At 70.0% G+C, this 57,018-nt stretch carries 49 protein-coding genes, 2 tRNA genes and 3 pseudogenes (1 of these 54 running past the window's edge); 30 read left to right on the forward strand and 24 right to left on the reverse strand.

Annotated features, from left to right (window positions below):
* Positions 1-134: 134 nt before the first annotated feature.
* From cmrA to ACJMNC_RS02600, 3 genes are all read left to right on the forward strand, one after another.
* Positions 135-944 (forward strand): mycolate reductase, encoded by an 810-nt coding sequence (cmrA, locus tag ACJMNC_RS02590; protein WP_408946371.1) that lies wholly within the window; start codon positions 135-137, stop codon positions 942-944.
* Positions 945-980: 36 nt separating this feature from the next.
* Positions 981-1,577 carry an oligoribonuclease gene (gene orn, locus ACJMNC_RS02595; RefSeq protein ID WP_408946372.1) on the forward strand — a complete coding sequence of 199 codons (597 nt, stop codon included), beginning with the start codon at positions 981-983 and terminating at the stop codon, positions 1,575-1,577.
* Between the two features lie 100 nt (positions 1,578-1,677).
* Positions 1,678-1,750 (forward strand) — tRNA-His (locus ACJMNC_RS02600).
* Positions 1,751-1,893: 143 nt separating this feature from the next.
* Here the strand turns inward: ACJMNC_RS02600 and ACJMNC_RS02605 are convergent.
* Entirely contained in the window at positions 1,894-2,199 is a 306-nt protein-coding gene (locus tag ACJMNC_RS02605) for a 4a-hydroxytetrahydrobiopterin dehydratase (protein ID WP_408946373.1), read from the reverse strand.
* A gap of 45 nt (positions 2,200-2,244) precedes the next feature.
* On the opposite strand from ACJMNC_RS02605, the gene ACJMNC_RS02610 reads away from it, so the two are divergent.
* Positions 2,245-2,607: a hypothetical protein gene (locus tag ACJMNC_RS02610; protein ID WP_408946374.1), complete on the forward strand. Its 363-nt coding sequence runs from the start codon at positions 2,245-2,247 to the stop codon at positions 2,605-2,607.
* A 109-nt stretch (positions 2,608-2,716) separates the two neighbouring features.
* On the opposite strand, the pseudogene ACJMNC_RS02615 reads toward ACJMNC_RS02610, so the two are convergent.
* Positions 2,717-3,496 (reverse strand): annotated as a pseudogene (locus ACJMNC_RS02615) (LLM class flavin-dependent oxidoreductase); the annotation flags it as partial.
* A gap of 35 nt (positions 3,497-3,531) precedes the next feature.
* Here ACJMNC_RS02615 and ACJMNC_RS02620 point away from each other — a divergent pair.
* The 11 genes from ACJMNC_RS02620 to ACJMNC_RS02670 all read left to right on the forward strand — a co-directional run bounded on the left by ACJMNC_RS02620 (position 3,532) and on the right by ACJMNC_RS02670 (position 12,958).
* Positions 3,532-4,968 (forward strand): recombinase family protein, encoded by a 1,437-nt coding sequence (locus ACJMNC_RS02620; RefSeq protein ID WP_138572852.1) that lies wholly within the window; start codon positions 3,532-3,534, stop codon positions 4,966-4,968.
* 181 nt (positions 4,969-5,149) lie between these two features.
* A complete protein-coding gene (locus ACJMNC_RS02625; RefSeq protein WP_077350345.1) occupies positions 5,150-5,362 on the forward strand; it encodes a hypothetical protein in 213 nt (70 codons plus the stop codon).
* Complete coding sequence (locus ACJMNC_RS02630) at positions 5,362-5,610, forward strand: hypothetical protein (RefSeq protein WP_077350343.1); 249 nt, start codon at positions 5,362-5,364, stop codon at positions 5,608-5,610. The genes ACJMNC_RS02625 and ACJMNC_RS02630 overlap by 1 nt, the downstream gene beginning before the upstream one ends.
* Positions 5,611-5,937: 327 nt before the next feature.
* Positions 5,938-7,362 (forward strand): Rep family protein, encoded by a 1,425-nt coding sequence (locus ACJMNC_RS02635; RefSeq protein ID WP_077350339.1) that lies wholly within the window; start codon positions 5,938-5,940, stop codon positions 7,360-7,362.
* Positions 7,359-7,949, forward strand: a complete 591-nt coding sequence (locus ACJMNC_RS02640; protein ID WP_408946375.1) for a hypothetical protein — start codon at positions 7,359-7,361, stop codon at positions 7,947-7,949. The genes ACJMNC_RS02635 and ACJMNC_RS02640 overlap by 4 nt, the downstream gene beginning before the upstream one ends.
* Entirely contained in the window at positions 7,946-9,232 is a 1,287-nt protein-coding gene (locus ACJMNC_RS02645) for a relaxase/mobilization nuclease domain-containing protein (protein WP_119030963.1), read from the forward strand. Before ACJMNC_RS02640 ends, ACJMNC_RS02645 begins: the two co-directional genes overlap by 4 nt.
* Positions 9,183-9,722, forward strand: a complete 540-nt coding sequence (locus tag ACJMNC_RS02650) for a hypothetical protein (RefSeq protein ID WP_186349849.1) — start codon at positions 9,183-9,185, stop codon at positions 9,720-9,722. Before ACJMNC_RS02645 ends, ACJMNC_RS02650 begins: the two co-directional genes overlap by 50 nt.
* Before the next feature lie 92 nt (positions 9,723-9,814).
* Positions 9,815-10,174, forward strand: a complete 360-nt coding sequence (locus ACJMNC_RS02655; protein ID WP_077350333.1) for a helix-turn-helix transcriptional regulator — start codon at positions 9,815-9,817, stop codon at positions 10,172-10,174.
* Complete coding sequence (locus ACJMNC_RS02660) at positions 10,171-12,084, forward strand: cation-translocating P-type ATPase (protein ID WP_174718230.1); 1,914 nt, start codon at positions 10,171-10,173, stop codon at positions 12,082-12,084. The genes ACJMNC_RS02655 and ACJMNC_RS02660 overlap by 4 nt, the downstream gene beginning before the upstream one ends.
* A complete protein-coding gene (gene lspA / locus ACJMNC_RS02665) occupies positions 12,081-12,635 on the forward strand; it encodes a signal peptidase II (RefSeq protein ID WP_077350329.1) in 555 nt (184 codons plus the stop codon). Before ACJMNC_RS02660 ends, lspA begins: the two co-directional genes overlap by 4 nt.
* A complete protein-coding gene (locus ACJMNC_RS02670; protein WP_077350327.1) occupies positions 12,632-12,958 on the forward strand; it encodes a hypothetical protein in 327 nt (108 codons plus the stop codon). Before lspA ends, ACJMNC_RS02670 begins: the two co-directional genes overlap by 4 nt.
* A gap of 29 nt (positions 12,959-12,987) precedes the next feature.
* On the opposite strand, the pseudogene ACJMNC_RS02675 reads toward ACJMNC_RS02670, so the two are convergent.
* From ACJMNC_RS02675 to ACJMNC_RS02695, 5 genes and pseudogenes are all read right to left on the reverse strand, one after another.
* Positions 12,988-13,236 (reverse strand): annotated as a pseudogene (locus tag ACJMNC_RS02675) (LLM class flavin-dependent oxidoreductase); the annotation flags it as partial.
* A 229-nt stretch (positions 13,237-13,465) separates the two neighbouring features.
* Positions 13,466-13,999, reverse strand: a complete 534-nt coding sequence (locus tag ACJMNC_RS02680) for a class I SAM-dependent methyltransferase (protein ID WP_408946376.1) — start codon at positions 13,997-13,999, stop codon at positions 13,466-13,468.
* A 128-nt stretch (positions 14,000-14,127) separates the two neighbouring features.
* Positions 14,128-15,753, reverse strand: coding sequence for an ABC transporter permease (locus ACJMNC_RS02685; protein ID WP_408946377.1), 1,626 nt, complete (start codon positions 15,751-15,753; stop codon positions 14,128-14,130).
* Positions 15,750-16,685: an ATP-binding cassette domain-containing protein gene (locus ACJMNC_RS02690; RefSeq protein WP_408946378.1), complete on the reverse strand. Its 936-nt coding sequence runs from the start codon at positions 16,683-16,685 to the stop codon at positions 15,750-15,752. Before ACJMNC_RS02690 ends, ACJMNC_RS02685 begins: the two co-directional genes overlap by 4 nt.
* Positions 16,686-16,786: 101 nt before the next feature.
* The gene (locus tag ACJMNC_RS02695; RefSeq protein WP_408946379.1) at positions 16,787-17,296 is read right to left on the reverse strand and encodes a nuclear transport factor 2 family protein; all 510 of its coding nucleotides are present in this window, start codon (positions 17,294-17,296) and stop codon (positions 16,787-16,789) included.
* A 129-nt stretch (positions 17,297-17,425) separates the two neighbouring features.
* Here ACJMNC_RS02695 and ACJMNC_RS02700 point away from each other — a divergent pair, with 129 nt between their 5' ends.
* Positions 17,426-18,772, forward strand: a complete 1,347-nt coding sequence (locus tag ACJMNC_RS02700; RefSeq protein ID WP_408946380.1) for an MFS transporter — start codon at positions 17,426-17,428, stop codon at positions 18,770-18,772.
* Positions 18,769-20,277 carry a pyridoxal phosphate-dependent decarboxylase family protein gene (locus ACJMNC_RS02705; protein WP_408946381.1) on the forward strand — a complete coding sequence of 503 codons (1,509 nt, stop codon included), beginning with the start codon at positions 18,769-18,771 and terminating at the stop codon, positions 20,275-20,277. Before ACJMNC_RS02700 ends, ACJMNC_RS02705 begins: the two co-directional genes overlap by 4 nt.
* Positions 20,278-20,297: 20 nt before the next feature.
* Here the strand turns inward: ACJMNC_RS02705 and ACJMNC_RS02710 are convergent, their stop codons facing one another.
* The 5 genes and pseudogenes from ACJMNC_RS02710 to ACJMNC_RS02730 all read right to left on the reverse strand — a co-directional run bounded on the left by ACJMNC_RS02710 (position 20,298) and on the right by ACJMNC_RS02730 (position 28,120).
* Positions 20,298-21,737: a wax ester/triacylglycerol synthase domain-containing protein gene (locus ACJMNC_RS02710; protein WP_408946382.1), complete on the reverse strand. Its 1,440-nt coding sequence runs from the start codon at positions 21,735-21,737 to the stop codon at positions 20,298-20,300.
* A pseudogene (locus ACJMNC_RS02715) lies at positions 21,727-23,108 on the reverse strand (HAD-IB family hydrolase). The gene ACJMNC_RS02710 and the pseudogene ACJMNC_RS02715 overlap by 11 nt, the downstream one beginning before the upstream one ends.
* Positions 23,105-25,444 carry a glycerol-3-phosphate 1-O-acyltransferase gene (locus tag ACJMNC_RS02720; protein WP_408946383.1) on the reverse strand — a complete coding sequence of 780 codons (2,340 nt, stop codon included), beginning with the start codon at positions 25,442-25,444 and terminating at the stop codon, positions 23,105-23,107. The pseudogene ACJMNC_RS02715 and the gene ACJMNC_RS02720 overlap by 4 nt, the downstream one beginning before the upstream one ends.
* A gap of 147 nt (positions 25,445-25,591) precedes the next feature.
* Positions 25,592-26,731, reverse strand: a complete 1,140-nt coding sequence (locus tag ACJMNC_RS02725; protein ID WP_408946384.1) for an acyl-CoA dehydrogenase family protein — start codon at positions 26,729-26,731, stop codon at positions 25,592-25,594.
* A gap of 174 nt (positions 26,732-26,905) precedes the next feature.
* Complete coding sequence (locus ACJMNC_RS02730; RefSeq protein ID WP_408946385.1) at positions 26,906-28,120, reverse strand: Ig-like domain-containing protein; 1,215 nt, start codon at positions 28,118-28,120, stop codon at positions 26,906-26,908.
* Between the two features lie 305 nt (positions 28,121-28,425).
* Between ACJMNC_RS02730 and ACJMNC_RS02735 the strand changes: the two genes are divergently transcribed.
* Together ACJMNC_RS02735 and ACJMNC_RS02740 are read left to right on the forward strand one after the other, a co-directional pair.
* On the forward strand, positions 28,426-28,689 hold the full coding sequence (locus ACJMNC_RS02735) for a GlsB/YeaQ/YmgE family stress response membrane protein (protein ID WP_408946386.1): 264 nt from the start codon (positions 28,426-28,428) through the stop codon (positions 28,687-28,689).
* Between the two features lie 86 nt (positions 28,690-28,775).
* Positions 28,776-28,848, forward strand: a tRNA-Lys gene (locus ACJMNC_RS02740).
* Positions 28,849-28,952: 104 nt separating this feature from the next.
* Here the strand turns inward: ACJMNC_RS02740 and ACJMNC_RS02745 are convergent.
* From ACJMNC_RS02745 to ACJMNC_RS02765, 5 genes are all read right to left on the reverse strand, one after another.
* The gene (locus tag ACJMNC_RS02745; protein WP_408946387.1) at positions 28,953-29,690 is read right to left on the reverse strand and encodes an SGNH/GDSL hydrolase family protein; all 738 of its coding nucleotides are present in this window, start codon (positions 29,688-29,690) and stop codon (positions 28,953-28,955) included.
* Between the two features lie 70 nt (positions 29,691-29,760).
* Positions 29,761-31,665, reverse strand: coding sequence for an AMP-dependent synthetase/ligase (locus ACJMNC_RS02750; protein WP_408946388.1), 1,905 nt, complete (start codon positions 31,663-31,665; stop codon positions 29,761-29,763).
* Positions 31,666-31,686: 21 nt separating this feature from the next.
* On the reverse strand, positions 31,687-32,451 hold the full coding sequence (locus tag ACJMNC_RS02755) for an SDR family NAD(P)-dependent oxidoreductase (protein ID WP_408946389.1): 765 nt from the start codon (positions 32,449-32,451) through the stop codon (positions 31,687-31,689).
* Positions 32,441-33,166 carry a hypothetical protein gene (locus tag ACJMNC_RS02760; protein ID WP_408946390.1) on the reverse strand — a complete coding sequence of 242 codons (726 nt, stop codon included), beginning with the start codon at positions 33,164-33,166 and terminating at the stop codon, positions 32,441-32,443. The genes ACJMNC_RS02755 and ACJMNC_RS02760 overlap by 11 nt, the downstream gene beginning before the upstream one ends.
* Positions 33,167-33,172: 6 nt before the next feature.
* Positions 33,173-33,910 carry a hypothetical protein gene (locus tag ACJMNC_RS02765; protein ID WP_408946391.1) on the reverse strand — a complete coding sequence of 246 codons (738 nt, stop codon included), beginning with the start codon at positions 33,908-33,910 and terminating at the stop codon, positions 33,173-33,175.
* Positions 33,911-34,050: 140 nt separating this feature from the next.
* On the opposite strand from ACJMNC_RS02765, the gene ACJMNC_RS02770 reads away from it, so the two are divergent.
* Positions 34,051-34,671 (forward strand): TetR/AcrR family transcriptional regulator, encoded by a 621-nt coding sequence (locus tag ACJMNC_RS02770; RefSeq protein ID WP_408946392.1) that lies wholly within the window; start codon positions 34,051-34,053, stop codon positions 34,669-34,671.
* Between the two features lie 159 nt (positions 34,672-34,830).
* On the opposite strand, the gene ACJMNC_RS02775 is transcribed toward ACJMNC_RS02770, so the two are convergent.
* Complete coding sequence (locus ACJMNC_RS02775) at positions 34,831-35,052, reverse strand: DUF3618 domain-containing protein (RefSeq protein ID WP_408946470.1); 222 nt, start codon at positions 35,050-35,052, stop codon at positions 34,831-34,833.
* A 136-nt stretch (positions 35,053-35,188) separates the two neighbouring features.
* On the opposite strand from ACJMNC_RS02775, the gene bcp reads away from it, so the two are divergent.
* Both bcp and ACJMNC_RS02785 read left to right on the forward strand, forming a co-directional pair.
* Positions 35,189-35,662, forward strand: coding sequence for a thioredoxin-dependent thiol peroxidase (gene bcp / locus ACJMNC_RS02780; protein WP_408946393.1), 474 nt, complete (start codon positions 35,189-35,191; stop codon positions 35,660-35,662).
* A 16-nt stretch (positions 35,663-35,678) separates the two neighbouring features.
* Complete coding sequence (locus ACJMNC_RS02785) at positions 35,679-36,317, forward strand: TetR family transcriptional regulator (protein ID WP_408946394.1); 639 nt, start codon at positions 35,679-35,681, stop codon at positions 36,315-36,317.
* 25 nt (positions 36,318-36,342) lie between these two features.
* Here ACJMNC_RS02785 and ACJMNC_RS02790 read toward each other — a convergent pair whose 3' ends face one another.
* Together ACJMNC_RS02790 and ACJMNC_RS02795 are read right to left on the reverse strand one after the other, a co-directional pair.
* Complete coding sequence (locus tag ACJMNC_RS02790; protein ID WP_408946395.1) at positions 36,343-36,747, reverse strand: holo-ACP synthase; 405 nt, start codon at positions 36,745-36,747, stop codon at positions 36,343-36,345.
* Positions 36,744-45,980 carry a fatty acid synthase subunit beta domain-containing protein gene (locus ACJMNC_RS02795; protein WP_408946396.1) on the reverse strand — a complete coding sequence of 3,079 codons (9,237 nt, stop codon included), beginning with the start codon at positions 45,978-45,980 and terminating at the stop codon, positions 36,744-36,746. The genes ACJMNC_RS02790 and ACJMNC_RS02795 overlap by 4 nt, the downstream gene beginning before the upstream one ends.
* 373 nt (positions 45,981-46,353) lie before the next feature.
* On the opposite strand from ACJMNC_RS02795, the gene ACJMNC_RS02800 reads away from it, so the two are divergent.
* From ACJMNC_RS02800 to ACJMNC_RS02815, 4 genes are all read left to right on the forward strand, one after another.
* The gene (locus tag ACJMNC_RS02800; protein WP_408946397.1) at positions 46,354-47,145 is read left to right on the forward strand and encodes an LppX_LprAFG lipoprotein; all 792 of its coding nucleotides are present in this window, start codon (positions 46,354-46,356) and stop codon (positions 47,143-47,145) included.
* A 38-nt stretch (positions 47,146-47,183) separates the two neighbouring features.
* Positions 47,184-47,573 carry a DUF4189 domain-containing protein gene (locus ACJMNC_RS02805; RefSeq protein WP_408946398.1) on the forward strand — a complete coding sequence of 130 codons (390 nt, stop codon included), beginning with the start codon at positions 47,184-47,186 and terminating at the stop codon, positions 47,571-47,573.
* 104 nt (positions 47,574-47,677) lie between these two features.
* Positions 47,678-48,166, forward strand: a complete 489-nt coding sequence (locus ACJMNC_RS02810) for an HIT family protein (protein ID WP_408946399.1) — start codon at positions 47,678-47,680, stop codon at positions 48,164-48,166.
* Entirely contained in the window at positions 48,159-48,914 is a 756-nt protein-coding gene (locus ACJMNC_RS02815) for an NAD-dependent deacylase (protein ID WP_408946400.1), read from the forward strand. The genes ACJMNC_RS02810 and ACJMNC_RS02815 overlap by 8 nt, the downstream gene beginning before the upstream one ends.
* Positions 48,915-48,929: 15 nt before the next feature.
* Here ACJMNC_RS02815 and ACJMNC_RS02820 read toward each other — a convergent pair whose 3' ends face one another.
* Positions 48,930-49,226: a hypothetical protein gene (locus ACJMNC_RS02820; RefSeq protein ID WP_408946401.1), complete on the reverse strand. Its 297-nt coding sequence runs from the start codon at positions 49,224-49,226 to the stop codon at positions 48,930-48,932.
* The gene (locus ACJMNC_RS02825; protein WP_408946402.1) at positions 49,205-49,885 is read right to left on the reverse strand and encodes a hypothetical protein; all 681 of its coding nucleotides are present in this window, start codon (positions 49,883-49,885) and stop codon (positions 49,205-49,207) included. Before ACJMNC_RS02825 ends, ACJMNC_RS02820 begins: the two co-directional genes overlap by 22 nt.
* A 113-nt stretch (positions 49,886-49,998) precedes the next feature.
* Here ACJMNC_RS02825 and ACJMNC_RS02830 point away from each other — a divergent pair, with 113 nt between their 5' ends.
* Entirely contained in the window at positions 49,999-50,577 is a 579-nt protein-coding gene (locus tag ACJMNC_RS02830) for a TetR family transcriptional regulator (RefSeq protein ID WP_408946403.1), read from the forward strand.
* 36 nt (positions 50,578-50,613) lie between these two features.
* On the opposite strand, the gene ACJMNC_RS02835 is transcribed toward ACJMNC_RS02830, so the two are convergent.
* A complete protein-coding gene (locus ACJMNC_RS02835; protein ID WP_408946404.1) occupies positions 50,614-52,404 on the reverse strand; it encodes a DEAD/DEAH box helicase in 1,791 nt (596 codons plus the stop codon).
* 143 nt (positions 52,405-52,547) lie between these two features.
* Here ACJMNC_RS02835 and ACJMNC_RS02840 point away from each other — a divergent pair, with 143 nt between their 5' ends.
* From ACJMNC_RS02840 to ACJMNC_RS02850, 3 genes are all read left to right on the forward strand, one after another.
* Complete coding sequence (locus ACJMNC_RS02840; protein WP_408946405.1) at positions 52,548-54,335, forward strand: AMP-dependent synthetase/ligase; 1,788 nt, start codon at positions 52,548-52,550, stop codon at positions 54,333-54,335.
* Between the two features lie 146 nt (positions 54,336-54,481).
* Positions 54,482-55,684, forward strand: coding sequence for an OpgC domain-containing protein (gene opgC / locus ACJMNC_RS02845; RefSeq protein ID WP_408946406.1), 1,203 nt, complete (start codon positions 54,482-54,484; stop codon positions 55,682-55,684).
* Positions 55,627-56,835, forward strand: a complete 1,209-nt coding sequence (locus ACJMNC_RS02850) for a trans-sulfuration enzyme family protein (protein WP_408946407.1) — start codon at positions 55,627-55,629, stop codon at positions 56,833-56,835. Before opgC ends, ACJMNC_RS02850 begins: the two co-directional genes overlap by 58 nt.
* 7 nt (positions 56,836-56,842) lie before the next feature.
* Here ACJMNC_RS02850 and ACJMNC_RS02855 read toward each other — a convergent pair whose 3' ends face one another.
* Positions 56,843-57,018, reverse strand: partial view of a methyltransferase gene (locus ACJMNC_RS02855; RefSeq protein WP_408946408.1) — the 3' portion only. The gene runs 1,366 nt beyond the window's last position; only the last 176 of its 1,542 coding nucleotides appear in the window; its start codon lies off the right edge, out of view; it ends in the stop codon at positions 56,843-56,845.

Genomic DNA, 57,018 nt, shown 5'->3' on the forward strand with positions numbered 1-57,018 from the left:
GGCGACGCAGCACCGTCTCGCGCCGCCGCCACACATGCCCGATGGCACACCGCCGCCGCGCTCTGCCACGACGCAGCGGACAGCGCCGCCGACCGTCGAGCTCGCCGGTCTCCGCCGCCGCCTAGGATCGAGCCATGGCACTTCCCACCCCGTCCCCCACCAGCCATGCCGTCGTCACCGGCGCATCGTCGGGCATCGGTATGGCTCTCGCGCGCGTGCTCGCCGGCCGCGGCCACAACCTGATCCTCGTCGCCCGCCGAGCCGAGATCCTCGAAGACCTGGCGGTGGAGCTGCGCACCCGCTGCCGCGTCGAGGTGGATGTGCGCGCCACCGACCTCTCCGATGCGCAGGCCACCGCGGCGCTGGCGGCCGAGCTCGCCGACCGGGAGATCTCGATCCTGTGCAACAACGCGGGAATCGCCACCTTCGGTCCGGTCGCCGAACTCGATCCCGGCTACGAGCGCGCCCAGGTGCTGCTGAACGTGAATGCGGTACACGATCTGACCCTGGCCGTGCTGCCGCAGATGGTCCGGCGCGGCGCGGGCGGCATTCTGATGGTGGGTTCGGCGGCCGGCAACATGCCGATCCCCAACAATGCGACGTATGCGGCCACCAAGGCGTTCGTCAATACGTTCAGTGAGTCGCTGCGCGGCGAACTGTCCGGTTCGGGTGTGCATGTGACGCTGCTCGCGCCGGGACCGGTGCGCACCGCCACGCCGAGCGCCGAGGAGGCCTCCGTCGTGGACAAGGCCGTGCCCGACTTCCTCTGGCATTCTTCGGACCGGGTCGCCACGATGAGTCTGGACGCTCTGGCGCGCAACAAGATGCGTGTGGTCCCGGGGGCGCTGTCCAAGGCGATGTCGGTGGCCGGCGGCTACAGTCCGCGCGGTGTGGTCGCGCCGATCGTCGGACGGTTCTACGCCAAGCTCGGGGACGGCGAGTAGCGGTCCGCGAGCCGGCCGGCGTTAGAGTCGGAAGTCGTGGAAGACAAACTCGTCTGGATCGACTGTGAGATGACCGGCCTGAACACCGGTACCGACAAGCTCATCGAGATCGCGGCTCTGGTGACCGACAGCGACCTCAATGTGCTCGGCGACGGCGTGGACGTGGTGATTCACGCCGACGACGATGCGCTGGCCGCGATGCCCGACGTGGTCGTGAAGATGCACGCTCAGTCGGGACTGACCGACGAGGTCCGGGCGTCGACGGTCACCGTCGCCGAAGCCGAGAAACTGGTGCTGGACTACCTGCGCGAGTATGTGCCCGGTGGCGGTGTGCCGCTGGCCGGCAACTCGATCGGCACCGACCGCGGCTTCATCGCCCGCGACATGCCCGAACTCGACGCCTTCCTGCACTACCGGATGGTGGACGTCAGCTCCATCAAAGAGCTCTGCCGGCGCTGGTATCCGGCCATCTACTTCGGCCAACCGGAGAAGGGCATGGCCCACCGCGCCCTGGCCGATATCCGCGAGTCCATCCGGGAACTCCGCTACTACCGCAAGGCGGCGTTCGTGGCGCAGCCTGGACCGGATGCGCAGGCTCTCACCGCGATCGTCGACGAGCTCGGGCCGGCCTGAACCACAGGTCGGTAATCCGATTGGCGATGCCGGTCCCCGACCGGCTAGAGTGGTCGTCGGCTCGTTAAACGGTGTGTGAACATCGTGGCCGACGCCGATGGTGAGTGTAGTTCAGTTGGTAGAGCACCAGGTTGTGATCCTGGCTGTCGCGGGTTCGAGTCCCGTCACTCACCCCGAGACGAGACGTCCCCGTTCTGCCCACATGCAGGACGGGGACGTCTCGCATCCCGGTCCGCACACAGGCTGCCGAGCCTTGTGACGGTCCTGGCGTCACAAGTTGCGGCACCTTTCGGCCGCCCTGCGCAGCTCGGTGCACTCAGGCGGGGTCGAAGCCCAGTTCGGCGGCGATGGTGCTGATCTTCCGCGCCAGCGAGGTGTCGGCGTCGGTGAGACCGCCGGTGGCGTGTGTGGTGAGCCGCAGGCCGACCACGGGATACTGGAAGTCGATGTCCGGGTGATGGTCGGCCTCCTCGGCCACCCCGACGATCCGGACCACGAACTCCAGCCCGGCGGTCATCGTGCCGGTCGCGAAGCGCGCGACCAAGGCGCTGTCTTCCACCGTCCACGGCGCGCCCGCGGCGACACCGGCCTGCTCTGCCGTCAACTCCTGATATCTGCCCATACCTCGAGGCTATCGCCGTTGCCAGCGAACTGACAGGGTGCGCACATGGCCACGGCAGCCCGGCGCGATGAACTGGGTGCCATGACCACCACAACGCTTCCCCGCCAACTGTCCGGAACCGTCCTCGTCGTCAGCGACGGCACAGACCGGTCCCACACCCTGATCGATACTCTGCTCGCCGACGACCGCCCGATCGCCGTGCTGGGTCGGCGGGCCCACGAGGTGGCGCCCTACCTGAACGCAGCACTCCGCGATCGAGTGTGGACCGTGATCGCCGATCCGGCCGACCCCGATCAGGTCACCGAGGTGATCGAGAAGGCCACCGACCGGCTCGGCCCGGTCTGTCTGATCGCCGATCCGTCGGGGCTGATCGTCGACGTCGACGGTGCCGACCAGAAGGTCGCCTGAACCGCGCGGAGCCCGGGGAGTCCGTGACTCCCGGGCTCCGTCGTCCCGGTCAGCGTCGTCCCGGTCAGCGTCGTCCCGGTCGGCATTGTCCCGGTCAGCGTTGTCCCGGTCAGCGCCAGCCCAGTTCCGGGGCGACGTGGGTGAGGATCGACTCGAGGACGTGCACGTTGTAGTCCACGCCGAGCTGATTGGGAACGGTCAGCAGCACGGTGTCGGCCGCGGCGATCGCCTCGTCGGCGCGCAACTGCTCGATCAGCTCGTCCGGTTCACCGGCGTAGCTCTTGCCGAACCGCGCCACTCCGCCGTCGATGTGGCCCACCTGGTCAGTGCTGTGCCGGTCGCGCCCGAAGTACGCCCGGTCCCGGTCGTCGGTGAGCGCGAAGATGCTGCGGCTCACCGAGACCCGCGGCTCGCGGTCGAATCCCTGCGCCCGCCATTCGTCGCGGAAGCGCTGGATCTGCTCGGCCTGCAGCTGATGGAAGGGCACGCCGGTGTCCTCGGTGAGCAGCGTCGAACTCATCAGGTTCATCCCCTGCCGTGCGGTCCATTCGGCGGTCGCCCGGCTGCCGGCGCCCCACCAGATCCGTTCGCGCAGTCCGGCCGAGTAGGGCTCCACGCGCAGCAGACCCGGCGGGTTGGGGAACATCGGCTGGGGATTGGGCTGCGCGAAGCCCTGCCCCTCAATCACTTTCAGGAAGACCTCGGAGTGACGGCGGGCCATGTCGGCGTCGGTCTCGCCCTCGGCCGGGGTGTAGCCGAAGTACTTGTAACCGTCGACCACCTGCTCGGGTGATCCCCGGGAGATGCCCAGTTGCAGGCGCCCGCCGGCGAGCAGGTCGGCCGCGCCCGCGTCCTCGGCCATGTACAGCGGGTTCTCATAGCTTATATCGCGGTTGCAACACTCGTTCACGTAAGCTTGGTTGCATGGTTGAACTGGTATCGCTGAGGAAGACGAACGAGGTCGCCGCGTACGTCCGCGCCTCGATGGATCGCAAGGGCGACCGGTGGACGGTCGAGACCCAGTTGCGGAAGATCAGGGCTCTCGCCGAGGCCAAGGACTGGGAGGTCGTCGAGGTCTACGACGACAACGCTGTGTCGGCGACGAAGAAGCGCCGCGCTGGCACCCGGTGGGCCGAGATGCTGGACGACGCCCGCGCGGGCAGGTTCTCGATGGTCGTCGCCGTGGACATGGACCGCCTCCTGCGCAGCACGAAGGACCTGAACACGCTGATCGACCTCGGCCTGCGCGTCGTCACCGTGGACGGCGAGATCGACCTCTCGACGGCGGACGGCGAGTTCCGGGCGACGATGCTCGCCGCTCTCGCGCGGTTCGAGGCGCGCCGCAAGGCGGAGCGTCAGATCAGGTCGAACGAGCGCCGCCGCGCCGAGGGCATCCCGGCGTCCTCCTGGAAGGCGTTCGGCTGGACGAGGGAGGGTGAGCTGATCGAGGCGGAGGCCGACGCCGTACGGCGGGCCTTCGATGCGTTCCTCGGCGAGCCGTCGCTGTCGATCCGTCGCATCCGCGAGGACCTGAACAGCGCCGGTCATCTGACCGCGCGCGGGTCGGCGTTCTCCGTCGATGCCGTGCGGTACCTGCTGGCGAACCCGCTCTACGCTGGCTACATCAAGCACTACGCCTCGGGCGAGCTGTACCCGGTGCAGGGCGACGCGTTCCCGCCCATCGTTGGCGAGCAGACGTGGCGGGCCGCGGTGGCAAAGCTGGAGGACAACGTGCGGAGGTCGGCGAGGCAGGGCAACCAGCCGAAGTACCTCCTGTCCACGATTGGCCTGTGCGGGAAGTGCGGCGCGACGCTCGTCTCGGGGACCAACAGCCGCAAGCAGCCGACGTACCGCTGCGGCGAGCAGTTCCACCTCACCCGCCAGCGCGAGCCCGTCGATGCGATGGTCACCGAGGCGGTGCTCACCCGCCTGTCGTCGGTGGACGTGCACGACCTCGTGATGCCGCAGGAGGACGACGGGCCGGACCGCGAGGCGCTGCTGACCGAGCGGAACGCTCTGGTCGAGCGCGTCAAGGAGCTGAGCCCGCTGCTGCTGGACGTGCGCCAGCCCGTCCTGGAGATCACGGAGGCGATCAGGGGCGGAAAGGCCCGCATCGACCAGATCGACGCGGAGATACTCGACCGCTCGGTGTCGGTGGCGGCGAAGCTGCTGGGGGACGTGGACGAGTCGCTCGGCACCATGGAGCGCCGGGAGGTCGTCGAGTCGAAGTGGAAGGCCTTGGACATGGACCGCCGCCGGATGCTCGTGGACGAGCTGGTAACGGTGACCATCGAACCCATCGCGCCGGGTCACGTGAAGTTCGACCCCGACCTCATTCGAATAGAGCCGCGTCGCGACTGACACGCGAGTCGACTCGTCAGTGGACTGGTGAGTCGAGTCATGGGAGAATGGTTGCAGACAAGAAGATCCCACCGGGGCCGCGACTTAGAAGCGCGGGTTCTACTCCCGGATGAGTAGCCGGTCAAACAGCCCAACTACCGTGGCGGGGAACCGGAAGCACACTCATGTTTGAGGACTTCCGATGTCTGTCGTTATCGACGCTCCCCGCGCCTCCGCGCTGGACCGTCCTGGGCTCGACCAGGACCTGATCCCCGTTTCGCAAGCTGATGGGCTCGATCCCGTCATCGCCGTTGCCCTCGCCGCCGGTCGTCGTGCCGGTGAGCGCCTGACCAGCACGCCGCTGACCCCGCGCCAGCGCGCCGCCGTCGCCGCCGTGATGGGTGGTGGTCGCTGATGAGCGCCAACTCCGCTGCCTTCGACCACGTGAACGGCTTCCGCTGGCGTCTGGGCGATCCCACTCTCGCCGACGCGGAAGCGCATCTCTACGACCTCGGCGTGCTCCGCTCCGTGCTGGAAGAAGCCGTCGAGATCGCCGTCGCCGACGCCCGCGCCGATGGGGTGACCTGGGCGAGGATCGGCGATGCCCTCGGCGTCACGCATCAGGCCGTCATCAAGCGCTACCGCAAGGGCGGTGCCCGATGAGCACCACCGACTGCACCAGCGCCCTCGTGTCCGCCGACCTGACCCCGCCCGGAGGGCCTGCCCTGGCACCCGCCGGAGGCGGGCTGCCCGTCGTCGTGATGACCGCCGGAAGCCGTGTTCCGCACTCCAAGAGTTTCGGGAGCTTCATTCGTTCCTACGGGCGCGGCAAGGGCTTGTCGATTGCCGCGCCATGCACCAACATGCCTGGTCAGGAGCCGGTTCCGCCCTCGCACCGCCGCGTGACCTCGCGGGATCATTTGGGGTCTCATTTGGGGGTCAATAGGGGGTCATTTAAGGCGCCGCACGCTCCTTACGATGTCGCGGGCGGTGGTCGCCGTGGCTAAGCAGGAGAACAACCCCACGAGCATCGGACTCACGCAGTACCTCGATCCGTCGTACTGGACCTGGGCTGCCGAGGATGCGAACGGGGCCGCGCTGCTCCAGCAGGGGGCCGGGCCGATCCTCACCTACATCGTGCAGCGGCTCGAGGCGGTCGGCTGCGAAGTCGTCGAGGCCTACGGCATCGTGCACGACAAGGACGAGCGCGAGGTCTGGAGCGACACGGAGAAGGCACTCGTGGTCGAGCCGAAGCCGGATCACCTGCACGCGGTGATCAAGTTCGCCAGTCGTTCGAAGAGCGCGCCGCTGGATCGGCTCGCGTTCGGCATCGGCGTCGAGCCGCAGTACGTCGAGAAGCCCGGTCGCGGACGCTACGCCTTCGACAACATGCTGTCGTACCTGACGCACGTGAAGTACGCGGACAAGCACCAGTACGCCCCTTCGGAGGTCGCCACGGTGCGCGGGCCGGACTACCTCGGCATCGACGCCCTGCGCCGGGAGACGTGGCTCAAGGGCCGCGCCCACGTGAAGAAGAAGGTCGTCGCCGAGAACTTCGAGGACATGCGCGAGCGGGTGCTCCAGGGCGAGATCACGCGCGATCAGATCATGCTCACCGATGGCCTGTTCGACATCTACTCGCGGCATCAGCGGGAGATCGACGACGCACTGTCGGCCTATGGTCAGCGCCGCGCGTATCGGGCGGCAGCGAAGCTCCGCGCCGGTGATTTCTCAACGCATGTGGTGTTCGTCCACGGGGATGCCGGGATCGGCAAGACGCGGTTCGCAACGGACTTCATCATGGCGGCGATTGACGCGGCGAACGCGAACGGCGAGCGGTGGCAGGTCTACCGGGCCGCGACGGGCAACCCGCTCGATGACTGGCGCGGGGAGGAGGTTCTGCTGCTCGACGATCTGCGGGCTTCGGCGATGGATGCGAACGACTGGCTGTTGCTGCTCGATCCGTACAACGCCTCCCCGGCGAAGGCGCGTTACAAGAACAAGGGCGAGGTGGCTCCGCGACTGATCGTCATCACGGCCACCATCGAGCCGGTCGAGTTCTTCTTCTACGCCCGCCAGAAGGGCAACGTGGACGAGGCGCTGGACCAGTTCATCCGTCGCCTGGCATCGGTCGTGAAGGTGTTCCGCGCCGACGATATCAACCGCTACCTCGTGCAGCACATCGGGAAGATCGAGCCCTACGAGTGGCATCAGTGCAGCCTTCCGGCGGCCGCGCACACGCCGGGCGTCAACGGCAACTCGTACCACCAGCAGGTGGCTCCGTCGCGCGAGCTCACCTACGGTCCGGAGACCTCCGCGGAGCACGACGCCGAGAGCGCGGTTGTCGAACTGCTGAGCGGGCTCGCGGTGCGCAGCCCGGACGTGCCGCTGGCGCTGATCGGAGGTGCGGCATGAGCGCCGATCAGCACCCGCTCTTCCAGGGGATCGAAGGGGGCGGAGCCCCCTCGCAAGCACGGCTGGAGGACACGAGCGTCAGCGATGTGTCCGACAGGCCTACTGCTTGCCACTCTGGCGTACAGGTGGAGCAGCAGGCCGACTCCCAGGTGAAAACCGGTCGGGCTGATGCGGAGGCTGTGCGCCAGAGTCACGGCGGCGCGAAGCGTCGTCGTGGGGGCGGCGGGCGGCTTGATACGCGCTTCGATGAGGCCACGCTCGGGGCGCTGCGCACTCGTGCGGAGCGGCTCGGGCTGGCTCCGAGCACCTGGGTGCGGAGCGTCGTGCGCGATGCTCTGCACGCCTCCCGGAGCGAGGAGCTGGACGCCGCCGTGGCCGCGCACCTGCTCGGCGTCGAGGCGCGCGTGCAGGCCTCGGCGGACGCCCGGGAGCTTGCCGCGCAGGTGCGCCCGCTGGCGATCAACGTCAACGACCTGGACCGCCGCGCGCGGGCCGGCGAGGCGGTCGCGCTGTCGGCGGAGGTGCCCGAGCTGATCGAGCTGCTGCGCGAGGTCCGGACCCTGCTCGGGGATCGGACGGCCTCATGAGCACCACGCACTACAGCCCGAGCACCAGCGCCGGAGACACGGAGCGCTACATCCGTGGCAAGGAGGACGAGCGCGGGGTCGCGATCACGTGCGACGTGCCGGGAGGCCCCGGCGCATTCTCGGCCCGCGCCCGCGCGCTCACGCAGAACACGAAGCGCGACGTCGAGGCACTGCACTACCGGCAGTCGTTCAGCGACGAGGAGTTCGACTCGAGCAGCCCGGAGGACGTGCAGCGGGTGAACGATCTGGGCTACCAGCTCGCGAAGAAGATGCACCCGGACTCGGACTGCCTCGTGGTCAGCCACGTGGATGGTCGGGGCAAGAAGCCGCACAACCACATCCTCGTGATCAATCACAGCAACCGGACCGGAAAGGCCCTCTCGGATTACCGCACGTTCCACGACCGCAAAGCCGGGAACCAGCGGGGCGTGCAGTCGGCGAACGACGAGTTGATGCGCGATCACGGCCTCTCGGTCGTGAAGCGGCTGGAGCACGCCCCGAAGGACTGGGAGCTGCGCCGCGAGGACTTCGCCGAGGGCGGTCTCGACCGCGAGATGGGCGACCGGATGAGCGCCGCCCTGGCCGATCCCCGGTCGGTGGACAAGGCCGGTCTTGAGGCGGTGATCGCGGAGCAGAACCAGCAGCTCGGCGGCGACGGGGAGCGGGTGCCGCGGATGCGCCTGCACAGCCCAGTCAGCAAGAAGGGCAAGCGCGCCGGTCAGGAGACCTGGACGCTCTACATCGAGGACCGCCGCGGCGAGTCCGGGCGCGCTGAGCGCCGCAAGCGCACGAGTGCGCTCTCGGCGGATTTCACACCGGAGGGCGCAGCCGCGTTCTTCGACTACCACCAGCAGCAGAAGGAGCAGGAACATGAGCGCAGCGCTCGACAGGCTGAAGCAGCAGAACGCGCACGAGCAGCCGCCGCAGCAGCTCGGCAGTCCGGCGACGATGGAGGTGTTGACCTCGATCCTCACCGCCGTCGAGGCGCAGAACGCGAGGCTCGACCGGCTGGCCGAGCAGCAGAAGAAGCTCGCGGGGTTCGTGAAGGTCATGGACGAGGAGACGACGAGGCGGCTGGAGAGGATCGCGGCCCCGGCGTCGACCTCCTCGCCCTCCAGCGACGTGTCCGCGAGGATCGCGAGTATCGAGAGCAGGCAGAACGAGATCGCGAGCACGCTCGGCGAGTTCGCGCGGAGTCTCAACGGCGAGAGCTTGAACGCCGCGTCGCGGAGCTTGGTCGCGGAGGCGCAGAAGAATCACGCGGCTACGGCCTCGGCGATTGAGGGGCTCAAGGCGCAGGCCGCAGCGAACCAGAAGCTCGTGAGCCAGGTCGGCGGAGCCGTGCAGCGGATCGAGAAGCGCACCGAGGAGCGGGTCGAGAAGGCCGTCGAGCAGGTCACCGGGGAGGCCTCGGCGACGATGACGGCAAACCTCGACGCGTCGAACGAGCGGGCCGAGCGGATCATCGCCGCCACGGCGAAGCTGGAGACCCGTCAGCTCTGGTCGGCTGCCGCCGCGATGTGCCTCGCACTCCTGCCGGTGGTCGTGGTCATCGCTGGGCTCTGGATGGGTATCGCCGGTCTCATCACGGGCGCTCAGTGGGCGCTGGAAGTGGACGGGAGCGTATGGCTCGGAATCGGGCGGTGGCTCGTGGTCGGTGTGGGCCTCGCCGGGGCCAGCTACGGGCTCTTCGCGTCCGTCCGCTGGGTCGCTGGCCTCGTGGAGACCTGGAAGGACCGCGGGCTGCCGAAGTGGCCGCGCTGGCGAAAGTAGGCGACCAGGGTTCCCGAGGGCAAGCGCGCGGAGCGCGTGCGGCAGCCCTGGCGAGTCGACAATAAGTCAGCCAACACTGTATAGTTCAGTGCATGCTGACTGTTGCTTCTCGTCTCGACGTCATGAACCGGCTCGGCCGGGCCATGGCGGACCCGACGCGCTCCCGGATTCTGATGACCCTGCTCGACGGCCCGAGCTACCCGGCCGTGCTCTCGCGCGAGCTGGAGCTGACTCGCTCGAACGTCTCCAACCACCTGACCTGTCTGCGCGACTGCGGCATCGTCGTCGCCGAGCCGGAGGGGCGGCAGACGCGCTACGAGATCGCCGACCCGCATCTGGCGGCGGCGCTCACCGCACTGGTGGACGTGACGCTCGCTGTCGACGAGCACGCGCCCTGCGTGGACTCTTCGTGCACAGTGCCGGGTTGCTGCGGGACGGGGGCGGGCGAGTGAGCGCGGCGTGCGGCTGCGAGCACGACGAGCCTGAGACCACTTCGGGAGAGGAAGCCGAGGAGGCGGCGCGTCCCTGGTGGCGGGACCGCGGGATCATGGTCCCGGTCTTCTCCGGCGTCGCGTTCCTGACCGGCCTGGTGCTGGAGTGGGCGGGGCTGGAGGTCCCGGCGCTGGTGCTGTTCTGGATCGGTCTGCTGTTGGGCGCGTCGACCTTCACCCCGGGCGCGATCCGGAAGCTGTTCAAGGGCAAGCTCGGCATCGGCCTGCTGATGACGATCAGCGCGGTCGGCGCGGTGATCCTCGGGTATGTCGAGGAGGCCGCCGCCCTGGCGTTCCTGTACTCGATCGCTGAGGCGCTGGAGGACAAGGCCATGGACCGTGCCCGCGGCGGGCTGCGGGCGCTGCTCAAGCTCGTCCCGGAGACCGCGACCATCCGCCGCGACGGAGCATCGGTCGAGGTCCCGGCGAAGGACCTGGCTGTCGGTCAGCTGATGCTGGTGCGGCCGGGTGAGCGGATCGCGACCGACGGCATCGTCCGCACGGGACGCTCCAGCCTGGATACGTCCGCGATCACTGGCGAGTCGATCCCGGTCGAAGTCGAACCCGGCGACACTGTCTCCGCGGGCGCGATCAACACCGCTGGGGCGCTCGAGGTCGAGACGACCGCGGCGGGCACCGACAACTCGCTGACCACGATCGTCGACCTGGTGGAGAAGGCGCAGGCAGAGAAGGGCGACCGCGCCCGCCTCGCCGACCGCATCGCCCGGCCCCTCGTCCCGGGCGTGCTGATCCTCGCCGCCCTCGTCGCGATCATCGGGTCGCTGCTCGGCGACCCGGAGCTGTGGATCACCCGCGCCCTCGTCGTGCTCGTGGCGGCATCTCCCTGCGCGCTGGCGATCTCGGTTCCGCTGACCGTGGTGGCCGCGATCGGGTCGGCGAGCAAGTTCGGCGTGATCATCAAGTCCGGGGCCGTGTTCGAACGGTTCGGCGTGATCCGCCACGTCGCCGTCGACAAGACCGGCACCCTGACCCGCAACGAGCCCGCCGTCACCGCCGTCCTCACCGCCGAGGGCGTGACCGAGAAGCAGGCGCTGGCCTGGGCCGCCGCGCTCGAGCAGCACAGCACCCACCCCCTTGCGGCCGCGATCACCGCCGCGGCCCCCGGGGCCCCCGCGGCTGACGGTGTGACCGAGCAGGCCGGGCACGGCATCGAGGGAACCCTCGACGGTGCGCGGATCACGGTCGGCAGCCCGCGCTGGCTCGACGCCGGGACGCTCGGCGAGCAGGTTGCTGGGCTGGAGGAGCAGGGCATGACGGTCGTGATCGTGCACCGCGACGGCACGCCGGTCGCCGCGATTGGCGTCCGCGACGAGCTGCGTCCCGAGGTCCCCGAGGTCGTCCGCACCCTCGCCGCACAGGGCATCGGGGTCACCATGCTCACCGGCGACAATGCTCGCACCGCCCGCGCCCTCGCCGCCCAAGCCGGGATCGGCGACGTGCGTGCCGAGCTGCGCCCGGAGGACAAGGCCGCCGCGATCGCAGAACTCGGCGAGAAGGGGGCTGTGGCGATGATCGGCGACGGCATCAACGACGCTCCCGCCCTCGCCGCTGCCGACATCGGCATCGCGATGGGCGCGACCGGCTCGGATGCCGCGATTGAGTCCGCCGACGTCGCGTTCACCGGCCACGACCTGCGCCTGCTGCCGCGTGCGTTCGACCACGCCCGCCGCGGACGGCACATCATCAACCAGAACATCATCCTTTCGCTGCTGATCATCACCGCCCTGCTCCCGCTCGCCCTCTTCGGCGTCCTGGGGCTCGCGGCCGTGGTGCTCGTGCACGAGATCGCCGAGGTCGTCGTGATCCTCAACGGCCTGCGGGCTGCCCGGACCCGGAAGAGCGCCGCGTGACTGCGCAGGACGCCGTTGTCGTCGAGTCGACGGGCGGGGCATCCACGAGGAGCAGGCAGGCGCTCGTCGTCGCCCTCGTCGTCGCGGCGCTCGCTCTGGCGATCGATCAAGGCTCGAAGGTCCTCGCCGCGGCGCAGCTGACCCAGGGCGAGCGGATCCCGCTGGTCGGCGACCTGTTCGGGCTGTCGCTGGTCTACAACCCCGGAGCCGCGTTCTCGATCGGTTCCGGGGCCACCTGGATCTTCACGATCAGCGGCCTCCTCGCCGCCGTGGCGGTGGTCGTGTTTGCCGCACGGATGCGCGGGGCGCGGTGGGGCGTCGCGCTGGGGCTGGTCCTCGGCGGCGCGGTCGGCAACCTCGTCGACCGGCTCGTGAACTCGCCCGCGTTCGGGCAGGGGCACGTCACGGACTTCCTCGCCTACGGCGACCTGTTCGTCGGGAACGTCGCCGACGTCTTCGTCGTCGCCGGTGTCGGCCTGGTATGTCTGAACCTCCTCACGCAGACCCCTCGCACGACAGCTGAGGGTGAACGAACGGAAGAAGCTTCATGAAGGTGGAACTGCTGCACATCGCCGACTGCCCGAACACGGGAATCGCCGAAGCCAACGCACGGGCAGCGCTGGACGCTCTCGGACTCGGGGCCGTGCCTGTCGAGCTGGTGACGATCGGGACCGAGGCCGAAGCGGCGAACACTGGGTTCGGAGGCTCGCCTACGATTCTCGTCGACGGCATCGACCTGTTCCCGACAACACTCGTTCACTCACTGGCGTGCCGTGTCTATGTGGCTGAGAACGGTTTCGCCGGCGCACCGGCGGCAACACAGATCGATGAGGCGTTGCGCGACCGCATGCAAGGCGGCGAGAGCGACCGATAAGGCGAGTGTTGCAACCGCGACATGCGCTACCGCATGTCGATGACACCCGTGCCGATCTCGATGGTCGAGGTCCGCGCACCGATGGCGGCGAGCAGTGGGAACGGCGAGCCGAGCTGCCGCGCGAAGTGGTGCACGCGGAAGTAGGCGCCGTCGACGCCGAGTTCTTCGGCGGCCAACGCCAGTTCCACCGATTGAGTGAGCACATCGGCCGCGGTGCGGGCCTGCGATCCGAGGCCGTCGGACCAGTGGCCGAACGAGAGGAATCCGATCTTCTTCATGACGGCTATAACCGTACCGCGGTCCGGTTTCATTCCGCCATCCCCCTGCACGGAAACGGGATCGTCCGAGAATGACATCTACACACAACTCTGTGTCATACGATTACCCGCATCGCCTCGTCGCCGCACGCCGGCGAGCGCTCACCGAACCGTCATCTGGTACTCCCCCCCCCACCGCGATGCGCTGACCCCCCGCCCACCCTCGGCGCGCGGGGACGGGTCGGGAGGTCTAACCGAGGACTTCCATGCGACGGGCACAGATCGCGCCGTGCGGGCGACTGCCGGGGTCGGTTCGCGCATAGGTCTGCACAACGTCGAATCCCGCACGGGCCAGTTCCTCGGCCATCGCGTCGACCGGCCAGAACCATGCGGTGGTGACGACGTGATCGAACGGCTCCACCTGCGCACCGTCGAAGAACCCGAGCAGTAGCGTGCCACCGGGCCGCAGCACCCGCGCGAACTCCCCCATGATCACCGGGACGCGCTCCGGCTCGGTGTGGATCACCGAGTACCAGCTCAACAGACCCCCGAAGGAACTGTCGTCGAAGGGCAGCGCCGCGAGGTCTGCGACCTGGAACCGTAGATGCGGGAAGCGAGCGGCAGCCCCGTCGACGAATCCGGGGACGAGGTCGACTCCCTCCGCCTCGAGGCCGCGGTCACCGAGGAAAGCCGTCCAGTGCCCTGGACCGCTCCCCGCGTCGAGCACCGGCCCTCGCACCGTGTCGGCCCACTCGGCGATGACCCTGCGATCGTCGGCGGCCATCGCCTCGATCGAGCCGAAAAGCTCGGTGTACTCGACCGCCCTGGACCCGTAACCACTGCGGATCTGCTCGATCGTCGATGCGCCCCCGGCCGCTGTTGTTCGGTGATTCGTCACGACTCTGCCCCGTGTCAAGGGATGTCGCGCCGCCGGAAGCCGGCGAAGCCGCCGACGACCAGACCCACCGCGATCACACCCACCCACAGCAGACCCCACAGATCCGGGTCGGCCAGCGCCACCGGCGGCACGTGATAGAAGGGACTGAACCCGAGCAGCCAGTTCGGCAGCTTCAGCGACGGCCCGAGCAGCGTGAGGGCCAGCGAGCCGACCACGCCGAGCCAGCTCGCCACCCGCGCCACCGGCACCACGCCGACGATGAACGCCGCCACCCCGATGACCGCCCATACCGCGGGAAGCACTGCCAGCGTCTGCAGCAGCACGTCGGCGAAGCTCAATCCGATGCCGGCGGACATGCCGAACAGACCCATCACCGAGCCCGCGATCAGCACGTACAGCACCGGAGCCCCCAGGGCCACCAGCATTCCCGCCCCGAAGTACCGGGACCGAGTCACCGCCCCGGCCAGCACCGGCTCGGCGTGATCCTCGAGTTCCTCGGTGCGGATCCGGTTGACCGTCTGCACTCCGGGAATCGACACGATGATGCCCACCAGCGAGGCGATGGTGGCGACGAAGGTGGCCGAGAGCGCCTCCGGCGAACTGGCGCCGTGAGCGAAGAGCTGCGCCATGAACGGATTGCCTTCGAGGATCTCGCGCATGGAGCGGATGAAGTAGCCGAAGACCACGCCGAGCCCGGCGAAGGCCAGCGCCCAGTAGACCAGCGGGGACCGGTTCAGCCGGACCATCAGCCCCAGCGGCGTGTGCACCCGGCCGCGGTCGGGTCCCGGCGGGGTCGCGAAGATCCCCTGCCCGAAGTCCCGGGCCGATTGGGCGGCGAAGGCCGCCCCGGCGAGCACCACGGCGAGCACCACCACCAGCGCCAACGGCCACCAGCGGCCGCCTTCGGCCGGATGCGTCTCCTGCACCCAGCACAGCGGGTTGATCCAGACGAGCCATCCCGGCACATCCACCGCGTAGAAGAAGCCCCGCAAGATGAAGAACACGCCCAGTGCGCCGATCGCGGCACTGCTGGCCGCCCGGGCGTCGCCGGCCAGTTGCGCCGTCACCCCGGCGAGCGCCCCGAAGAGCCAGCCGGTGGCGGTGAAGCCGGCCCCGAGAAGCAGTGACGACTCCCAGCCGACCCCGCAGAAGGCGGTGATCACCCCGGACAGCACGCCGGCGACCAGCGACATGATGCCGCACATCGCCAGTGCGGTGAGCAGCCGCGCGTTGCGGCCCATCACGCCTGCGGCGAGGAACTCGGCCTGCCCGGAATCCTCCTGCGCCCGAGTGGCTTTCACGACGACGAGGATGGCGCCGAGGGCCACGACGAAGCCGCCGATGGCCATGCCGCGCCAGGCGTTGAAGCCGTCGAGGGTGCTGACGTCGCCAGCCGGGCCGAAGATCAGTCCCAGTGCCGGATTCCCCGCGATGGTCTGGTTCAGCGCTTGCCGTTCCTGTTCGGTGCGGCCCAGCAATTCGAAGCCGAGCACCGAGGTGAGGGTGAGGATCGTCGGCACCACCATCCACGGCGCCAGCGAGCGGATCTCGGCGCGCAGCGAGACCCGCAGCAGCGAGCCGGTACCGGTGACGCTGGAGGCCGGCCGGGCCCGGTGCGTCGCGGGCGCGGACGCGGTCACCGGTTGCCCGCCTTCGAACCGTTCGCGGCCTCCTGCTGTTCCTCCGGTTCGTCGTCGTAGAGCCGCAGGAACAGACTCTCCAGCGACGGCGGCTCGATGGTCAGGGCGCTGATGCCGCGCTGGGTGAGCGCGGCCACGGCCTCACCGATGTGGTCGCCGTCGACGGTGGCGTGGACCTGGCTGCCGGACACCTCGAGATCGTGCAGGACCGGCACCGACTCCAGTCCGTCGACGTTCTCGAGGGTCACGTGAACGGTGTTGCGCGCATGGCCGCGGATCTCGGCGAGAGTGCCGGTCTCCACAATGGTGCCGTCACGGATGATGCTGACCCTGTCGGCCAGCGCCTCGACCTCACTCATGATGTGGCTCGACAGCAGCACACCGGTGCCCCGGGCGACGGCCTCGGCGACGGCCTCCTGGAAGACCTGTTCCATCAGCGGGTCGAGTCCCGAGGTGGGCTCGTCGAGAATGAGCAGATCCACGTTCGAGGCCAGCGCGGCGACGATCGCCACCTTCTGCCGGTTGCCCTTGGAGTACTGGCGACCGCGCTTGGTGGTGTCGAGTTCGAAACGCTCGACCAGGTCCGCGCGCCGGGTCTCGTCCAGACCCCCGCGGAGCGAGCCGAGCAGATCGATCGCCTCGCCGCCGGTCATCGACGGCCAGAGGGAGACGTCGCCGGGCACGTACGCGAGCCGGCGGTGCAACTCCACCACGTCGCGCCAGGGGTCGCCGCCGAGCAGCCGGACCCGGCCGGCATCGGCGTGCAGCAATCCCAGCAGCACCCGGATGGTGGTGGACTTCCCGGCGCCGTTCGGCCCGAGAAAGCCGTGCACCTGACCGCGCGGCACCTGCAGGTTCACCCCGTTGAGCGCCTGAAACTTCCCGAAGTACTTGTCCAGGCCCTCTACATCGATGGCCAATCGGTCCGACATCGCTCTCCTCGGGTCGGCGGGTGCACCGGATCCCCTCCGGTTTTTCTACAACTGTTGAAGATAGCGTATCCGTGGTGATTCGGCTGCCCCCGAGAACCGCATCACCGCCCGGGATCGGGAAACACGCCCTCGACGACGGTCTCGTCGTCGCCGAGCGGGCGGGTGTGCGACCAGCGCTGCACGAAGCGGCACACCGACATCCGCCAGTGCCCGTCGGCGCACAGCAGGTAGCGGTCGTCGTAGACACCGGTGGCCAGCGTTTCGGTGCGGGCCACCGTATTGAGCTGACGGAACTGCAGAGTCCAGCGGCCGGCCGCGCGGCCCGGGCCGAGCAGTTCGATCTCCGGCTGGCCGCCGTGGTGCAGGTCGAGCACCGCGAACCGCCCGTCCACCCGGGCACAGCCGAACCTGCGGAACACGTCCACCAGCCCGGCCGCGTCGTCGAAGACGCCGAGCGGTCCGTAGTCGATCTGCGCCCCGTCGGCGATGAAGCAGTCGGCGAAGGTCTCCGGGTCCTTGGCATCGCAGGCCCGCCAATAGCGGTGTTTGAGTGCGGTGATCTGCTCGATCGACTCGAGCGCGGCCAATCGGTCCTCGATGCTCGGTGCCATCCCCCGACCGTAATCACCACGCGCGGCCGATGGGGCGACTTCGGCGCAGCATGCGCCCAGCCCGCGCATTGCGGCGCAACCGGTGCGGCCCGGCGTTAAGGTGACGCCAGCGCCGGAGAGGAGACCACCGTGACCCAGGCTCTGCAAGCGCGCCTGCCCCGGGGCGTGCTGGCGGGCTATGCCGCCGGCAGCGTGGGCACCGGCGGCTTCGGGGTTCTGCCCGGCCTGGTCCTGGCCTACTACCTCACCGACACCCTCGGCGTCGGTGCGCTGCTCGCGGCAGTGGTGATGGTGATCCCGAAAGCCGTTGACGTGGTGATCAATCCGCTCATCGGCGCGCGCAGCGATCGCGCACTGGCCCGCGACGGGCGGCGCACCGGCCTGATGTGGCTCGGCTGCGGGGCCATCGTGCCGCTGTTCATCCTCACGTTCTGCGCCCCGGTGTCCGGCTCGCCGGCGGTCGGGGCCCTCTGGGTACTGATCCTGTTCTCACTCACCGCCGCCGCCTACGCCTGCTTCCAGGTGCCCTACATCGCGCTGCCCGCCGACCTGACCGCCGACTACGACGAGCGCACCCGGCTGATCTCGCTGCGCATCGCGGTCCTGGCACTGACGATCCTGGTGGTCGGCGCCGGGGCGCCGGCCATCCGCGACGGTTTCGGCGGCGGTGCGGTGGGCTACGCGGTGATGGCGGTGGTGGTGGCCGCCGTGATCGGTGCGGGAATGGCGGCTGCCATCACCTGGGCGGCCCGGCCCGCCGCTGACCGGAGCACCACCGGCCGCAGCTCCGGCGCGGCCGCCGAGCATCGCACCCGGGACGGCTTCGACGCGCTGCGCACCAACCGGCACTACCGCATCCTGCTGTCTGTCTATGTGATTCAGGCGCTGGCCTCGGCGGTCATGCTGGCCGGTGCGCAGTATCTGGCGACCTACGTCCTCGACGACTCCGGCGCCCTCACCCCGCTCTTCGTCGCCCTGGTGGCACCGGCCCTGCTGGTGATGCCGCTCTGGGTCCGGTTCGGCCGGCGATTCGGCAAACAGCGCGGCCTCGCCGCGGCGGGTGCGCTGTTCCTGGCCGCCTCGGCGGCGCTGGGCATCGCCATCACCGCACCGGGTCCGTGGGTGTTCGCGGCCGTCGCGGTCTGCGGCGTCGGCTACGCCGGTATGCAGACCTTCCCGCTGGCCATGCTGCCCGATGTGATCGACGAGCAGTCCGCGGCCACCGGGCGCGATCAGGGCGGGGCGCTGTCCGGGCTGTGGACTGCGGGCGAGACCCTCGGGCTGGCGCTCGGCCCCGGCCTGTATCTGCTGGTGCTGGCCGCGACCGGATTCGTCTCCTCCGACGCCGACGAGACCGCCGAGCAGTCCGGCACCGCCCTGGCCGGGATCGCCGGCGGCTTCTCCCTGCTGCCGGCCGCCCTGACTCTGCTGAGTCTGGTGATCCTGCACCGCTATCGAGAGGAACGTCCCCAGTGAATCCCGCCCGCAGCACCGACGAGGTGCTGGCGCGGCTGCGCCGGCTCCGGGCCACCGATGCGCCCACCCACGGCGGCCGCATCCTCAGTTACGTCTACGACTCCGGGCTCACCGAGATCGACGAGCTCGCCGCCGCGGCCGCCGCCCTGGTCCAGCCGGTCAACGGCCTGGATCCGACCGTGTTCGGCTCGGTCGCCGCGATGGAACGCGAGCTGATCGCCTTCTGCCGCACCGTCTTCCACGGCTCGGATGCGGTCGGCAGCATCACCTCGGGAGGTACTGAGAGCTGCCTGCTCGCGGTGCTCGCCGCCCGCGATCATGCCGCCGCCCCGCCGGGCACCGGCTCGGTGGTGCTGGCCTCGACCGCCCACGCCGCCTTCGACAAGGCCGCCCACCTGCTGGGCGTGCGGGCGGTGCGGGTGCCGGTGGATCCGGACACGACCCGGGTGCGCCCGGAGGATGTGGCCGCCGCCCTGGACGACGACACCTTCCTGGTGGTGGTCTCGGCGCCCAACTACCCCACCGGGGCGCTCGATCCGGTGGCGCAGGTCGCCGAGGTCGCGGCCGCCGCCGGTATCGCCCTGCACGTGGACGCCTGCCTGGGCGGCTTCGCGCTGCCGTGGTGGCCGGAGACGCTGCCGGCCTGGGACTTCCGGGTGCCCGGGGTCAGCAGTATCTCGGCGGACTTCCACAAGTACGGCTACGCCCCCAAGGGCGCATCGGTGATCCTGCACAGCAGCCGGGAGCGGCATCGGGCGGGATTCTTCGCCGACACCGACTGGCCGGGGTATCCGGTGGTCAATCCCACCCTGCTGGGCTCACGTTCGGCGGCCGGACTCGCCGGCGCCTGGGCCATCACCGAACACCTCGGCGACGACGGCTATCGCGCCCTCGTCGAACGCGTCGCCGCGGCGTCGGCGGCGGTCCGCCGCACTCTCGACGACATCGACGGGCTGCGGGTGCTCGGCGATCCGGCCGGGCCGGTGCTGGCGGTGATCGCCGATCCGGCGTCGTCGTCGCCGATCGATCCGCATCGCTGGTCGACGGCGGTGGCCGAGCACGGCTTCACCCTGCAGGTGCAGCCCGGCTACCGGCAGTCCGACGGCACCCTCCTGCCGCCGAGCACGCATCTCACGTTCACCCCGGTCACCGCGGCCGTCGTCGACGAGCTGGTGGCCGCGCTGCACGCCGGCGCGGAGGCCGCGCGCGGGCTGCCGCCGGCCGAGGCGCCCGAGGCGCTGCGCACCCTGGCCGAGGCCTTCGACTCGGGCGCGGTGACCGTCGCCGATGCACTGGCCCTGCCCTCGAAGGCGATCGAAGCGGCGCTGGTCGGGGCCGGAATCGACCCGCACACCGATCCGTCCGCCACCGCGGCCGCCCTGGACATGCCCGCGGTGATCGCCGCGATCGAGTCCCTCCCCCGGCCGGTCACCGCGAAGATGCTCACCGAGTTCCTGGCCGCGTACTCCACGCCGCCGCCGGATGCACGGACGACCGCCCGCTGAGCGACGTCGCCGGCACCTGCTCAGCGCAGTTCGGTCATCCGGGGCAGCGAATCGTCACCCGCCAGGTCGATCACCTCGTCGAAACCGGCGGTGATGCACTCGGCGAAGACATCGGGTTCGGTGATCGCGGCCGGATCGAGATTCAGTCCGAGGCAGGCGATGCCGTTGTGGGTGATCATGGTGGCCATCACCGCACAGCCGGGCAGCGGGCCGAACGGGAACATCCGCTCGACCTTGGCGCCGGCCACGAAGGTGTCCCACGGGATGCCCGGCACATTCGAGGCCTGCAGGTCGTTCATCGACGTCGCCCCGCTGAACTGGGTCAGCACCGGTCCGGGCAGCCAGGCGAGCAACGGTCCGGCGGTGTTGAAGACGTCGACGGCCGGCTCGGTGCGCGCGGCGCGCACCTGCTCCCGCACGGTCAGCACCCGCTCGAACGGGTCGTCGATCCCCACCGGACCGGCCAGCCGGCCCACCGCGATGCGGTTGCCGCCGGGGGTGTCGTCGTCCGAGCGCACCGAGATCGGTACGGCCACCGGGATCGCATCGACCATGGTGCCCATGCGCTCGTGATAGTGCCGGAAGCCGCCGATCAGTCCACCCAGGTAGACGTCGTTGATCGACGAGCGGGTGGCGGTGCTCGCCGCCTTCAGCGACGAGAACGGCACCTCGAAGGCCGCATAGCGCCGGCCGACGCTGCGTCCGGCCAGCAGCGGCGAACCCGGCGGGCTGATCAGCCCGGCCACCCGCGGCACCGACCGTCCGTAGCGCAGCACCTTCGACAGCGCCGACCGCGGCGAGGTGAGGGCCAGCGCGCCGTCGACCACCTTCCCGGCGATCACCGGGACCCGCCGCGCCTCCTGCTCGAGCTGGCGGCGCAGCACGTCGAGCCCGGACGGACCGTGCACGTCCGGTGCCGGCGGCTGCGGCTTGCCCGGGATGGGATCGCGGGTGGTCGAATGCAGCTGTGCGAGTCCCATGATCGCGCCGAGCCCGTCGGTGAGCGCGTGGTGCGCCTTGACGAAGTAGGCCGTCTTCCCGTCCGGCAGATCCTCGATCAGGTAGCCCTCCCACGGCGGGCGGGCGGGGTCGAGGGGTGTCATCCCGAGCTGCTCGCAGGTGCGCAGCAGCTCGGCCAGCGAATTGTCGCCGCCGAGACGGATCCGGCGCAGGTGGTAGTGCAGATCGAAGTCGGGATCGACCGCCCAGCTGGGGGTGCCCATCCGCAGCGGTGACTCCACCACGCGCTCGCGGAAGCGCGGCGCCATCCGGCTCGCCCAGTCGTGTGCGGCCACCAGCCGGTCCCAGTCGGGTGCGCAGTCGTAGATCTCGAGCATGCCCAGCGTCGACCGCAGGCGCCGATCGGCGTCACCGCGCCACATCACCGTGTCGACCGGGCTCATATGCGGATCGTCGGCCCAGTGCAGCGGCTTGTCTCCGCCCGCGGACTCACTGCTCATCGGCACTCTCCTGCCACTCGAAGACACTGCGGGTCCGGGTCATCCGCCCATCGTCGAAAGCCGTCACCGGCCAGTCGGTCAGGGCCTGCACGAACAGCTCGCGCACCTGCTCGGCATGCTCGCCCACCTGCTCGGGCGTCCACTCCGAGGTGTCCACCGGCGGCAGCACGCGCACCTCCACGGTGCCCGGATTGATCAGCTGCGCTCCCCGCCACATCACCTCGCCGGCATTGCGCAGCACCACCGGCACCACCGGGACGCCGGCCTGCATGGCGATGTGGAACGGCCCCTTCTTGAACGCGCCGATGCGCGGGGTGGCTGAGCGCGTCCCCTCCGGCGCGACGACCAGGGAGACGCCCTCGTCGCGGATCTTCTCCACCACCGGCTCGAGCTGTTCGATCGCCTTGCCCGCATCGGCGCGGTCGATGAAGACCACACCCCCGGCGTCGAGGATCTGCCCGAACACCGGCAGCTTGCTCACCTCCCGCTTCACCACCCCGGTCGCATTGCTGCGGATCAGGTGGATCATCACCGGCAGGTCGAGCTTGGACTGATGGTTGAAGACGAAGACGCACGGCCGCGCCGAGGTCAGGTACTCCCGGCCGGACAGCACGTCCACGTCCACTCCGGCGAGCGCGAATCCGACGTCGAGACCCTCACCGACGGCCTCCTGCATGGCCGCGACCCGGTCACCGGCGAACAGTCCGCGGGCCATGCCGACGGCCGCCCCACCCAGGAAGCTGCCGTAGAAGGCGCCGGTGCGCAGCACCTTCCCCACGGTGTTGTAGGACGGATTCCGCAGGTCCAGGATCGGCCAGTCGCGCTCCTCGGCGACCCCGCGCAGACCGCGCTGGGGTGAGACGGCCGCCGGGTTCCCGACCGCCTCCAGGAACGGCACGTCCTCGTTGCCGTCGCAGTAGGCGAACGAGGCCTGCAGATCGAGGTTCCACTCGCGGGCAAGCCGCCGGACCGCGGCCGCTTTGCCCGGTCCCCACAGCGGACGGCCCTTGACCCGTCCGGTGACGATCCCGTCGACCACCTCGACGTCGGTCGCCAGGGCCCGGTCGGCGCCGATCTCCTTGGCGATCGGCTCGATCTGGAAACGGGTCGCCGACGAGGCGACGACGATGCGGTGACCACGCGCCCGATGGGCCCGGATGAGTCCTGCTCGGAACTGCAGCCGCGCAGGCCGATCAGCAGCGCATCGCGCACCTCACCGGCGGTGAAGTCGAGGCTGAGCACCCGGGCCTTGAAGATGTCCGCGGCCGAGAAGCCCTCGATCAGCGTGCCGTCGTAGTCGAAGAACGCGCACACCGTGTCGCCGGCGGGCGCCGACCGGATCTGGGCGAGGCGTTCGGCGAGTGCGCTCACCGCTGCGCCTCCGCATCCCCGGTCACCGCGACGGTCTCGTCGCTGCCCGTCTCCCCGTGGGCGGCCGCATTGTGCGCGACCCGCGCGTCGGAGGCGGCCCGCTCGGCCTCGATCTCGGCGATCCGGGCCAGCCGCTCGCGCAGCTCTTCGACCTCGGCCAGCCAGTCGCGACGCGCGCGCACCAGTTCGTCGGCGTCGACATCGCCTGCCGCATGCCGGTTTTCGGCGAGCCGGTAGGCCCCGTCGTAGAGATCCTTCGACACCGAGTCCTTGCTGAGGATGACCCCCTGCAACGACAGCTGCCGGCCCAGTCCGAGACAGTCCATCAACACCGTGTCCTTATTCACTCGGGCGCTGCCGAGACTCGCGAGGTGACGCGCCACCACCAACTGCGCGTCGAGGAAGCTCTGCAGGGTCCGGCGCGCGAGCAGACTCCCCGCATGCGCGAAGAGCGTGTCGTACACCCATTCCCGGGTCGGCTCGACGGTGCGCCACTCCTGCGACATCAGGTCGAGCTCGGCGCCCAGGCGGTGCAGGAACTCCTGTTTGGCCGGGAAGAAGAACTCGAACTTGAGCAGATCGCGGATCCGCAGCGCCTCGTCCTGCGAGACGTGCAGCAGCGCATCGGGATCGCGGGTGCGCTCGGCCGCGTCCGGGCGCACCGTGCCGAAGGCCACCGCCAGCATGCACAGCTCGACGATGGCGCGGTCGACGAAGTGGTGGACCGCCCCGTTGCGGTAGTAGGCCGCCACCGCGTGGTTGTCGGGAGCCACCGACCAGACCTGTTCGGGTCCGCCGTCGAAGGTGTCGAGCACGCCTGCGCCGGTGAGCTCGCCGAGGGTGTTGAGCAGACCGATCCCGCGGCACAGCGACGGATCCGGCCCGGGCAGTCCGCGTTCGTCGATGTAGCGCAGCAGCGGCGCCAGGATCGCCTCGATCTCGGCGGCGGTGAACGCCCGGTCGGCGGCGCCGAGCAGTGCGAAACCGGCCAGCGAGGTCGCCGAAATCGGTGTGGCGGTGTTGATCTCGTCCATCACCTTGAACGCGACCTTCTCCAGCCGGGCCCGGCCGTCGCCGGAGCGCTGGAGTTCGGTGCGCAGCGAGAACGGTTCACCGAAGCGCACTCGCGCCTCGCCGCGGTGCACCCGCTGCCCGCGGGCGTATTTGACGAGCCACTTCAGGTCCTCCGGCCGTTTGGTGCCGCCGGCCGACTCCTGCGCCATCACCGCGATCTCGGGCAGCTGATCGTAGACGATCGACACCGGCACGATGGTGGCGTCGGCGTCGTCGAGTGCTTCGACGGCCTCGGCCACATAGGCCAGCAGTCCGAGCTTCGGCGGCCGCAGCTTGCCGGTGCGGCTGCGCCCGCCCTCGATGTACCACTCGAGGTTGAAGCGCTTCTCCACGATGAACGAGAGATACGAGCGCATGGCCAGCTTGTAGATCGGGTCGGAGCCGAACTGGCGCCGGATGAAGATGGTCCCGGCCCGCTGTGCGACCGGAGCCACCGGCCAGAACGCCAGGTTGTTGCCGCCGAGCACCAGGTTGGGCGGGAACTCGTACTCGTGCAGGACCCCGGAGAGCACCAGCGGATCCGCGTACGAGCGGTGCGAGGGCAGGAAGATCAGGGAGGTCGACGCGTTCTGTTCGCGCAGCCGCCCGAGCGTGTCCAGGTCGACCGACACCGTCCAGGCCCGCTTGTAGAGTCGGCCGAAGGCCGAGTCGAAGAGATCACGCATGAGGGCGCTCTGGGTGGCGACGAAGGTGCTCATCTTGCCGGTCGCCTCGGCCGCGACGTCGGCGGCCGGGCGGCCCAGGTCGGCGGCCAGGGCGGCGCAGGCGTTCCGGAATCGCGCCGACGAACTGATCTGCTCGGCGACCAGCCGTGGCACCTTGTAGCGATCGCCCACCAGCGCGCGTTCGGCGCGTTCGGCGGCGATGTGCGCCCGCATGCCGACGAATGCGGGGAACGACTCTCCGTCGGCCTGCCGCTCCCGGTACGGCTCGCGCATCTCGTCGATCGTGGCCGGGGCCCCGGCCACCACGGCGACCCGATCGGGGTGGCGGTTGCGGATCGCGGCCTGCCGGAACGCCGGCGGCCTCCGCGGATTGGACAGCAGCACCACGTCGACCAGACGGCCGCGCCGCTGCCCTTCACGTTCCGGCGGCAGCCAGACCACCCGGGCGGGAACCAGGACGGTGTCGCCGGGCAGGTCGTCGATACGGGCCTGTCCCAGGCTCTCGACCGCTGCGCCGGGATGGTGGGTGGCCGCCCAATCGGCCACGGCCTGCCGTTCGGTATCGGTCCGGGTCTCCGCCAGAACGATCGTGCCCAAGGTTCCACCTCCACTGTCGCTGCACCCACACTGCCCACCATTGTGACCTACGTCATGACGATCGCGGTGGAGGATCGTCGGGTGCGATGCACAACGGGCCGGGCACCTGAGGGTACCCGGCCCGTCGTCGTGGACGGTGTCAGCCGATCACAGCGACCGCGAGATGATGTCTTTCATGATTTCGTTGGTGCCGCCGAAGATCATCTGGACCCGGTTGTCGGCCCAGATACGGGCGATCGGGTACTCGTTCATGTAGCCGTAGCCGCCGAACAGCTGAAGACAGGTGTCCGCCACGCTCATGGCGCGGTCGGTGGTCCACCACTTGGCCATGGCGACGGTGGGGATGTCGAGTTCACCTCGCAGGTGCTTCTCGATGCAGTCGTCGAGGAAGACCCGGGCCACATGAGCCTCGGTGGCCACCTCGGCCAGCTTGAACTTGGTGTTCTGGAAGTCGAAGACGCGCCGGTTGAACGCCTCGCGCTCCTTGGTGTATTCGAGGGTCTTGGCCAGCGACACCTCCATCGAGGCGACGGCCGAGACGGCGATGATCAGGCGCTCCTGGGGCAGCTGGTTCATCAGCTGAATGAAGCCGGTGCCCTCCTTCTCGCCGAGCAGGTTGGACTGCGGCACCCGGACGCCGTCGAAGAAGAGCTCGGCGGTGTCCTGGCCCTTGAGGCCGACCTTGTCGAGCACGCGGCCGCGGCGGAAGCCCTCCCGCTCGGTCTCGACCAGCACCAGCGAGATGCCCTTGGCGCCCTCGCTGGGGTCGGTCTTGACGACCACGATCACCAGGTCGCACTCGGCGCCGTTGGTAATGAAGGTCTTGGAGCCGTCGATGACGTAGTCGTCGCCGTCCTTGATGGCCTTGGTCTTGACCGCCTGCAGGTCCGAGCCGGTGCCCGGCTCGGTCATCGCGATGGCGCCGACGACCTCACCGCTGGCCATCTTGGGCAGCCACTTCTTCTTCTGCTCCTCGGAACCGTAGGCGAGGATGTAGTGCGCGATGATCCCGTTGTGCAGGCTCTGGCCCCAGCCGGAGTCGACGACGCGCGCCTGCTCCTCGATGAGTACGGCCTCGTGGGCGAAGGTGCCGCCACCGCCGCCGTACTCCTCCGGGACGGACATGCACAGCAGTCCCAGTTCACCGGCCTTGCGCCACAGCTCGCGGTCGACGTGCTTCTGTGCGTTGTAGCGCTCGATGTTCGGAGCGAGTTCTTTCTCGCAGAACGCCCGCGCCATCTCGCGCAGCGCCGAAAGGTCGTCGGTCTCCCAGGAGGGACGTGCCATGGTTCAGCCACCTAAGTGTCGAAGGGGTTGTTCTCTCTCGCGGGCGATAGTAACACTGGCCGATGGCATCGTTGACAACCCCGACCGAGCGATCGATCACGTCCACTGAGACAAGAATAACCGGTCCCGTCGGGACCGGTTATCCTCAGCCCGGCCGAAGCCGGAACAGGCAGGTCAGGCGTTGCCCTTGGACCAGGTGGACCACGGCACGTTCCAGTCGCCGAGACCGTCGGAGCCCGAGAGCGTGCCGGCGACGGTGTTCTTCACCGTGACCGGGTCGCCGCGCAGCGTGTTGCGCACCACCCAGAGGGCGTCGTCGGGACTCAGGTTGAGGCAGCCGTGGCTGGTGTTGGTGTTGCCCTGCGCCCACACCGACCACGGAGCCGAGTGCAGGTAGATGCCGCTGTAGGACATCTGCGTCGCGAAGTCGACCGGGGTGCGGTAGCCGTCGGCCGAGCCGACCGGGACGCCGTAGGTGGACGAGTCCATGATGATGTGGTCGAGACGGTCGCCGATGATGTAGATGCCGTTGTCGGTGGGGGTGTCGGACTTGCCCATCGAGGTCGGCATGGTCCTGATCACCTTGCCGTTCTTCTTGACGGTGACCATTTTGGTGTTGTCGTCGGCGAAGAGCTCCATGTCCCGGCCGATGGTGAAGTTCGACGAGACGTTCTCCTGGCCGAACATGCCGTCGCCGAGGTTGATGCCGTAGGTGTTCACCTCCACCTTCACCTTGGTGCCCGGCTTCCAGAAGTGCTCGGGGCGCCAGCGCACCTCGTTGTCGCTGATCCAGTAGAACGCGCCGTCGACCTGCGGGTCGGTGGTGATCTTGATGGCGTCCTGCGCGGCCTTGCGGTCCGGGATGGCCTCGTCGAAGCGCACGCCGACGGTCTGCGCGATGCCGACCGTCTCGCCCTTGCCCGGCGTGATGTAGGCGGCGGTGAGGTTGTTGGGGGCCTGCGTGGTGAAGCGCTGGACGGTCTCGGTCTTGCCTCCGACGCCGAGCGCCTCGGCCTTGACCGTGTAGGTCCGGTCGTAGCCGAACGCCTCGTCGCTGGTCCAGGTGGAACCGTCGTCGCTGAGCGTGCCCTTGACCGGCGAGCCGTTGGCCTTGGCGATGTTGACGTCGGCGATCGCGCCCTCGGTGGCCTTGACCACCAGCGGCTGGCCCGGCTGCACGCCCACAGCGTCCTGCTGCAGCGGCTTGCCGTCGCCGCCGAGCACGGTGATCGCCGGCTTGATCATGTCGGAGAACTCACCGGCGGCGTGCACCTGATCGTCGTAGCCGCCGGGGCTGCACGCACTCAGTGCCACCGTCGCGGCGGCCATCGTGACCAGCAGCGCACTCGTGCGTGCGACCGCGCGACGACGCGAGAAACGAACCTTCATCTCACTCCACATTTCTGACCTGCCCGACACCGGTGATCCTCGTCCGTGCACCGTTGTTGCCCCCACAAAAACGGACCGGACTTCGGTTACGTCATTGTACGCAATCGCGGGACGATCGCGCACACGAGGAGGCTCACACTCGAATGACACGAGGAGGGCTGAATCACATCCATGCGATTAGCCCGCCGCCAGTCTACGCGTCCCCTTCCCCGAGCGGGCTGATCATGGTCCACTGGTACCCGACGACCGCGTGCCGGGTACCACTGCCCGGCGCGCCGTACCGCAACCGCTGGAAGGAGCCCCTCATGCTCTCACTCGGATTCTTCGCCTGGATCGTCATCGGCGGCCTCGCCGGCTGGCTGGGCAGCAAGATCATGGGCACCGACGAACAGCAGGGCCTGCTGATGAACATCGTGGTCGGCGTGATCGGCGGTCTGATCGGCGGCATGATCCTGGGCCTGGTCTTCGACGTGGAGTCCGCCGGCTGGTTCTTCAGCTTCCTCACCTGCCTGCTCGGCTCGGTGATCCTGCTCTGGGTGGTCAAGAAGCTCACGGGCAGCAAGTCCTGACCACCGCTCCCCCGGCCTGCGCTGGTTGACCAGGCGATTTCTCAGTTCGGCCGATGGCCTGTTACTGTTTCTTCTCGCAAGGCCAAGCGCCATTAGCTCAATTGGCAGAGCAGCTGACTCTTAATCAGCGGGTTCGGGGTTCGAGTCCCTGATGGCGCACAGAGACGAAGTCCCGCACCGGTAGAACACCGGTGCGGGACTTTTCTGTCGTCGATTCAGGTGGCCGACGATTCAGGTGGCTGACGATTCAGGTGGCCGACGATTCAGGTGGCCGGCGCGACCGCAACCCAGTCCGGGTGCTTGGGCGAGCGACCGTCGCCCGACGACCGGCCCGTGGCATGGCGCAGGACCCAGGGCAGCAGATGCCCCACGGTGAAGGCGAGGCCGTCCAGACGACCCGGAGACCGCGCCTGCAGATTCTCTTCGCCGGCCACCGGCCGACCGCACACCGCGGCCAGCACATGGTCAGCGACCCGCTGATGCCCACGCGGATTGAGATGCAATCGATCTGACGACCAATACGCCGGATCACGCAGCTCCGCCGTGCCGAACAGGTCGACGAAGGTCACCCCGCACCGGTCCGCCATCTCCGCCAGCGCCTCGGTCAACCGCGCTCCGCGGCCGCGGATCGTACGGCCGAAGGGCAGGCTCGCCGAGGGATCTGGACCACTGAGGAGGATCGGAGAGACCCCGGCGTCCACGCAGGCGATCAGCGCCGACTCCGTCCGGCGACGAACCGTATCGAGATCCCAGTCCCGGCCCAGAATGTCGTTGCCGCCACCGTTCATCGTCACGACGGTCGGCGGCGGGTCCAGAGCCAGTGCGGCAGGTATCTGATCGTCGACGATCGGAGCCAGCCGGCGCCCCCGAACGGCGAGATTGGCGTATCCGACGTCCTCCCCCGACACGTCGGCGAGCCCCTGTGCGACCAGGTCGGCCCAGCCGCGCACGTCGCCGTCCGACCGAGGGTCTCCGACGCCCTCGGTGAAACTGTCGCCCACCGCCGCATAGCGAACACGCGGCGCCGGCGGCCGCGGACCGTCCGGTTCACCATCACCCATTGGACATATCCTAGGATTCTCCGGTTGCGGGAACGGCCTCGCGCCTCCGGCGGCGCGCCGTAGCCGGCGTCGCTTCCACCGGCTCGGGTCCCGCAGGATCCCCGTAGAGCGCCGCGATCGTTGTGGCATTGTCGGCCTCGACCACCGCTCGGCGCACTTTGAGCGACGGCGTCAGTTCACCCGACGCCAGACTCAGGTCGCGTTCGAGGATCTCGAAGCGTTTGATCGTCTCCCACCGATTGAGCCCCCGGTTCAGCTCATCGACATAACCGGCGACCATCTGCCGCACGGCGGGCGACGTCACGACAGCGCGGTAGTCGCCCGGGATCCGGTGGTCGCGGGCCCAGCCGGCGATCTCGGCCTGGTCCATCGTGACCAGCGCTACACAGTAGTTCCGTCGGTCACCGAACACCAGGAACTGACTGACGTACGGGCACAGGGCTTTGAACTTCGCTTCGATGGCGGCCGGCGCCACGTACTTTCCACCCGAGGTCTTGAACAGGTCCTTGATCCGGCCGGTGATCCGCAGGAAGCCGTCCTCGTCGAGGGCCCCCTTGTCACCGGTCCGCAACCAGCCGTCTGCGGTGATGGCCTGCGCCGTCGCCTCGGGGAGGTTGTGATAGCCGTCCATCACGTGCGGCCCGCGCAACTGCACCTCGCCGTTGTCGTCGATGCGCACCTCGGCACCCGGGAAGACGGAGCCGACGGTGCCGATCCGGTAGGAGTCCGGGGTGTTGACGAACGACGCGGCGGAGCTCTCGGTCAGCCCGTAGCCTTCGAAGATGCGGATTCCAGCAGCATGGAACCACCGTGCGATGTCGTCGTTCAGGGCTGCCGATCCCGAGATGAAGAATCTCAGACGGCCGCCGAATCGTGCACGCACCTTGGCGAAGACCAGACGGTCGGCGGCCGCCCACTGCAGCCGCAGGACGATGGGAATCGGGCGTCGCGTGCGCTTGAGCTCGTCGACACGCATACCCACCGCGAACGCTCGACGGAACACTGCACGCTTCACCCGGCCGGCGCTCTCCTGTGAGGCGACGATCCGGGCATAGGCCTTCTCGAAGATCCGGGGCGCAGCGCCCATGAAGGTCGGCTCGACGATCGGGAGATTGTCGATGATCCGGTCGACGCGGCCGTCGATCGCCGTCGGAAAGCCACACGTCAGCTGGATCGCCAGCAGCACCTTCCCAAACGAGTGCGCCGTCGGGAGCCACAAGAACTGCAGGTCCGTCTCGTCGAGTGTTCCCAGCCGGCGCCCGACGTCCCCCTGATACGCCCAGGCGCCGTGCGTCAGTCGGACCCCTTTCGGCGCCCCGGTGGTTCCGGACGTGTAGATCAGTGTGGCCAGCCGGTCCGGTGTCACCTCGTCACCCGCCCGGGTCACCGCGTCCGGGTCCGCACGCAGGTACTCGTCGCCGAGCCGCTCGAGTTCCTCGACAGTGATGGTCCACTCGTCCTCGGCAGGTCCGTCGATCAGGACGATCCGATGCAGCTCCGGAAGTGCGGCACGGTGTTCGCGGAGCTTCGCCACCTGGGCGGAGTCCTCGGCGAAGACCACCGCGCATCCCGAGTCCGACACGATATGCGCGACATCGGCCGCCGTGGTGGACGGATACACGGTCGTTGTGGCGGCGCCCGCACTGAGAATCGCGAGATCGGCGAGGATCCACTCGACGCGCGTACTCGCGGCGATACCGACGCGTTGCTCGGGGCCTATTCCCAGGGCCAGCAGGCCGGCAGCCCACCGCTCCACCGACGTTCCGACCATTCGCCAGGTCATGTTCTCCCATGCGGCGCCGTCGGCCCCCGGCCATCGATAGGCGATCCGGTCGGCAGAATCGGAGACTCGGTCGCGGAACTGGCGCACCACCGTCGACGGCACCGGCATTTCATTGTGGAGTGTTGATGTCATGTTCGGTCACCTCGTGATGGGTCAGTAGTACCGCTTGAGCAGACGCCGGGAGGTCTCCGGCGCGATACGGCCGAGCAGTCCCAGGCTTCGATAGAGCAGGCCGGTCGTATAGTGCGCGGGATGGTCCTCGATCGCCTTGACCAGGTGTTTGGCCACAGCCTCGGGGTCAAGCAGGCCCGGTGATCGAACATTGAGCGACGAGGTCATCGCCGTCCGCGTCAAGCCCGGGTAGAAGACTGTGACGTTCAGCCCGCTCCGCTCCACCTCGCTGCGCAGAGCCCCGGAGAACGCTTTGATCGCGGCCTTCGTGGCGCCGTAGTTCGCCTGTGTGGGTGCAGGCACGTTCGCCAGCGTCGACGCCACATTCACGATCGTCCCCGACCCGCGCTCGAGCATCGCGGGCAGTATCGCCTGCGTCATCCGGAACGTGCCGAAGTAGTTGATCCGCATCTCGGCCTCGGCACGATCGACGACGTGATCGACGACGAGGGACTGCGACGACACCCCCGCATTGTTGACCAGGACGTCGATGACCCCGAGGAACTCCTCCGCTGCCTGTGCGGCGGCGATGACCGACTCGGGCTTCGAGGAGTCCATCGCGGCGTACCCGACCACCGTCGGATCGTCACTGATCCGCGCTGCGGCCTGCCGGACGTCGTCGACCGGCGGAAGGCCGGTGATGAACACCCGTGCGCCGGCCGCCACCGCGGCGCGTGCGGCCTCGAAGCCGATTCCGGTCGACCCGCCGGTGATGACGATGCGCTGCCCTGACAGGTCACTCGCCATCGGCGGCCTCGGCCCAGTTCGAGAACTCCAGAGCCGTATGCCAGCACTGCTGCTTGATCAGAAACGACGGGGTCGCCTTGGGAAACTCCTCGATCAAGCGGGCATAGAAGCCGTGGCCCGTGTCGCGGAACTGCATCCGTGCGCCGCCGGCGAGGCTCCCGTCCGCGAGCCGCGCCGATGCGACGATCTGGTGGCTGTATCGGGGTTCGCGCGGGTTCGCGAGTCCGTCGTCGCTGCCGTACGCCAGGAAGAACTGATTGAGCATCGGACTTGCCCCGGTCGCCTGCACCACCTGCTGCCGACCGTCTTCGCACGTGCGCAGGAGGTAGTGGTCGGGACAGGCGCGCAGCATCGCGGCACGGTTGTCGGCCCGGAGCTGCTCGTCGAACCAGTCGCAGAAGTAGGCGGACGAGCCCCGCGTCACATGCAACTCAGCGGTGACGAAGGCCCGCCCACGGAAGAGTCCGGCGCCCCATCGTGCGCTCCGGTCGGACAGTTGGAGCGAGCGGCTGAATCGACGCAGGATGCCCTCGGCGCCGATGTCCATCTTCACCGCGACCAGTTGCTCGCGACGACTGACGACGTCGCCGCCGTCGAGTGTCACGCCGAGCTTCTTCGCCGACGCAGTGATCCGCCGATCCTCCCACGCGAGCATTTCGGCCCGGGGCACACGTCGCCCGTGGATGACCGCGTCGATATCGAATTCAGGTGCCATCGGTCGTCACGCTCCCTCTGCAGCGACGGCCGCTTCGAACCAATTGGAGAACTCACAGGCGAGATGCCAGCGATGTCCACGCACCACCGTCTCCGGTATCAACAACGGGAATTCCACGACCAGCCGGGCGTGGACACCGCCGGGAATGTTCCGGAACTGGTGGCGCACACCGCCGATCGGCCGGCCGTTGCCACCCCTCGCCACCCCGTCCAGGCGATGACCGAACAACGGATCGACCGGCGTGGAGAGGCTGGAGACGTCGTCGTAGTCGATGTCGAACGCCGCCGTGAACGGACTCCCCCCGTTCGTCTCGACGACCTGCTGCGCTCCGTCGTGCATACGGAGTACGAAATGGTCCGGGCACGCCAGTTCCATCGCGTCGCGGTCGGACTCGAAGGTGATGTGGTTGAACCATTCGGTGAACCGGCCCGACGACGCACCCTGGACGAACAGCTCGGTGACACACGCGCGGCGCCGGGACGTGACACGAGCCTGCGCAGCACTGACGAGGCCGGCCAGGCGGGTGTCCCGCGCCAGCCGCCGCAGCATCTCCTCGTCGCCGATCGCCCGCTTGGTCTCCAGCCAGTTCTCCCGTCGGGCCGGGATCGGCGCCGCGGGCGGCCGGGCCACACCGAGCTTCGTCGCAGCGGCGTCGATCCGTTTGTCCTCCCAGGCGAGCACGTCCGCCCGCGCATGGAGGCGACCGCCGATCACGGCGCCGATCGCAAGTTCTCGGGTGGTCATCATGGTCTCCTTAACGCTATACGGTCTATCGTTACTGAACGATAAGTGATGGTCGTCATAGCGTCAAGGTGCGGCCTCCGGGGCGGCTCCGGCCATGGCAGGCCATGGCAGGTGTGACGGCGGTACGCCATGATGCAGACATGGTTACGTCACCTCAGCCGGTCCGTCGCACCGGTGGCCGCTCCGCGCGAGTATCCGAAGCGGTGGAGTCCGCCGCCCTCGACCTGCTGCTCGACGTCGGCTACTCAGGACTGACCATCCGCGGAGTCGCCAAGGCCGCCGGCGTCGCCGAAACCACGGTCTACCGGCGGTGGCCGACCATCAATCACCTCACCGCAGCCGCGCTGCTCCGCCTGGCCGCACTCGACAATCCGGTGCCGGACACGGGGAACCTCGAGGGGGACTTGACGGCTCTGCTGAGCCAGATCTGCGACTTGCTGAGCCGACCGGAAGTCCTGCGAGTAGTTCGCAGCGCGGCGGCCGTCGAGGGCGACGATCCCTCCGTGACAGAGGCGCGCGCGGCGTTCTTCGACAGCCGGTTCGCGGCGGCGACCCCCATCGTCGACAGAGCCGTCGCCCGCGGCGAGATCCCGTCGTCGACCGACGGATATCAGCTGATCGAGATTCTGGTGGCACCGGTGTATCTGCGCGCTGTCCTGGGCAATCGTCCGATTGACGGCTCGATGATCGGCGTCTCGGTGGCGTATGCGCTCGCCGGCGCGCGGTCGGGCGCTGATCGCGCCGGCGAGGGCCGGCGGTAGCACTGCGGCGCGGTCGGAACCCCGGCCGGCTCCTGCTGCTGCGGTGCCGTTCGGCCTCGAAGTGAGTTCGCATCCTGATTTCGGGTTCGCGGCCTCGGCTGAGGCCGCGAACCCGAAATCAGGATGCGAAAGTGTGCCCGCACTCAGCGGGCGGGCGGGTCAGCTCTTGATCTTGCGGACCACCAGCACCACGACGAGGGCGCCGGCGCCGATCAGGCCGTAGCGCACGGCGGGCTTGTTGATGATGGCCAGCGCGCGGGTCTTGGCGTCGTCGGCCAGCCGCTGCGGATTGGCGCGCTCGGCCAGCTGGTCGAGGGTCTTGGCGAGATCTTCCCGCGCCTGGGCGATCTCCTGCTCGATGCGTTCGGTGTCGTCGGCCACGACGTTCTCCATCCGGTCGAAGTCTTGTCTCGGGTCGAGCGTGTCCCCGCTGCGCCCCGTGCGGGTGCGCGAGCGGTGCACACGCGACGCACCGAGCCTACCCGGCGCACCCGGTGACCCGGCTAGGCTAGTGCTCATGTCAGTCAACGGACGTCTCGAAGTGGGCGACGTCGCCCCCGCTTTCACCCTCCCCGACTCGCACGGCCGCCCGGTTTCCCTTGCCGACTACGCCGGCCGCAAGGTGATCGTGTACTTCTACCCCGCCGCCATGACCCCCGGGTGCACCAAGGAGGCGTGCGACTTCCAGGACAACCTGACCGAACTGAACGGGCAGGGCATCGACGTCATCGGCATCTCCCCCGACAAGCAGGCCAAACTGGCCAAGTTCGTCGAGCGCGACGAACTGACCTTCCCGCTGCTCTCCGATCCGGACAAAGAGGTGCTCACCGCGTGGGGCGCCTTCGGGGAGAAGAAGCTCTACGGCAAGCTCGTGCAGGGCGTGATCCGGTCGACCTTCCTGGTGAACGAGGACGGCACCCTCGGCGCCGCGCTGTACAACGTGCGCGCCACCGGCCACGTCGCCAAGCTGCGCCGCGACCTGTCGCTGTAGGCGGCCGGCCCCGGTCATGCGTCACGCCGCCATCTCCAGCCAGCCGCTGGTGCCCCGCAAGCGCCCCACCCAGGAGCGCAGCCGGCGCAAATTCGAGGACATCCTGCACGCCGCCCGCACCGAACTGATCGAGGTGGGCTTCGAATCGCTCACCTGCGAACAGATCGCCGCACGCGCCGACGTGCCGATCGGCACCCTGTATCAGTACTTCGCCAACAAGTACGTGGTGGTGTGCGAACTGGACCGAGTGGACACCGCCGGGGTGCGCGACGAACTGACCGCCTTCGCCGGCGAGATCCCGTCCCTGGAATGGCCGGCCCTGCTCGAGAAGTTCCTCGACCATCTGGCCGCGCTCTGGCACACCGATCCGTCCCGCCGCGCGGTGTGGCTGGCGGTGCAGTCCACCCCGGCCACCCGGGTCACTGCCGCTCTCAACGAGCAGATCCTGGCCGAGAAGGTGGCCCTGCTGCTGGCCCCGCTCACCCCCTCCCAGCGCGAGCGCCGGCAGTTGATGGCCGAGGTGCTGGTGCACACGGCCTACTCGGTGCTGAGCTTCTCGGTGCAGACCGAGAACGACCAGCAGCTCGTCGTCGACGAGCTCAAGCGGATGCTGGCCGGCTATCTGCTGCTCGAGGAGGCCGGCGGGCGCGGCTGAGCGCACCCGCCGGAACTCGCACCGGTCAGCCGGCCTGCGGCGGCTCCTCCAGAATCGCCACCGCGGCGGCGGTGTCGCCGTCGTGGGTGAGCGAGACGTGGATCAGCACACCCGAGAGGTATTTGGCCAGGTCGCCGTGCAGCCGGACCTTGGGCCGACCCCAGGTGTCGGTGATTACCTCGACGTCGTTCACCGCCGACTCCGGCAGCACCGGCGACTGCGCGAAGCGGCTCGACGACCAGGCCTTGATCACCGCCTCGCGCGCCGCCCAGCGGGCCGCGAGGTGCTGCTCGTCGTCGCCGGTACGCTCCGCGGAGTCGCGCCGCTCGGCCACCCGGAAGGTGTGCAGCATGGTCGAGCCCGGCTGGTGCAGCTGCTCGGCGAAGGCCGGCACCGACACCACATCGATGCCGACCCCGATCACGCTCACTCGAAGATCCCGGCGGCGTCGAGCCGGCGGGCCGGGTCGAGCAGCAGCGCGGCCTCGGCGTCGTGTTCGTCGGCGGCCTCGTCGAAGCGCCGGTTGGGCGGCCGCTGGTAGGCCGGCTGCACGCCGCACATCGCCGAGAGCAGACGCTGCCGTCCCTCGCGCAGACGCTCCTGCGCCCGCGCCCGGTAGTCGGCCCGCTCCTGCTCGCCGAGGGCGGCGACGAAGGCCTCCGGGTGCACCACCGCGATCAGCCCGGACACGTGCCCGAAGCCCAGCGAGGTGAGCACACCGGCCTTGAGCGGCAGCCGATCGCCCATCCGCAGCGGACGGCGCGGCCACACCAGGTGCGGGTACTCGCGCATCTTGTCGTCGACGCAGTCCAGGCTCCGGTTGGGCGGGATCACCCCGTCGCGCAGCACCTGGCACAGCCCGATCAGCTGGAAGGCGGCCGCACCGCCCTTGGCGTGCCCGGTCAGCGACTTCTGTGAGACGACGAACAGCGGCGCCCCGTCGCTGCGGCCGATCGCTCCGGCCAGCCGCTCGTGGAGTTCGGCCTCGTTCGGATCATTGGCCCGGGTGGAGGTGTCGTGCTTGGACACCACCGCCACCTCGTCCGGGGTCACCCCCAGCGCGCCGAGCGCCGCGGCCAGCGCCGAGTCGCCGCCACCGCGGGCCGCACCCAGGGCGCCCAGGCCCGGGGCCGGGATGGAGGTGTGCACGCCGTCGCCGAAGCTCTGCGCCCAGGCCACCACGCCCAGCACCGGCAGCCCCAGCCGGGCCGCGACGTCGCCGCGGGCCAGCAGCACGGTGCCGCCGCCGGCCGACTCGACGAAGCCGCCGCGCCGCCGGTCGTTGGCCCGGGAGAACCGGCGGGGAGCGATGCCCTTGGCCTCCATGGCCGCCGAGTCCGCGGTCGCCGACATGTCGCCGAAGCCCACGATCCCTTCGATACCCAGATCGTCGAACCCGCCGGCCACCGCGAACAGCGCCTTGCCGAGCCGGATCTTGTCCACGCCCTCCTCGACCGAGACCGCCGCGGTGGCGCACGCCGCCACCGGGTGGATCATCGCGCCGTAGCTGCCGATGTACGACTGAACCACGTGGGCCGCAACCACATTGGGCAGCGCCTCCTGCAGGATGTCGTTGGCCTTCGACTCGCCGAGCAGAGTGTCGACGTAGAGCGATCGCATGGACGTCATACTGCCCATGCCGGTGCCCTGGGTGTTGGCCACCAGACCCGGGTGCACCCAGCGCATGAGCTCGGCCGGGCTGAAGCCGGCGGTGAGGAAGGCGTCGACGGTGGCGACCAGGTTCCACAGGGCCACCCGGTCGACCGACTCGACCATGTCCGGCGAGACGCCCCAGCGGGTGGGATCGAAGCCGGTCGGGATCTGGCCGCCGACGGTCCGGGAGAGCTCGAAGCGGCGCGGAACCCGGATCTCGGTGCCGGCCAGCCGGGTGACGGTCCAGTCGCCCGAGTCGGCGTTGGCCGTGACCCGGGTGCGCTCGGGATCGGCCGACTCGAAGGCGCGTGCGGAGGCCTCGTCGGGAACCGTGAAGCTCAGATCCTCGTCCAGGAACACCGATTCGAGCAGCGGGGCCGAGTTCTCGACCATCGCCCCGTCGTCGGCGTAACGGCGGATGCCGCAGCGCTCGAGCACCGCGTCGTGGTACCGCTCCGCGATCTGCGATTCGGGCACCGGATCACCGGTCTCACCGTCGTACCAGCCCGCCTTGGGCGCGGTGTCCCAGGTGATCAGACCGGTGGTCCAGGCCAGCTCCAGAACGCCTGCGGCGGAGAGCTTCTCGTCCACCTCCATCTCGAACCGGGTGCGTGCCGAACCGTACGGTCCCACCTCGCCGGCGCCGACGATCACCACCAGATCCTCCGGTGCCGCATCCAGCTCGGGCCATTCCAGCTCGGCCGGGAGCTCCGCGCGGGCCGGGGCCGGCAACGCCTCGACGGTGACCTGTGTACTGCCGGGATCCTTTGCCGCACCGGTGGTGCCGGTCCCCTCGGCGGCGGCCTCCTGCGCGACCTTGGCCAGTGCCTTGAGGTCGACCGTGGCCGGGTCCAGGCCTTCGGTGAAGTCGCCGCTGATCGGTGCGAGGCGCGCGGCTTCACGCAGGTCCGGGCTGCACAGCTCGGTCAGCGCCTCGGCCATCTCCTCGGTGCTCCAGGTGCGCACCCCCGCGGCCTCCACTGCGGCGACCATCGAGTCGTTGGCACCCATCAGCCCGGTGCCGCGTACCCAGCCGATCAGCGCATGGGCCAGCGTGGTGCGCCGGTTCCAGGAGTCCTCGGCCTTCCAGCGATTGACCAGCGCGTCGAGCGCGGCCTTGGCCTCGCCGTAGGCGCCGTCGCCGCCGAACATGCCGCGGTTGGGCGAGCCGGGCAGCACCACGTGCAGCCGGGCGTCGAGGTCGGCGTCGGCGTTGATCGCGGACAGTCCGCCGATCAGCCGTTCCACCGACCACAGCAGCACCTTCATCTCCAGTTCGGCGCGCGGTCCGGCCTCGGTCGCATCCCCGGCCACCCGCGGGGCGGCGAACGGGAACAGCAGGTCCGGGGCCATCACCGGCTTGACCACCGCGGTGGAAGCGCCCAGGTTCTCGGTCTGCTCGCTGCCCAGCCAGTCGACGAGCGCGTCGACGTCGGCGTAGGCGGCCAGGTTGGCCGGGGCCACCCACAGCGCCGCGTCGAACCGGGCCCGCTCGCGGTAGAGCCGCGTGTAGTAGGCCAGCCGCCGCTCGCTCAGCGAGGACGTGGTCGCGACCACCGTGGCGCCGCCGGCGAGCAGCCGGCCCACCACGGCCGCGGCGATCGAGTCCGGCGAGGCGCCGGTGACCACCGCGATCTGACCGGAGTACTCCCCCGTCTCGCCGCTCTCGGCGGCCGCGGCGATCGTCGCGTAGGCGTCGGCGGCCGCGGTGCGGCCCTGCGCGAGAGCCTTGCCCTGCCACCAGGTGGCGTGCTTCGCCACGGTGGCTCCGGCACCGGCGAAGCGCCCGGTGAGCTCGTCGAAACCGGCGTCGATCCGGTCGTCGTCGGTGAGCCACACGGTGGCCAGATCCTCCCGGGCGGTGGCCCAGCGGTCGTCGATCAGGACCACCTTGGCGGTATCGAACGCCGGGGTGACCGCACGCTGCCAGTCGCTGCCCAGTTCGGCGCTGACCAGGTCGGCGAGCTGCGCGTGCTGGTCGTCGGCGGCCTCGGCCGAGGCGGTCTCGGCCAGGCCGAGCTTGCGCAGCACCGTCTGGGCCGCCGCGGCCAGCACACCGTCCTTGCCGGTGATCTGCTCGGCGAACTCTCCCAGCGCCGCGGCGTCGACGGTGGCCCCGCCGGCCGCGCCGGTGGCCGGCAGCTCCACGGCGACGCCGTGTGCGGCGCCCACCGAGCGCACGGCACGGTCGATCACCGCGTCGAGGGCGGCGGTGTCGCCCACCGGGCCGTCGAGCAGGTCGCCCAGTTCGCCGCCGCGCACGCTGACGCCGTCGCGGGTGCCCAGGGCGAGCGCGACCAGGGTGTGCAGCGCCCAGCCCGGTCCGAGCTCCCAGACGCCGGTCACCCGGTCGCCGATGTACGCGGGGCGTTTGCCGACCGGCCCGGCGATCTTGCGGACCTGGTCGGCGACCGCATCGGTGAGCACCTCGCCGAGCGGCCGGTAACCGCGGGCCAGCGAGTCGACGGTCGCGCTCAGCGCGGTGAGGTCGGCCTCGGCCGCCCCGTCGATGGCACCGAGTGCGAGTTCGGAGCCGATGTCGAGCAGCAGCTGGTTGCGGCGCGAGGAGACGCCGTCGCAGAGCGCCTCGATGGTGTCGGCCGAACCGAGCTGGTCCACCCGCAGCTTGGTCCACAGCGCGATCACCGCACGCACCGCCGCCGAGGCGGTGAAGGCGATGTCGGCCGGGCGCGGACCGGCGGCGGCCGCCGTCGGTGCCGGAGCCGCCGCGGGCGCGGCCGACGGCTCGGATGCCGCCGGGGTCTGCGCGGGCGCCTCATCGGCGGGCTCGTCGTCCTCGGGCTCGGGCGCACTGTCCTGCGCCAGCAGCACCGCCGCGTCGGTCTCGGCGTTGAGCACCTCGGTGGTGGCGCCGAGGTAGTCGTCGAGCTTGAGCGTGTTGCGGGCCAGACCGGTCAGGGTCGGCGCGGTCTTCAGACCCACCTCCACGAAGCGCTGGACGGCCAGGCCGCCCTGCTCGGCACCGGAGAAGAGCAGGTCCTGGGTCTCGATCCAGCGCACCGGGCTTGCGAACTGCCAGGCCAGCAACTCGATCAGCAGGACACGGGTCAGCTCCGAGGGGCGGGCCGACCAGGAGTCCCAGTCGGCCAGCACCCCGGCCAGGGGCTCGGAGGGCACCAGCGCGGCGATTTCGGCGACGAACTCGCGGCCGAGGTTGAACATCCGGGGCACCAGGTTCGGGATGTACCGGCCCACCAGGATGTCCGGATCGATGTCGGCCGGCAGCAGCTCGTCGAGCTTGCCCCGGAACTCCGGAACACCGGCACGCAGCACCGTCGAGTGGAAGGGCACGTCGATGCCGGGCACCAGCACGAAGGCCGGCTTGCCGCCGTATTCGGCGACGCGGCGCTTGACGACGGTCTCGAGGTGTTCGAGACCGGCCACCGTGCCGGCGATGGCGTACTGCGAGCCGAGCAGGTTCAGGTTCACCACCTCGAGGTACTCGTCCACCTCGGCGCCGGTCGCCGCGACGAAGTCGGTGACCTGGTCGTCGGCCAGCCCGAACTGGCTGGGGCGGATGGCCGCCATCCGGTAGTTGCTGCGGCCCTGCGCATCGCGCGGCACCAGGTGGTGCATGGCGCTGCCGCGCTGGAAGACCACCTCGAGCACCGCTTCGAGCGGCAGCACCCCGGCGCAGGCGGCGAGGGCGTTGTACTCGCCCACCGAGTGACCGCAGGTGATGGCGCCCTCGACGAAGCCGCCGGCCTCCTTCAGCTCGGCGATCTGCGCGACGCCCAGGGTCGCCATCGCGACCTGGGTGAACTGGGTCAGGAAGAGCACGCCGTCGGGGTGGTGATAGGTCTGCCCGCGGGCGACCAGCGTGGTCGGATTGTCCCGGACCACGGCCAGGATGGAGAAGCCGAGCGCCTCCCGCGTGTGCGCGTCCGCCCGGTCCCACACCTCCCGGGCGGCCTTGCTGCGCGAGCGCGCGTCGAGGCCCATCCCCTTGCGCTGGATGCCCTGTCCCGGGAAGGCGTAGACGGTGCGCGGCGGATCGGCCAGGGCCGTCGCCGCCATCACCAGCTGGTCGCCCACCTTGGCGGTGACCTCCAGGACGTCGGCACCGGCCTGCAGACCGACGCGGTCCACCCGCACGGTCACCTCGTCGCCGAGCCGGACCATGCCCAGGTAGCGGGCGGTCCAGCCGCGCAGCGGCCGCGGCGACGGCACCGGTGCGTCGGCGTCGGCCGCGCACACCACCTGCTGGGCGGCGGCCGAGAGCCACATGCCGTGCACGATCGGCTCGCCCAGGCCGGCCAGCCGGGCGGCCAGCGGATCGGTGTGGATCGGATTGCGGTCGCCGGAGACCACCGCGAAGCCGGTCATGTTCTTCGGTGCGGTGATGGTCGCGGTGCGCACATGCTTGCGCTGCGCGCTGCGCTCGTCGGTGAGCGCCCCGCCGGCCCGCTGCGGGTCGGTCAGGTCGGCGTCCCCGTTGCGGCCGCGGATGGCGAAGCGTTCGGTGAGTTCGGCGACGGGCGCGCCGGTTCCGGCGTCGGTCACGGTCACCGCGACCTCCACCACCCGGCCGGCCGAGGCGTCGTAGACGCCGAGCAGCCGGGCCGTGACCGTCAGCGAGGTGTCGGCGGCCGGCACCGCACCGGTGAGGGCGGTGGCGTGATCGAGGTGCACCAGATCCAGCAGGCCTTCGACCACCGGCACGCCGTCGGCGGTGTGCGCCGCGCCGATCACCGAGAAGACCGACGGCCAGCAGGCGGCGACCAGGGTGTCGGGGACGGCGAAGCCGTGCGGGGTGGCCGGGGTGACCGGGGTCAGCGCCGCCGGCAGCGAGGCGCTGGTGGCCCCGGAGTGGTCGGCCACCGCGTCGGCGTGCCAGGGCACCACGGTGGTGACCGCGCCGTCGACCGGCTGCGTGAGGTGTCCGCCGGCGGCGACGGTGAGCAGCTCGCGCATGGCGCCGGCCGCGTCGTCGGTGCGCACCTGCGGCACGGCCCCGTCGACGGCGGTCGCGTCGACGAGCAGGGTGATGGTGACGGTGGTCCCGGAGACCGGCACGCTCAGCTCGAGATCGGTGACGCCGTCGGCGGTGCCCCGGGAGACCACCCGGGCGCCGCTCGGATGCTCGGCGGCGTCGGTGCCGAAGACCTCCCAGTCGCTCCGCTTGCCCAGCAGGGAGACGGGGTTGGGCACGATCCGGCCCGCCCAGGAGACGTCCTGCGCCTCCAGCAGCACGCTCAGCGGCCCGGCCGGGGTCACCTCACCGGTACGACGGCGGGCGTCGATCGGCACCGGCTGCTCGCCGCGGCCGGTCAGATCGCCGACCACCTGCGCCTCGAATCGGTTCAGCAGGTCGCCGACCGGCTCGTCCACCTCGGTGATGCCGGCCACGGCCACCGGGCCGGGGATGATGCACACCGCGTCGGCCGGATAGCGCGCATCGTGGGCCTGCCACAGCGAGTCGCTGCGCCACCAGCGCCGGACGTCCTTGTCGATCACCGGGACGAAGCCGACCGGCTTGCCCGGGGTGCGGCACAGATCCAGGAAGAAGGCCACGTCGGCCGGGTGCAGCACGTCGCTGCCGACCGCGGGGTAGGTCTGCGCCAGCAGCGCCACGGCGGCGTGACCGTCGTCGACCACCTCGCCGAACAGCGAGCCGAATTCGCCGCTGTCGAGCGGATGCATGCGTGCCTCGGTGCGGCGCAGCATCTCGGTGAAGCGCTCGGCCCAGGTGACGTCGGCCCACGGAAGTGGATGCTCCGGATCGGCGCCGACGGCCAGTTCCAGGTAGCGGTCGAGCCACTGCCGGTAGGTCATGGTGTCGACGTCGCCGAAGTAGGGCTTGGCTGTGGCGGCCATGGCGGCGATGATCTCGTCGCGGCGGGCCGCGACGGCATCGGCATCGCCGGCGACCTCGTCGAGCAGCCGGCCGCAGCGCGAGGCGGTGTTGTCGATCTCGTGGATGTCGGCGCCGAGCTGGCTGCGCCCGGAGGCCATGCCGGCGGCGCAGTGTCCGGCGCCGATCCACTCGTCGGCGCCGGCGGTGTCGACCAGCAGCTGCTTGACCTCGGGCGAGGTGGTGGCCTCGAGGGTGGCCATGGCCGCGGTGCCGATCAGGATGCCGTCGAGCGGCATCCGCGGATAGCCGTGTGCGGTGGACCATTCACCGGTCAGGTACTCGCTGGCCCGCTCCGGGGTGCCGATGCCGCCGCCGACGCAGAGCACCACGTTGGCGCGGTCGCGCAGTTCGGCGTAGGTGGCCAGCAGCAGGTCGTCGAGGTCCTCCCAGGAGTGGTGACCGCCGGCCCGCCCGCCCTCGACCTGCACGATGATCGGGAAGTGCGGAACCTCGGTGGCGATCCGGATGACCGCGCGGATCTGTTCGACGGTGCCGGGCTTGAAGGCGACGTAGTGCAGGCCGGCCTCGTCGAACTCGGCGACCAGATCCACCGCCTCTTCGAGTTCGGGGATGCCGGCGGTGACGATCACGCCGTCGATCGGGGCGCCGGCCGCACGGGCCTTCTGCACCAGGCGCTTGCCGCCGAGCTGCAGCTTCCACAGATACGGGTCGAGGAAGAGCGAGTTGAACTGCACCTGCCGGCCCGGCTCGAGCAGCTCGGTGAGCCGGGCGAGATTGCCGGCGAAGATCTCCTCGGTGACCTGGCCGCCGCCGGCCAGCTCGGCCCAGTGCCCGGCGTTGGCCGCCGCGGCGACGATGGCCGGATCGACGGTGGTCGGCGTCATGCCGGCCAGCAGCATCGGCGAGCGGCCGGTGAGCCGGGTGAAGGCGGTCTCGACCACCGTACGCCCGTCCGGGAGGGTGGCCAGCCGCGGCGCGTACAGCCCCCACGGCGCCGACACCTCGGGCACGTTGCCGGGCACGAAGAGATTGCGCTGGCCACCGCGGGTGGCGGCGGCCACGGTGCCCACGCCCTGTCCGCGCAGGCTCGGCGCGGCCAGCCGGGTGACCATGTCGGCGGGGCCGAAGTCGATCATCCAGCGGGCGCCGGCGGCCGCCACCTCGGCCACCTCGGAGACCCAGTCCAGGTGCTGGACCAGGAGCATGTCGGCGTAGCGGTGCGCCAGCGCCGGATCGATGCCGGTGCGCTGCGCCCATCCGGTGACCAGGTCCACGGCCTCGGTCATGTCCGGGTGGTGGAAGGGCACGGTGGTGAGCACCTGCTCGAAGACCGGGGCGAAGGGCGCGCCGCCGGTGACCTTGCGCTTGCGTTCGTCGGCGGAGGCGGCGGCACGCTGCCGGCACAGCCCTTCGAAGGCGGCCAGGTGCCGCGGCGCTCCGGCCAGCACCAGCGAACGCCGCGAGTTGTGGATCGCAACGGCCGGCGCGCCGACGCGCTGATCGGCCGGAAGTTCCGAGACGTACTGCGCCAGCAGCACTTCCACGTCCTGCGGCACCACCTGTGAGACGGCGAGCATGGATGAGGCCTCGGCCGAACCGAGCATGCCGCGGCGCCGGGCGACGAGGGTGGCGGCCGCCCCGATCATCCGGGCCAGGGCGAGCAGCTCACTGTCGCCGGCGTCGGGCAGGTGGCCTCCCGAGGCCAGCGCCTCGGCGGCCAGGGCGCCCTGCGAGTGGCCCACCACCGCCACCGGCGGCAGTTCGGCGGTGTCGAGTCCCTGCTTGGCCAGCGAGGCGATCGCGGCGAGCTGAGTCAGCAGGACACCCGGCATGGAGACGGTGACCGCCGCGAGTTCGTCGGTCGAGGGCACCGGACGGTCCCCGTCGAGGTCGCGCAGCCAGGTGATCGGGTCGAAGCCGTCGGCACCGGCGCGGGCCAGCTCCTCGGCGACGGGCGCCAGCAGGCGGTCTGCGGCCGCGACCACGGCCGCCATCCGATGCTCGAGGTCGGCGTCGATCACCAGCTCGGTGAGCGTGGGCAGCCAGGCGCCGCCCTGCCCGCCGAAGGCGATCGCATAGCTCTCGCCGGCACTGATCCGATCGAGCAGACTCGGCTCCGGGGCGGCGGGGCCGGCGGTGCGCTGGTGCGAGCGGAACTGGTCGAGGGTCACGTGGTCTCCTGACGAGGTGTGTGCAGACGGGTAGCGCTGATGCGGTGTGCGGATGGGTGCACGGCGACGCTGCCGAACGCCTGCAATAATGACACAAAAATATGAGGAAACCCTCATGTTTAGTTCCGACTTCGGGGTATACCCGCCGGTAGCCCCGCGAGTAACTGCTCTCGCCTGCACTTTCCGCACTCAGCAAATCGTTATCAATCCGTTATGTTCGGTCGGCGTGGAATCCGCCCGCACGGCGGGTCGCACACCCCCGCGGATGCCGTCGGCACGCGCAGCCCGGCGTCATTCAGCAAATCGATGTCTGCCCTCGTCGGAGCGGGTTCGGTGATAGCTTTCTGAGCTACTGACAACAAAGGAGAACCAGATGCACCGACCGAATCGACTGGTTGCGGCCGTCGTGGCCCTCGGGGCCGCCGCAGCGCTGAGCCTCACGGCCTGCTCGTCCGACGACTCCGGTGAGAAGGCGCCGGCGTCATCTGATCCGGCCGCCTCCGAGCTGCTGACGAAGGCCGCCGACAGCACCGAGGCACTCAAGGGAGCCCACATCACGGTCACCGTGAACGGCGACCTGCCGGGTATGAACGCCACCTCGGTGGTGGCCGATGTGAACACCGATCCGGTCTCCGGCAGCGGTGAGGCCACCTTGAACATGGGCGGCACCGAGTCCAAGGCTCCCTTCGTCTACCTCGACGACCGGCTCTACGCCAACGTCCAGGACAAGGGCTGGATCGACTACGGCGACGGCCGCTCGATCTACGACGCCTCCAAGGTCCTCGACCCCGAGGCCGGCGTTCCGGCCATCCTGCGCAGCCTCGAGGGCGCCCAGGAAGCGGGCAAGGAGGACGTCGACGGCGTCTCCGCCACCAAGGTCACCGGCACCGTGCCGGCATCCAAGGTCGCCGGCCTGACCGGCGCCACCGGCAAGAGCGCCACCGAAGCCACCGAGGCGCTCGACACCACCGTGTGGGTGACCGACGACAACCAGGTGGCCAAGGTCGAGGTGGCCCCGGCCGCCGAGACCACCGTCACCGTGACCCTCTCCGACTGGAACAAGACCGTCGAGGTGAGCAAGCCGGACGACGTGGAGACCCCGAAGGCCACCCCGACCACCTCGGCACCGGCGGATCAGCCGACCCGCGAGAAGGCACCCAACTGATCTCGGCGGCCAACCGCCCACCCTCGTAAGGAGCAATCATGAACATCACCAGACGCCTGATCACCGCCGGCCTCGCGGCCGTCGGTGCCGGGGCGGCGCTGACCGTCGGCGCCTCTGTAGACCCGGCTCCCGCCCATGCCTACGACTACTACGGTGCGCTCGCGCTGTCCCCGAGCACCGGCGCCACCGGCCGGGCGTGGGACTATCCCAGCGAATCGCAGGCCGCGAACGCCGCCCAGGGCGCCTGCGGTTACACCGACTGCCGGGTGGTCACGACCTTCGTCAACGGCTGCGGCGCCATCGCCAGCTCGCCGTCGTACTGGGGCTACGGCCGGGCCCCGGATCTGTGGACCGCGCAGTCGTACGCGCTGAGCGCGGCCGGCGGCGGCTACATCTACGACTGGGTGTGCACCAGCGGTCACTCCTGACCGGCCGCTCGTCACGCAGAGCCCCGCATCGGATGCCTCCGGTGCGGGGCTCTGCCGTCGCCGTCCCGGCGGTCGCTGTCGGTACCGGCCGATAGGGTGAGCCCATGTCCGACTGCGTTTTCTGCCAGATCGCCGACGGCCGCGAGACCGGGCATGTGGTCTACGCCGACGACGACGTACTGGCCTTCCTCGACATCGCCCCGATCACCCCGGGGCACACCCTGGTGATCCCGCGCCGGCACGCCTCCGGCCTGGCCGATCTGGATCCGGCGCTCGGCGCCCGGCTCTTCACCACCGGCCAGCGCATCGCCGCAGCGATGCGCTCGCCGGCGTTCGGCGCCGACGGGGTGAATCTCGCGCTCAACGACGGCCGGGCCGCCTTCCAGACCGTCTTCCACACCCATCTGCACGTGCTTCCCCGCGCCGACGGCGACAGACTCCGCCTGGCCCGCGGCTTCCTCACCCGCCGCCCCGGCGATCTGGCTGCCGTGGCCGGACGGCTGCGCGCGGCGATCGGCGCCACCGCCCCCGGCGACGATGCCACCGCCCCCAGCCACGATGCCACCGACCGACGGGAGCACCCCGATGCGTGACGCCCTCGACAGCGCTCTCGTCGAGCGCGCCGCCGCGCTGCTCGAGGCCGCCGGCCACGTCGTCGTCTTCACCGGTGCCGGCATGTCCGCCGAATCCGGCGTGCCCACCTTCCGCGATGCCATGACCGGCCTGTGGTCGCGGTTCTCACCCGAAGACCTGGCCACCCCCGAGGCCTGGGAACGGGACCGGGAGACGGTGTGGCGCTGGTACGCCGGACGGGCGGCGGCCGTACGGGAGGTGGCGCCGAACGACGGTCACCGGGCCGTCGCCGAGCTCGGCGACCGGCTGACGTCCCGGGGAGGCGCCCTGAGCGTGGTGACCCAGAACGTCGACGATCTGCACGAGCGGGCCGGATCCGAGGTGGCCGGCCACCTGCACGGCAGTCTGTTCCAGCCGCGCTGCGAGGTCTGCGACCGCCCGGCCGGCGGCGAGCTGTCCGTGGCGCCGGACCTGCCGCACTGCGAGCTCTGCGACGGCCCGATCCGGCCCGGCGTGGTCTGGTTCGGCGAGATGCTCCCGGCCGGTGCCTGGCGGGCGGCCGAGCAGGCCTTCGCCGCCGCGGACGTGGTGCTGATCGTCGGCACCAGCGGCCTGGTGTACCCGGCGGCCTCCCTGCCGATCGAGGCCGCCGAGCGGGGCACGCCGATCATCGAGGTCAACCCCGAGCCGTCGACACTCACCCCGACGACGGACTGTTTCCTGCCGGCCGCTGCCGGCACCGCGCTGCCGGCCCTGCTGCGCGTCTGACACCGCCGACCGGGCTCACGCGGCCGCGGTGCCTCCCTCCAGCACCGCAGTGGTGAGGCGCCGGCGTTTGAGCACCGAGCCTCCCAGCAGGAGATAGCCGACGACGATCCACAGTGCGATCGCACCGAAGGCCTGCCCGGCGCCCGGACCGATCAGGCCGCCGTCGAAGAAGGCGGCGCTGCGCACGGTGGTGCCGGTGGCGCCCAGCGGCAGCCACTGCCCGAGGTCGCCCCAGACCCACGGCAGGTATTCCTTGGGATACGACAGGCCGGCCAGCGGCATGCCGACGATCATGAACACCAGGGCGGCCACCCCATCCCGGCGAGTCCGATCAGCGCGACCAGACCGGCGACGGCCGCGGAGATCGCCCAGATGCCGCACGCCATCGCCAGCCACGGGCCCCAGAAGCCGCCGTCGATCACCCCGACGGCCAGCGCCGCGCCGATCACCGTGGCGCCGACCGTGGCCGCGCCGACGGGCAGCAGGACGGCGATGAGCCAGGCGCGGCGGGCGAGCTGGGTCAGTGCGATGCCCAGCGCCGCACCGGCCATGAAGACCGGCATCACGATCGAGCCGAAGCCCGAGCCGCGCGGATCGTCGGCGGTCGGCGGGGCCACGTCGATCACCTCCGGTGGGCCGCCGGCCCCGGCGATCTCCTGGCCGAGGGAGGTCAGCAGGGTGGCGACCGCCTGGCTTCCGCCGGTGGCGATGACCGTGGCCTGTGGCGCCCCCAGCACGACACCGCCGTAGACCTCGCGATCGGCGGTGGCCGTGGTGAGCGCTTCGAGACTGTCGAAGCCGCGCACGTCGAAGGCGCCGGGCTGGTGCTCGTCGATCGCCGAACGCACCTGCTCGATGCCGGCAGCCGGTCCGGCGACGCCGATCGGCAGGTCGTGCGGCGTGGCCCGCGAGGCCGGTACGATGAAGACCAGCAGCACGAGCGGGATCAGGATCGCCAGGCCGACGATCACGCCGATCAGCTTGCGGGCAAGGCCAGCGGGCCTAGTAGTCCCTTCGGTTCAACGAATGTTGAGGACCACGGTAGGCCGTCGGCCCGGCGAAGACAATCGGTAGAATCCGGACCGTGGCTAACAGGAGCGGTCGCCGTGAAGCCGGCAGCACGGCGCGGGAGGACATCCTGCAGGCGGCCCGGGACTTGTTCGCCAAGAACGGATTCGGCAATACGAGCCTGCGCGCGGTGGCCACCCGGGCCGGCGTGGACGTCGCGCTGATCCCCTACTACTTCGGCAACAAGCGCGGACTCTTCGTCGCGGCGCTGGAACTGCCGGTGGACCCGGGCGCGATGATCGCCGCCGCAGTCCCCGGCCCGCGGACCGGGCTGGGAGTACGCCTGGTGACGGCCTTCCTGACCACCTGGTCCAGTCCGGACACGGGCCCGGCCATCCAGGCCTTCATGCGCACCGCCATCACCGATGCCGACATCGCGCGGGTCGTCGGCGAGTTCGCCTCAACGGCGATGCTCCCCCAGCTGTGCAGCCAGGCCGAGGTGTCCGAGGACACCGCCCGGGCCCTGGCCGCCCAGCTCTTCGGACTGGCCACCCTGCGCTATCTGATCGGCGCCCCGGCCTTCCGTGCCCCGACGGTCGACGAGCTCGTCGCGACCTTCGGCCCGCGACTGCAGGCGGTCATCGACCTCGACTGAGACGTCCCGGGAACCGGACGCCTACCCGGACCCGGCTCAGCCCCGGCTCCGGCCGGCCACCCGCGGCGGGCGCTTGCCCCAGTGGTCGCGCTTGCCGCGCTGCCCGCCCTGACCGCCGCCGAAGTTCTTGCCCCCGCGCTGCCGCGGCGGACCCATGTCCGGACGGATGTCGATCGGATGGCGACCGATGCGGGTGTGCTTGAGCATGGCCAGGGTCTCGGCGTCCAGATCGTCGGGCAGTTCGACCAGACTGAAGTCGTCGCGGATGCTGATGTTCCCGAAGTCCCCACGGGTCAGGCCGCCCTCGTTGGCGATGGCTCCGACGATCGCACCCGGCGAGACCTTGTGCTTGCGGCCCACCGCGATCCGGTAGGTGGCGAAGTGGCCGCCGCGCTTGGGCTTACGATCGCGTTCGCGGTCGTCGCCGCGCTCGCGCCGCTGCCCGGCCGGCGGATCCGGCGCCATCAGGAAGCCGCCGTCCCGGGTCTCCAGGGCCAGCGCGGCCGCGATGTCGGCCATCGCCACGTCGTTGTCGCGGGCGTAGTTCTCCACCAGGCCGCGGAACATGTCCAGGTTCTCCGAGGCGAGGTTGTTGGTGATCGACTCCCCGAAGCGCGCCACGCGCTGGGCGTTGACGTCCTCGGCCGACGGCAGGTCGATCTCCTCGAGCTGCTGCTTGGTAGCGCGTTCGATGGAGCGCAGCAGGTGCCGCTCGCGCGGCGAGACGAACAGCAGCGCGGTCCCGGAGCGGCCGGCCCGGCCGGTGCGGCCGATCCGGTGCACATACGACTCGGTGTCGTGCGGGATGTCGTAGTTCACCACATGCGAGATCCGGTCCACGTCCAGACCGCGGGCGGCGACGTCGGTGGCCACCAGGATGTCGATGGTGCCGTTCTTGAGCTGGTTGATGGTGCGCTCGCGCTGCGCCTGCACGATGTCGCCATTGATGGCGACCGCCGAGAGTCCCCGGGCGCGCAGCTTCTCGGCGAGCTCCTCGGTGGCGGACTTGGTCCGCACGAAGATGATCATCCCGTCGAAGGTCTCCACCTCCAGCAGCCGGGTGAGCGCATCGAGCTTGCGGTGGTGCGAGGTCTGCAGATACCGCTGGGTGATGTTCGCGGCCGTCTTGGTCTCCGCCTTGACCGTCACCTCCACCGGGTCGTTGAGGTACTTGCGGGCCAGCCGGCCGATCGCTGCGGGCATGGTGGCCGAGAACAGAGCCACCTGCTTGCGATCGGGGGTGTCGGCCAGAATCCGCTCGACGTCCTCGGCGAAGCCCATGGTGAGCATCTCGTCGGCCTCGTCGAGCACCAGCAGCTGCAGATCCGACAGATCCAGGGTGCCCTTGTCGAGGTGATCGATCACCCGGCCCGGGGTGCCGACGATGACCTGGGCGCCGCGGCGCAGTCCGGAGAGCTGGATTCCGTAGCTCTGGCCGCCGTAGATCGGCAGCACCTTCACCTCGGGCATCTTGGCGGCGTACTTGCCGAACGCCTCGGCCACCTGCAGGGCCAGTTCCCGGGTGGGGGCGAGCACCAGCACCTGCGGGGTGCGGGCGGAGGTGTCCAGACGCGAGAGCGCCGGCACCGCGAAGGCGGCGGTCTTGCCGGTGCCGGTCTGGGCCAGGCCCACCACGTCGCGACCGTTCATGAGCGGCGGGATGGTGGCCGCCTGGATGGGCGAGGGACGTTCGTATCCGATGTCGTCGATGGCGGCACGGACACGCGCATCGATATCGAAGCCGTCGAACGAATCGGCGGCCGACGCCACCGCGTCCGCTTTGTCGGAATCAGAGCTCAGGGCTCCGGAGGGCTGGGTCCGGCTCATCGCCGCGCGTTCGTAGTCATTGCCTGGAGATTCTACCCCGAGGAGCGTATGTGATCTGTCCCACTTACTCCCTGGTACTGTGCCGGGCACGAGGTTCGGCCGAGCCTCGTGAGATCTGACGACCCCGAGGGGATTTGACGACCATGCAGGAGTACACCACTCCATCGACCTTCACGGTGGATGACCGAGCGACCACCGTCACCCGCGTGCAGACGCTCCGCAGAGAACGCCCGACGATGCCGGTGTTCAAACGCCGGGGCGAATCCGGCAATTGGATCACCGTGACCGCACGCGACTTCGCCGACGAAGTGGACGCGATCGCCAAGGGGCTGATCGCCAGCGGCGTGGATGCCGGCGACCGGGTGGCGCTGCTCTCGTCCACCCGCTACGAGTGGTCGGTGATCGACTACGCGATCTGGCGGGCCGGTGCGACCACCGTCGCGATCTACGAGACCTCCGCACCCGATCAGGTGGACTGGATCCTCAACGACTCGGGCGCCTCGATCCTGCTGCTGGAGAACGCCGGACATCAGACCAGGCACCAGGCGGTGATCGAAGGCGCGACGGCACTGCGCGAGGTGCTGGTGATCGAATCGGACGCCCTGGCGCAGTTGCGCAAGCGCGGCGAGGAACTGCCCGACTCGGTGCTCGATGCCCGCGAGGAAGGCGCCCGGGCCGACGACGCCGCCACCTTGATCTACACCTCGGGAACCACCGGACGCCCCAAGGGCGTGGTGCTGACCCACCGGAACTTCCTCACCGAGTGCTATGCGACCGCCGAGTCGGTCGGCACCGGACTGAACGAGGGGAAGAGCACGCTGCTCTTCCTGCCGATGGCCCATGTCTTCGCCCGGGTCGTCGCCGTGGGCTGCATGGAGAACGGGGTGGTCATGGGCCACACCGCCGACTTGGCGAATCTGGTCCCCGACCTGGCCGTCTTCCAGCCCGACTACGTGCTGTCGGTGCCGCGCGTCTTCGAGAAGGTCTACAACACCGCCGAGCAGAAGGCGATCGACGGCGGCAAGGGCGGTGTCTTCGCGAAGGCCGTCGACACCGCCGTCGAGTACAGCAAGGCGCTCGAGAACGGCAAGGTGGGCCTGGGCCTGCGCCTCAAGCACGCCGTCTTCGACAAGCTGGTCTACGGCAAGCTGCGCGCCGCCCTGGGCGGCCGCTGCTCGGAGGCGGTCTCCGGCGGCGCACCGCTCGGCGAGCGTCTCGGGCACTTCTTCCGCGGCGCGGGCGTCACCGTCTACGAGGGTTACGGCCTGAGCGAGACCTGCGCGGCGGTGACCGCCAACAACGTCGACCACATCAAGATCGGCTCGGTGGGCCGGCCGGTGCCGGGGGTGACCGTCCGGATCGCCGAAGACGGCGAGGTGCTGCTTCAGGGCCCGATGATCTTCAACGGCTACTGGCGCAATGAGACGGCCACGTCCGACTCGATCCGGGACGGCTGGTTCCATACCGGCGACGTCGGCCGGCTCGAGGACGGCTTCCTGCTCATCACCGGGCGCAAGAAGGAGATCATCGTCACCGCCGGCGGCAAGAACGTCTCCCCGGCCCCGCTCGAGGACACCATCCGGGCGCACCCGATGGTCAGCCAGGCACTGGTGGTCGGCGACAAGAAGCCGTTCGTCGCGGCCCTGCTGACCATCGATCCCGAGGCGGCGCCGGGCTGGCTCGAACGCCACGGGCTGCCGGCCGACACCTCGATGGCCGACCTGGCCGCCAACGAGACGCTGCGCGCCGAGCTGGCCACGGCGATCGACGAGGCCAATGCGAAGGTCTCGGCGGCCGAGGCGATCAAGAAGTTCGAGGTGCTCAGCACCGACTTCACCATCGACTCCGGTGAGCTGACGCCGACGATGAAGCTCAAGCGCAACGTGGTGCACGAGACCTACCAGCAGGCGATCGCCGACCTGTACGCCTGAGTCGTCGACGACCCCTCGTCGGGACATTCACCCGAGCCACTTCAGTCACATCCACCTCGGTAACAACTGAAGCAACTCTGGTAACAACTCGGACACGGTGAGTGTGGCGCGCCGGCCCTCGGGCCGGCGCGCCGTACCGTCCCCGCATGGGTGTGACCAGGCCGGGCCGCGATCTGGCGATCGATGCCACCCGCGGGCTGGCGATCTGGAGCATGGTCTCGCTGCACTTCGCCGACGGCCGGCGCATCGCCGCACCCACCCACGCCTACCCCTTCGTCGACGGCCTGAGCGCCTTCGTCCTGCTCTCCGGCCTGGTACTGGGCATCGTCTACCGGCGCTGGACCGACCGGCACGGCCTGGGCTTCGCCTACCGACGGCTGGCCCGGCGGCTGGTCACCCTCTACGCCGCGCAGCTCTTCCTGTCGCTGGTCGCCGTCGCGGTGAGCACCCGGCTGACCGCCCGGCAGTTCTCGATGATCACCGTGCTGCCGCCCGATGTGAGTCCCGGGCGCCAGCTGTGGTGGGCGCTGACCCTGCGCTGGCTGCCCAGCGGCGCCAGCATTCTGGTGGTCTATCTGGTGCTGATGGCCTCGGTGATCGTCCTGCTGCCGCTGCTGCGGCGCCGCGGCGGTGCGGCGGCGGTGCTGGCCGGCTCGGTCGGCCTGTATGCGGCCGTGCAGCTCTGCGGCTGGCAGGCCACCGTCCTGCACTCGCATCCCGGCGGCGGCCCGATCGCGGATTGGGCGGCCTGGCAGGTGCTCTTCGTTCCGGCCCTGGTGATCGGCTGGAAATGGGTGGACTGGCGGGTGCCCGAGCGCGTCGACGCCGCGCTGCCGGCCCTGCTGCTGCTGACGGCGCTGCTCTGGCTCGCACTGCGCCCGGGCCGCCCGCTGGCCCAGTGGCTGGCCGACGATCCGTCGCTGACCGCCAAGGTGACCCTCGGCCCGGCCCGTGCCCTGGCCGCCTGGCTGGTGGTGACCTGCGTCTATGCCGTCTTCCGCCGTCTCCTACAGTGGATGCGGCGGGAGTGGCTGCGTCCGCTGGAGACGGTGGGCGCCCGCAGCCTCGACGCCTACGTGATCCAGGGGGTCGCCCTGATGGCGGTGCCCACCTGGATCGTTTTCCGGCCGTGGGGCGCCGTGCTGTCGACCGTGATCGCGCTGGCGGTGTTCGGCTGCTGCTGGGCCTGGGCCCAGGCCCGGTCCCGCTGGGGTATCGACAAGTTGCACCGCGCCCCGGTCCTCGCCGCCGCGCGGATCGGCAGCGCGCGGCGCGAGAGGAAGGGCGAGACATGGCGCAGCAGCGACCGGATCGGACAGCGGCAGAAAGCCTCGGCGAGCGCACCCTGAGCGTGCACGGCGGAAATCAACCGGGCGGCCCCGGCACCCCCATCCGGGTGCCGATCACCATGGCCAACTCGTATCATCTGCCCGAGGATCCGTCGTCGCTGGACTGGTCCAATCCCGATCACGTCATCTACACCCGCAACACCGGCCTGAATCAGATCGCACTGCAGCGCAAGCTGGCCGCGCTCGAGCACGGGGAGGATGCGCTGGCCCTGGCATCCGGGGTGGCCGCCCTGCACGCGGTGTTCTTCAGTCATGTGGCCTCCGGCGATCACGTGGTGGTCTCGGACACCACCTACGAGGCCACCTACAAACTGTGGACCACCCTGCTGCCGCGCAAGTACGGGATCGAGGCGACCTTCGTCGACGTCGGCGATCCGGATGCGGTGGCCGCGGCCATGCGCCCGAACACCCGGCTGGTGATCACCGAGGTGATCGCCAATCCCACGACCAAGGTGGCCGACATCGAGGCGCTGGCCGCGGTGGCGCACGCCGGCGGCGCGCTGCTGGTGGTGGATTCGACGTTCACCCCGCCGCCGCTGTACCGGCCGCTCGAGCACGGCGCCGACCTGGTGATCCACTCGCTCACCAAATACATCAACGGGCACGGCGATGCGATGGGCGGCGCGGTGATCGGCAGCGCCGAGCTGATCGCTCCGATCCGGGCGGAGGCGATGGTCGACGTGGGCGGGGTGATCTCGCCGTTCAACGCCTGGCTGATCGTGCGCGGTTCGGTGACCCTGCCGCTGCGGCTGGCACAGCACTGCGCCAATGCCGCCGAACTCGCCCGGTTCCTGGAGGCCGACGAGCGGATCGCGTATGTGGCGTATCCGGGTCTGCCGAGTCATCCGCAGCACACGACGGCGGCGGCCCAGTTCGGTGAGCGCGGCTTCGGCGGCATGATGTCCTTCGCCCTCGACGGCCCGCCGGAGCTGCAGAACCGTTTCGTCAGCGAGCTGAAGGTGATCACCTCGGCCGTCTCGGTGGGCCACGACGAGTCGCTGATCGTGCACACCGGCACCGCGGGACCGCGGGTCGCGGCCTATCCCGAGCCGTTCCGCAGGCTCGGGCATCTCCGCTTCTCCGTGGGCATCGAGGACGTCGAGGATCTGCGCGCCGACCTGGCCGCGGCCCTGGACGCCGCCTGCGGCTGAGCGCCCGCTACCGCGCCTCGTACAGGATCCCGCGGGCGAACGCCTCCCGGACCGCAGGCATCGCGGCCTGCGCGAGCGCATCGCGGTCCACGCCGTGGACGTCGGCGAGCAGGGACAGCAGCACACCCAGCGGCACCTGCCCGCGGCAGCCGGCCAGCAGCGCGGTCATCACCTCGTCCACCG

Source organism: Gordonia sp. VNK21, from assembly GCF_046098115.1.
Classification (GTDB): Bacteria; Actinomycetota; Actinomycetes; order Mycobacteriales; family Mycobacteriaceae; genus Gordonia.

Coding starts and splice junctions, on each gene's coding strand:
- cmrA (WP_408946371.1), top strand. CDS start 135: ATGGCACTTCCCACCCCGTCCCCCACCAGCCATGCCGTCGTCACCGGC.
- ACJMNC_RS02605 (WP_408946373.1), bottom strand. CDS start 2,199: ATGGGCAGATATCAGGAGTTGACGGCAGAGCAGGCCGGTGTCGCCGCG.
- ACJMNC_RS02610 (WP_408946374.1), top strand. CDS start 2,245: ATGGCCACGGCAGCCCGGCGCGATGAACTGGGTGCCATGACCACCACA.
- ACJMNC_RS02620 (WP_138572852.1), top strand. CDS start 3,532: ATGGTTGAACTGGTATCGCTGAGGAAGACGAACGAGGTCGCCGCGTAC.
- ACJMNC_RS02625 (WP_077350345.1), top strand. CDS start 5,150: ATGTCTGTCGTTATCGACGCTCCCCGCGCCTCCGCGCTGGACCGTCCT.
- ACJMNC_RS02630 (WP_077350343.1), top strand. CDS start 5,362: ATGAGCGCCAACTCCGCTGCCTTCGACCACGTGAACGGCTTCCGCTGG.
- ACJMNC_RS02640 (WP_408946375.1), top strand. CDS start 7,359: ATGAGCGCCGATCAGCACCCGCTCTTCCAGGGGATCGAAGGGGGCGGA.
- ACJMNC_RS02645 (WP_119030963.1), top strand. CDS start 7,946: ATGAGCACCACGCACTACAGCCCGAGCACCAGCGCCGGAGACACGGAG.
- ACJMNC_RS02655 (WP_077350333.1), top strand. CDS start 9,815: ATGCTGACTGTTGCTTCTCGTCTCGACGTCATGAACCGGCTCGGCCGG.
- ACJMNC_RS02670 (WP_077350327.1), top strand. CDS start 12,632: ATGAAGGTGGAACTGCTGCACATCGCCGACTGCCCGAACACGGGAATC.
- ACJMNC_RS02680 (WP_408946376.1), bottom strand. CDS start 13,999: ATGGCCGCCGACGATCGCAGGGTCATCGCCGAGTGGGCCGACACGGTG.
- ACJMNC_RS02690 (WP_408946378.1), bottom strand. CDS start 16,685: ATGTCGGACCGATTGGCCATCGATGTAGAGGGCCTGGACAAGTACTTC.
- ACJMNC_RS02695 (WP_408946379.1), bottom strand. CDS start 17,296: ATGGCACCGAGCATCGAGGACCGATTGGCCGCGCTCGAGTCGATCGAG.
- ACJMNC_RS02710 (WP_408946382.1), bottom strand. CDS start 21,737: ATGAGCAGTGAGTCCGCGGGCGGAGACAAGCCGCTGCACTGGGCCGAC.
- ACJMNC_RS02725 (WP_408946384.1), bottom strand. CDS start 26,731: ATGGCACGTCCCTCCTGGGAGACCGACGACCTTTCGGCGCTGCGCGAG.
- ACJMNC_RS02730 (WP_408946385.1), bottom strand. CDS start 28,120: ATGAAGGTTCGTTTCTCGCGTCGTCGCGCGGTCGCACGCACGAGTGCG.
- ACJMNC_RS02735 (WP_408946386.1), top strand. CDS start 28,426: ATGCTCTCACTCGGATTCTTCGCCTGGATCGTCATCGGCGGCCTCGCC.
- ACJMNC_RS02750 (WP_408946388.1), bottom strand. CDS start 31,665: ATGACATCAACACTCCACAATGAAATGCCGGTGCCGTCGACGGTGGTG.
- ACJMNC_RS02755 (WP_408946389.1), bottom strand. CDS start 32,451: ATGGCGAGTGACCTGTCAGGGCAGCGCATCGTCATCACCGGCGGGTCG.
- ACJMNC_RS02760 (WP_408946390.1), bottom strand. CDS start 33,166: ATGGCACCTGAATTCGATATCGACGCGGTCATCCACGGGCGACGTGTG.
- ACJMNC_RS02765 (WP_408946391.1), bottom strand. CDS start 33,910: ATGACCACCCGAGAACTTGCGATCGGCGCCGTGATCGGCGGTCGCCTC.
- ACJMNC_RS02770 (WP_408946392.1), top strand. CDS start 34,051: ATGGTTACGTCACCTCAGCCGGTCCGTCGCACCGGTGGCCGCTCCGCG.
- bcp (WP_408946393.1), top strand. CDS start 35,189: ATGTCAGTCAACGGACGTCTCGAAGTGGGCGACGTCGCCCCCGCTTTC.
- ACJMNC_RS02785 (WP_408946394.1), top strand. CDS start 35,679: ATGCGTCACGCCGCCATCTCCAGCCAGCCGCTGGTGCCCCGCAAGCGC.
- ACJMNC_RS02800 (WP_408946397.1), top strand. CDS start 46,354: ATGCACCGACCGAATCGACTGGTTGCGGCCGTCGTGGCCCTCGGGGCC.
- ACJMNC_RS02805 (WP_408946398.1), top strand. CDS start 47,184: ATGAACATCACCAGACGCCTGATCACCGCCGGCCTCGCGGCCGTCGGT.
- ACJMNC_RS02810 (WP_408946399.1), top strand. CDS start 47,678: ATGTCCGACTGCGTTTTCTGCCAGATCGCCGACGGCCGCGAGACCGGG.
- ACJMNC_RS02815 (WP_408946400.1), top strand. CDS start 48,159: ATGCGTGACGCCCTCGACAGCGCTCTCGTCGAGCGCGCCGCCGCGCTG.
- ACJMNC_RS02835 (WP_408946404.1), bottom strand. CDS start 52,404: ATGAGCCGGACCCAGCCCTCCGGAGCCCTGAGCTCTGATTCCGACAAA.
- ACJMNC_RS02840 (WP_408946405.1), top strand. CDS start 52,548: ATGCAGGAGTACACCACTCCATCGACCTTCACGGTGGATGACCGAGCG.
- opgC (WP_408946406.1), top strand. CDS start 54,482: ATGGGTGTGACCAGGCCGGGCCGCGATCTGGCGATCGATGCCACCCGC.
- ACJMNC_RS02850 (WP_408946407.1), top strand. CDS start 55,627: ATGGCGCAGCAGCGACCGGATCGGACAGCGGCAGAAAGCCTCGGCGAG.